Consider the following 44045-nt stretch of genomic DNA (forward strand, 5'->3'; position numbering starts at 1 on the left):
ACCCCAACAACCACCCACGTTGCCAGTTGCCCAGCCGCTGCTGTACGTCGCCGGCGGGTACCCAGTACCAGGGCAGGGCAACGAAGTTCGGGTCGGCGTGTTGGGCAGCGTCAGGGGTAGGCAGGTGCGTGCTGCTACGGTCGCTCACCCCCTCGTAGGTGCCGAAGCGGTGGTCGTAGTGCCAGATCATCTTCGCTTCGTAGAGCGGCAGGTAGCAGGAGCGGGGAGTGGGAATGTCCCCGTCCCCCACGCCCTTCACAAAAACATTCCCCACCAGCCGATAGCCCTCCCCCTCCAGCTCGGTACGGGTGCAGAAGAGGTGGGAGTCGTTGGACATATGGAACATTGCCAAAAAACGCACACCCCAGGGGTTGCGGGATGCGTGTCGGGGGTCGACGTTCCCCCCTCCCCATTCCCCTCGCTCACCAGCACCGGCACCCGCTCGTAGATCGCTCTGGTCAGTTCGGCGTCCTGGCGGGTGCGGAAGACGGGCAGGGTGTGCGTGTTGGGGTTGATACGGGTGATGTCGGTGCTCGTCAGGCTGAAGACCCGGCGCGGGTCGCGGAGGTGGTCGGTGCGAGTGGCAAAGAAGGCAAAGCGCATGTCCTCGTCTCTGCTCGCGCCGCCGTCGGTCTGGCCGTGGATGGTGAGCAGGCAGAATTTGTAACTACGATGGACGTGAGGGAAGATGGCTTCCCGGTTCTCGAAGTCGAACAGGCTGACCAGGGTCTCGCTCGTGACCAGCTCGGCGAAGAAGTGCTGGTTGGTTGCATCGGTGGCGATACCGGTGGGCAGAATGACGCCGGCCCGTCCGCCGGGGGCCAGCAGGGTGCGGATACGTTCGGCAAAGACCGAGTAGGTGTTGATGTCGCCGCGTCCGGTGAGCGGGTAGAAGCCACTCCCGCGCAGGAAGCGGCTGGCACTCTCGGCAGCGTGCAGGGAGTGCTGATACGCCTGCCAGAGGTCGGGATTGGTCTGCGGCAGGGCGGCGATCAGGCGTTTGCGGGCCGCAGCGTTGGGCGCAGCGGCGATGCTGGCGTCGCGGCTGGCGAAGAATTCCTGTTCTTGCAGTTTGATGCGCTCCCACGGCGGGTTGCCGAGGACGACGTCGAAACCGCCGGCCCTCACCCCTGGCCCTCCTCCCGCTGGGAGGGCGAACACGTCGGGGAACTCCAGCGGCCAGTGGAAGAAGTGCTGTTCGGCAGCGATGGTTTCAGCGACGGCGCTGAGCCTGTGATCAACGACTTCCTCACCGGTCAGCGCGGCGCGCACGACTCTGGTGGTGATGTGGTCGGTGGTCTGGGTTTTGCTAAACTGCTGAAAGAAGGCTGCCGTCCACAGATCGCATGCCTGCTTCCAGCGCTGGAAGTTGGGATCGTGCGCACGCTCATCGTAGCGCTGACGCTTGCGGCGCACATTCGCCGGTGAGTCGTCGGGGATGGCATCAACCTCGGTCATCAAGCGAGCCAGGGAGCCGAGATCGGGGTCGAGCTGCTGATCGAACAACCCCAGATCGATCTGCCCGGCCTGTTCGTGGCGGTTGCGTTTGCGGATACCGCCAGCGATCTGTTTGTCATCGGTCGAGAGCGGTTGAAAGGCGGCGTCGGGAACGCCGGCGCCGATCACGCTCAGATCGCTCACCCCCACCAGCGAGTCGCCGCACTTGATGCGATGGTCGAGGAAGGTGAGCGGGCGGGCGACATCGTGCGACTCAATCCACAACGCGACGCGGGCCAGCTCGACCGCCAGCGGGTTTTTGTCGACGCCGTAGATGCAGTGGCCGATCACCTCGCGCACGCTCTGGCGCACGGCGTCGGGCGATGGTTCACTCTCGCTGTGGCGCAGGCGGGCCAGTTCACGGCCCAGGTAGCGGGCAGCAGCCAGCAGGAAGTGACCGGAACCGCACGCCGGATCGAGTACCTTGAGCCTGAGCAGTGCGGCAATTTTGGCGTCGGTGGTACGGGCAGCCTTGAGCCGGGTTGCCAGCACCGGCTGCAACGCACTTTCGACCAGTTCGTGAACGAGTTGCGGTGGGGTGTAGTAGGAACCGGTGGTTTTGCGTTCCGAACCACTCGACAGGCTAAATGACCACGGCTCGCTATCCTTGCTGATCAGCGGGTGGTAATCGAGCAAACTCTCGTACACCGACCCCAGCTCTTCGGTATCGAGCGCGGCGTAATTCACCCGCCGGGGCTGGTCGCGCTCTTCTGGCCGGTACCAGCCCAATTGCCAGATCGCTTGCAAGAGCACGCTGTTGCGCAACCGACACTCATCGAGGGGCAAGGGTTCAAACAACTCACCATTGAGCGGCGCGACCCCCAACGCCGCGGCGAAGCGCTCGTCACGCAGTGCCCGCCAGAGCGCTCGCAGGCTGTGCCAGAGGTCGAAGTCGTCAGTATGGGCAGCGCGTTCGGCACTCAACCGCACCAGGCGGCTGAGGCTGTAGTGATCGCGGTAGAGGTCAGAGGCACTCATCAGGCCGCGATTCTCGGCCACCAGCAGAAAGAGCATCCGATACACCAGGCGCAGCAGGTCACCGTAGAACTGAAGCGGATTGGTGGGGCGATAGCCGTCGGCCAGAAAGCCGTTGGCGAGAGTCGTCAGCGCCTGCTCAACCCCTTCGCGCAACCGCTCACGCACCCGCCCACCCTGTTCGAGCGCGGTACGGTAATAGCCCTCCAGCCAGCAGCGCTCGGCATCGTCGTACCCCTGCGGCAACCGAGAGCGATGCAACAACCGATAGGCACGCACAAAGTCGTCGAAGCGGTGATCGGCAAAGATCATGCCGAAATCAACTTCGAGGTACGACTGCCGGCTCGTCAGGGTTGCCTTGCGCAGCAGACGAACCACGCTGCCGTTGGCAACGATCCCCCAGAGCGCATCGCTCTGATTGAGGTATTGCTGCATCAGCGTGTGGGGTGACCAGCGTGGACGGCTGTTTGGATCGATGGTGCCTAACGGTTGGTCAACCGCGACGAGATGCATGGGCGGGGATTCGGCGGCTGGGGCAGCCCGATGCGAGATCGGAAACGAGAGTGTACCTGCCTGATACGAAGTATCATTTCGTTGCACATCATAGCCGAGCAAGCTGAAGAACGGAACGTGCCACTGATTGCGGGTGATGCGGGTGATCTGCCCGGATGAAGCGTGATCACCGAGGCGCTGCACCTGCTGTTGAAACAACTCCCACTGTGCCCGGGCAGCGGCAAACACGGCAGCCACCTCATCAGAGAGGGTTCCGCTCAGGCCGAAATCGGCGGCCCGCTGACCGGGCAGGTCATTGCGGTCGAGTTGTTCAAGCAGGTCGGGCGAAAACAGCCCACCTTCAATCCGAATCGCGGATGTCATCGCCATCTCTTTAGCTTCAGATCAGCGGCTTCGCACCATTGGCTGCAACACCAGCAGACCGATCAGATCAGGGGGAAAGATCGGCTCAACCGCCACCCCCCGCACTTGTTCCTGCATCACCCGTCGGACATCGCGGTAGGCTTGCTTGAGATCGGCAGCCCGCCGCTCGATTTGCCGGTGCAGCTCCTGCCAGATTGGGCGGTCACGGGTCACTTGACCGAGGTCGTTCAGCACCAGCTCGGCCAGTTCCCGCTTTTCGTCCGATGGTAGATTCGCAGCGGGTTGGGCCGTCGTCAACAGGTGCAGCGCCTCGTCGGCAGGCAGCCAGTGCCGCTCTGTACCGCTGGCAAAGACAAACCCGCTGACCAGTGCCTCTTCGGCCAGCAGCGGGCGCTGCTGTGCGGGCAGCGTTACCAGGTAGCGCGAGCGGGTGAGGAGTAAGACGGTCAGCCGATTCACTGCTGTCGTGCGAATCACGCCTACCCGCGCCACCACGGCTGGGGTGCCGTCGCCACGCCGGCTCTGGGCAAGAGCAGCTTCAAACAGGTAACTGCTCAGGGTGCTGACCAGTCGGTGATTACGCCCGACGTACTCAGCGCCGGGTGGGGTGGGCGAGACGAAACTGATGGCCCATGGGTCGGTCTGACGGGGCAAGGCGTCACGCACTGCTGCCGGCGTATAGGGTCCGGCTTCCACGAGCAGCACATCGGGCTGGCGCGGATGCGGGCGTAACCGCAGATCGAGCCGGCTGGCCGCCGTGACCACAAAATCACGCACCTCAGCCGGCTTGCCGAGCACGCGGTCGGTAGCGTCCAGAATGGGCTGCACATCGGCCAGCTTCAAGGCATGCTGGGCAAAGCGGGTGCGCGTCCGCCGCTCCCGTTCGGCGGCCTCATCCCAGCGTCGGTGAAAGTCCTGGGTTGCCGGTGCCACCAGATCAAGTGTCAACTGTTGCGCGTTCGGGCTACGGCGCAAGAACAGGGCCTGGGTCAGCGCTTCAACCACACTCTCGGAAGGAACCGGCACGTGGGCACCGAGGGCACGGCGAATTTCGCGCGCCTTGCGCAACAAGACATCAATCACGACACCATCAACCTCGTTGTTAAGGCCGTAGTAGCGAACCGTCACCACTTTGGGCGCCTGCTGGCCGTAGCGATCAACCCGCCCTTCGCGCTGCTCCAGACGGTTCGGATTCCATGGCAGATCGTAGTGGATCGCGGCATTGTATCGCTCGTGCAGGTTGATCCCCTCTGAAATACAATCGGTGGCGACCAGCACCCGTGGTCGGTCGAGCGGAGCCGCTGCAATCACCGCCCGTCGCTCCTCTTCCCCCATCCGACCGGTGACCAGGGTGACGTGGCCGTCGGTAAGCTGTTGCCGCAACGCCTGCGCCACATAGTCAGCCGTGGCCACATAACGACACCAGATAATCGGCGAAAAGCCATCGTCGATCAGGCGGCGCGTCAGATCGATCACTCCGTGCAGTTTGGCGTCCTGCCCCTGACGGGCAATCTGTTCGGCGCGGGCGGCAAACGCGGCCAGGCGGCGTTGTTCACTCTCGTTGAAGGTGGTCTCGGCCTGCTCAATCACCGCCGTTGGCGGCTCATCATCCGGTTCCGCCACCTCCGTCTCAAAGACAATCCCCTGCCACAGCGCATCATCGAGCGGTTCATCGTCGTCAGCGTACAGGCGGGTGGCCCGCTTCCGCAATGCCATCACTGCCGCTGCCGGACTGGACATCACACAGCGCAACAGTGAGAGTGCCGCCCAATAGCGGACACGGCGTTGTGGTTCGCGCAGGCCATCGCCGCTCCTGACCAGACCGGTGCAGAAGGTATAGACATCGCGAAACAGATCGTAGTAGGCGGGTGTAAGCGTATAGTGCTCATCGCGCAACTCGCGTTGGGGAAAACCAGGCAGGCCATCGGCCCATCCCTGCTCGATGTCGGCGCGGGTACGCTGGACAAAATGGTGCGCAAGGCGTGCCCGTTGCGCTTCGTTGAGGTTGCTGACATCCCACTCTGCGAAGGCTGGATCGAGCAACCCAATCAGGGTGCGAAATGTGGTTGGGGCGCCACTGTGGGGGGTGGCCGTCAGCAAGATGAGATGGCGGTCAGCCCTGGCCGCAAGCTCGCGCACCAGATCGTGCCGCAACTGCCCAGCGGTTTCCGCTGCTGGCGCCACCCCGTGCGCCTCATCGACAATCACCAGCTCCGGGCAGAACAGCAGAAAGCGGGTGCGATTGCGGGCCGTCTTCACCCAATCAATACTGATCACCTGAACCGGAAAATGCTCATACATATCCCGACCGGCGGGGGTCTGGCGTTCGAGCTGAGCAATAGTACCGGGACGGATGACTACCGCGTCGAGGTGAAACTTCTGCTGCAACTCCTGCTGCCACTGGTCGCAGAGGTAGGGCGGGCAAAGCACGGCCAGGCGGCGAATCTCACCCCGATCCCACAATTCACGAGCGATCAACAGTGCCTCAATCGTCTTTCCCACCCCAACATCATCAGCGATCAGCATGCGCACCGGCTGAAGGCGCAGGGCCATCAGCAAGGGCACAAACTGGTACAGACGGGGACGGATCGAAATCCGTCCCGGCGAGCGCAGCGGCGTGGCGCCGTCGCGCAAGGCCATACGTGCCGCCAGCCAGAGCAGCCTGGTCGCCTGCGCATCCTGCACCTCGGCGGCGGTCGGCAGCGGAAACTGCGCCTCACGCACCCGTTCGGTCGGTAGATCATAGGCCAGCACCTCGCTCAACACCCGCGAGATCGCCACCACCTCATCGCTCCGTCCGGTCAGTGGCCGCAGCAGGATGCGGTCATCATCGCTACCGGGCAAGAGCACCCAATCGCGTTCGCGACAACGGACAATCGAACCGGGCGTCGGCATGGATGAGCCTCCTCGGACAGCTTACCAGGCGCGCAGGTATTGCGGAGGTGGAGCGAGGTCGTGGCCCAGCGCACGGGCAGCGCGGAGCGGCCAGTGCGGATCGCGCAACAGCTCACGCCCCAACAGCACCAGATCGGCCTCGCCATTCCGCACAATCGCATCGGCGTGTTCAGGGCGGGTAATCATCCCCACTGCAGCAGTCGCGATCTGCGCTTCACGGCGTATCTGTGCGGCAAACGGCACCTGATACCCCTCACCGACCGGGATACTGATACCGGGAGCAATCCCACCGGAACTACAGTCAATCAGATCAACCCCGTGTTCGCGCAGCATCCGGGCCACCTCAACCGTATCGGCAATCGTCAACCCTTCCGGCGTCCAATCGCTACACGACAGCCGGACAGCAAGCGGCAACTGTGCCGGCCAGGCGGTGCGCACAGCATCGGTCACTTCGAGCAGCAGACGGGCCCGACCGCGCAAATCACCTCCATACGCATCGGTGCGGTCATTGCCGAGCGGCGAAAGAAAATTGTGCAGCAGATAGCCATGCGCGGCGTGAATCTCGACCCAGCGAAAACCGGCGGTGAGTGCTCGCCGGGTGGCAGCGGCAAAATCGGCCACCACCTTCGCAATCCCCTGCGCATCGAGCGGCGTCGGTTGCGGATAACCGGGCGCAAACGGTTCGGCCGTCGGCCCCACCACCGGCCAGCCACCGGCTTCTGGCGGCACCAGCTTACTGCCCTCCCAGGGCCGACCCATACTCGCCTTCCGCCCGGCGTGCGCCAGTTGAATACCGGGCACCGCGCCCAGACTCTCGATCAGACGAACCAGTCTGGCCAGCGCATCGACATGATCGTCGCTCCAGATACCCAGATCGAAGGGTGAAATGCGGCCCTCTGGTGAGACGGCGGTCGCCTCTAAGATCACCAGTCCGACACCACCGGCAGCGCGGACGCCCAAATGCATCAGATGCCAATCGCCGGGGAAGCCATCATGGGCACTATACTGGCACATCGGCGACATCCCGATCCGGTTACGCAGCGTCACTGCGCCAATTGTCAATGGTGTAAAGAGATGTGGTTGCATAGTCTCATCTTCCTATACTGGCAGCTATCCTCTTGCCAGTATACCCGTATTCAGGGAGAGCAGGCAAATGGGAGGGAAGCCCCTCACCACACCCCCCAGCCCCCGCTCCTCTCCCTTGTCGGGCGAGGAGCGGGGGAGTGGTGATGGGCGTGCTCGGTAAGGGTTGCCGGTCACCGCAATCCCGGCCCCCCTCCTGGCCTCCCCCCGCTGGGGGGAGGAATGGTAAGGTGATTCCCCGCTGGGGGGAGGCAAACTCCCGCCCCCAGCGGGGGCGGGCTGGGGTGGGGGTGCTACCAGGACAGCAAACAGGACAGCGGAAAGCAGCCTATCGCCCCCCTGGGAGCGTGCACCTCCGGTGCGCTCACCACCTGCCTGCGCCGATGGCTCCCGCCCCCAGCGGGGGCGGGCTGGGGTGGGGGTGTTCTCTCCACGCCCTGCAAAGACAGACGGATTGGATGCGACACAGGCAGGCTACCGTCGCATACCGAATCGTGCTTAACAAGGTGTATGGTGCGGGTGTCATCCTCGTGTAGAAGCGTTACCGGATGTGCCACTGACAAGTTGCTTGTGACCAGTCGTCGGCGTTGTAGGGGCGACACATGCGTCGCTCCTACCCGGCGTCTAGCGGTGCATCGTTCACGTGCAGCAGGGAAAGAGGTGGCGGTCATGGCCTATGCTGCCAGATGTCCTATCAGGACGCCCCAATACATCTAAACGCTCCCCTCGCCCGCGCAAGCGGGAGAGGGGCCGGGGGTGAGGGCGTTCTCCCCCGGCTATCCCCAACCCGTTCGCTTGATAACGCCGTTCACCACATGCAGTAGATACCGTATAATACAGCCATCGTTTCCCGATGAACCATAGCCGATGCAATGCAGTCGAGACAGCCATGCATACCTTCCATCCCCAAAACCCCGATTGGGAACCGCGTGTCCGGGCCAGTTTTGCCCGTCAGGGGCTGATGCAGGCGCTGCATGCCGTGATTGAACACCTCAAACCCGGTGAAGTGGCAATCACTATGCCTGCCGATCCGACCTACAGCCAGCAGCATGGCTACATCCACGGCGGTGCGATCGCCAGCATTCTGGATAGCGCCTGTGGCTATGCAGCACTGACATTGATGCCCGTCGGATGGGAAGTGCTGACCGTGGAATTCAAAGTCAACTTTCTCAGCCCGGCCCGTGGTCAGCGCTTTCTGGCGGTGGGGCGCGTGATGCGTGCCGGCAAAACAGTGACCGTCTGCACCGGCGAGGCGTTTACCGTCGATGGTGAACGGCGCATTCCGATTGCCCTGATGCAGGCGACGATGATGGCTGTGACAGAGATGCCTGAGCGCTAGCAGCTATAATGATTGACAGACCTCGTAATCGTGATGAGCGCATACAGTATCCCGTGACCGGCAGGGAACCCGCTCCGCCCCGCGCCGGTTCGCGAGCACGGTTGGTGCGGCAGCGTGGCTGGAGCACGCCACACGACACGCACAGGTCGCGGCAAATGTGTGTTTGCTGTTCAGCCGGTGCGTAGTAAGACCGGTTGCCTGATGCTACCTACCGTACTACCCCATACTCCAGCCCGTGCCTCCACAACCTCCACTCACCAGTCATCACCTACCCACCAGCCGACGCCTGCGCAATCAACCGATCCATCATCTCAACCAGGTGTGTCATCTCAAGCACCGCAAACACCGCCCGCGCCCGTTGCAGGTAGGGCAAGGCTTGCGCATTGCGCCCGCGTTGCAGAAGGGCAATGCCGTAGTTGCCGAGATCAGCGCCTTCGCTGTACCGGTCATTAATCATTCGTCGCAGCGTCAGTGCCTGTTCGAGCAACTGTTGGGACGTTGTCGGGTCGGTATCGAGGTGCAGACGGCTCAACGCAGCCAGCGTGTTGGCTTCGTCGAGGCGGGCGCCGAGGGCGCGGTAGGGACGGAAGGGATGTATAACTTTTGGAGATGGTGGTATTGAATGAGACGCTACAGTGCATACTGCTACAAGGTAAGAATAGCTCTTGATAAATTTCGCATTTTGTGGTATTCTCTTGCTACAAAATAACGGTTTTGCCAAGACATGTTTTGTTTAGATATCATGTGAGTCAAGTCACAGCGTTTAAATATAGACTCTTCTCACGTGTGTAGGTGTCTACAGACAATATCACGAGACGTGTGAAGAGATAAATTAGTAGTGTTGGGAGAACTGTGGAAAGTTCTTGCAGCCTCATCTGGTTATTCGTGATGCATGTTGTAGCGTAATTTAGTGTTGGTCGTCTTTGAAATAAGAGAAAATAATACTAAGTTGATGTAACATGTTTATTAGAAGAAAGACAACAGGTGTGCAATTGAAAACGTTTATTTACAAACTGCGTCCAACACCTATTCAATTGGCACGTCTAAGTGAGACGTTAGAAATTTGTCGCTGTCTGTACAATCATGCACTTGCCGAACGAAAGAGAGCATGGTTAGAGGATGGTAAGTCGATAAGTTTCGCTCACCAGTCGGCCAAGCTGCCCACTTTGAAGCAGCAATGGCTTGCGTTGCAACATGTCCATTCACAAGTACTGAGCAATACGCTGCGTCGTGTGGACTGTGCATTTCGAGCATTTTTCCGGCGAGTTAAAGCCGGGAAGAAGCCGGGCTATCCTAGATTTAAAGGTAGAGGCTGGTACGACAGTTTCACGTATCCGCAATGGGGCAATGGTGTCAAGTTGGAGGGAAGACGACTGATACTCTCCAAGATTGGTGCTATCCGATTGCACAATGATCGCCCACTTGCCGGAACGCCGAAACAGTGCACCATTGTACGTAAAGCCGATGGTTGGTATGCCCACGTGGTTTGTCAAACTGATCCGTTACCTCTTCCGCCTACTGGGAAGGCTGTCGGAATTGATGTTGGCCTGGAGTCGTTCGCCACTCTGTCGAATGGGAAGCAAATTCCCAATCCAAGATTTTATCGTGTTGCCGAACGAAAGTTAAAAAAGGCACACCGTCGTCTCTCCCGACGGATGAGAGGCAGTAACCGTTATCGGAAAGCGCGTGATCTATTGTCCAGAGCTTACCTCAAGGTTAAACGAGCGCGTCTTGATTTTACCCATAAAACAGCTCGTGCATTAGTGAATGAGTATGATCGTATTGTCACCGAGAGGCTGAATATTCAGGGGATGCTGCGCAATCATCCTCTTGCCAAATCAATTGTTGATGCCGGATGGGGATTATTTCTGAAGATTCTTCGCGCCAAGGCTGAGAGTGCCGGGCGTATCGTCGTAGAAGTAAACCCCGGTGGGACATCGCAAAACTGTTCTCAGTGTGGCGAATATGTTCCTAAACGGCTTGCCACTCGCTGGCATTCCTGTCCCTACTGCGGCTGTGAGATGCACCGCGATCAGAATGCCGCACTTAATATTTTGCAGAAGGGCGGGGGCACCGCCTTCGGGGAGGCTCTACCGCTGGGTGAGCCGAAGAACCGAGAATCTCGTACTCAGTAGAGGCGGGAATGTCAGGGAACTGCTGCACGTCGCCGATGGCCTGGAGCGTGTTGGCTTCGCCGAGGCGGGCGCCGAGGGCGCGGTAGAGGGTCAGCGCCGCCTCATAGCTGCGCAGGGCCGCGTCGCGGTCGTCCTGAAACTGCTGCACGTCGCCGATGGCCTGGAGCGTGTTGGCTTCGCCGAGGCGGTCGTTGCTGCGGCGGGCGGCGGCCAGGGCGCGTTCCAGACGCGCCAGAACCTCTGGCCGGCCTCGTTCATCTCTGAGCATCCAGTAGTGCCCCAGCCGGGCCGTGGCCCGCACTGCACGGTTGACCCCGTTGCTGTCCGTGTCGTGGTCGTAGCCCCAGTCCAGGTAGCGGGTCAGATTGGGTTGTTCGAGGGTCAGGATGGTGATCGCGGTGCGTTCGTTCCCGATTATTGCTTCGTCAGTAACCTCGATCAGGTCGGCGAAGTATGCCAGGGCAGCAGGGGCGTATGTCGCAAATGCGTCCGGGATGTGCTGCGCGAGTCGGGCTTCGGCGTAGCGCCGGGCCGGTTCCGGTAAGGCACACTGGGTGTAGTCGGGGTGACCGCGCCATTCGGCCATGCCGTAGCGCACAACGGTCTCCAGCGTCTCGTCGGCCAGGTGGAGGATGGCCTGGGCGGCATTGCGCGTCAATCCGGCCGGGAAGAGCGCCAGAAACATAAAGGTGCGTTGGGCATCGGCAGGGAGGATGGTGTACGAGAGATCGAGGGTGGCAGCCAGACTGGTCTCGCGATCCTCGTCATCCCCCGGATAACGCAAGGTGCCCTGGGGATTGGCCTGCAACCGGCGGCGCAGGTCGCGCAGGCTGAGGCGGGCCTGGCGCATCGCCGTCGCTGCCAGCCGGATCGGGAAGGGATAGCCGTCCAGAAACTGCATCAGGTCGCGCCAGTCATCCAGAGTCCAGGTGCCCCACGCTGTCAGGGGTGGCGCGTAGGTGTAGAATGCGGTTTTGGCTTCTTCCGCCGTAAACCGGGTCAGTTCGACCGCCTGATGATGCACCTGTCCCGGCAGAGCGATCCGCGCTGTGGTGATCAGGCGCAGGGAACGGGTGCCGAGCAGCGCCCGCAGCAGGTCGATCAGGCCCTGGCGGTCGTGGAGCAGCAGCGCGTCGAGGTCGTCGAGGACGAGCAGACTCTGGCGGTCGGCCAGTGCTCTGTCCAGGGTGGTATTACTTTCGGCATTCCTGGAGTCTAACCTCAATTCGAGCGCAATCCGGCTGCGCGCCTCATAAGCGCTGTTCACGTTTCGCAGCGCAACCAGCCAGACGCCGTCCCGCCAGCGGGCGCGTTCGTGTTGCCAGCGGGCCGCTGCCTCGGCCAGAGCGGTCTTGCCCATACCACCCATGCCGTGGATCGCCACGCAGCGATTGTCGCGCAGCGCCTGAGCAATGATGTGCAGTTCACGGCTGCGGCCAACGAAGGGATCGGCGCTCTCCGGGCTGAGGTTGGTCTGCTGCCATGGCGGTCGCCGGAATACCAGGTTGCCGGGTGGTGGTGCCGGTACAAGTGGTTGCGCGTGGCGCGGGTCACCCTCTGGCAAGAGGCGAAACTTCACCTCTTCCTGCACATTCAAGGGCTGGAGCGTCTCCGGATCGTACACCTGACGTAGCTCGTCGTCGGTAAACACCGCTGCCCGTCCGGCAGCGAACGCTTCACTCACCGGACGGCCCGCGAACAGCGCGGCGTAGAAACGGACGGCGAAGACACGAGCAGCGCGATCAAGCACCGGATCGGCGGCATTGATTGCAATCACGTGCTGGACACCGGCGGCGATCAGTGCCTCGGCCAGACCGGCAGAATGGCAGGCGCTAAGGAAGGCCAGCCGGCACGGCTGAGTACCGATCAGACGGCGGAACTCGTCTGCGTGGAGATCGCGCAGAACACCAGTCTCATCTTCTAGCGCCAGCACACTCGAACCGTCGAGGTAGCGGCTACCGTGCCCGCTGAAATGCAGGACAGCGAACGGCTGGTGGGCGGTGGCGAAGAGATGCCCCAGCCGTTCGGTAGTGGCGATGGCGGTCTCGATCTCAATCGCCACACCCAGGTCGCGGCAGACCTCTGCCAGACTCTCAATCTCCTGCTGCACCGGCAGCATGGGAATCGGTGTCAGCTCGCCTTTGTGCCGCACGACCAGCGGCGCGGCGAAGAGCAGTAACATCCGCACCGGCATCACGCCTGCGGCGGTGTCTTGAGCAGCCATTCCAGCACCTCCTGGTCGGTAGCGTGGGCCAGATTGAGCGGCGGTTGTCCGGCGCGACGCAGCGTGCCCTGCGGCGTCTTCCCCTGGTCGCGCCTGGATTGACGGTAGGCGTTGATCTTCTCGGCGAGGGTCATGATCGCGGCGACACTGCCGGCGATCTCATCCAGGTCGCGGATCACCACCACGATGGTCTGCCAGTCGAGGTCGCGGTGCTGCACCGGGCGGGTGGTGAAGCCCGCCTGCTGCAACACGAGGGCAAGGGTCTCGGCCTCGCTGGGTGGGAGATCGATTGCAATGCGGAGTTCGTGGCTTATAGGCGGTAGTTAAGGGTATCGAATGCTCTCGTCAATTATAGCAAGGAAATCGCTCACGTGCGATGGCAATTGACCCACCATCGAGGGCGGGAAGGTTCTTTGATGGCATGGGGGTCATTGCAGGCAGTGAATCTTCGTTGATAGTGTACATCGCTGTTGATGCCTGGTGTTTGGGTTGCCGTGCCCGGCGGGGCATTCGCTCTGCCCCGCACCGGATCGCAAGCACGGTTGGTGCGGCAGCCACGCTGCCGCACGCCACACGACGCGCCACGGGAACTCCGGTCGGGCAACGCTATCCTTTCTGCAACGTGATCCTGCTGTTTGCGGAGCGACAACGCTGGTTCTGCTCATGCGTGCTCAGAGGGGAGGGTGGTCGGCGGAACGCGGGTGATGAACGCTGTAGCACTGGATGTGAGAGGGGCTGTCCGGTGGTGCGCTACACCCCCCCGCTGGGGCTATGTGGTTTGTTTTGGTGCTGTCTGGCTTGATGTTGTGTGCGACATGCCCCCACCCTAACCCGCCCCCGCTGGCGGCGGGAATGTCTTGTGCGGGATAGCATTCGTTGTCGTGAGTTGGTGCAGGGGTGTGGCTGGGTGCGCCGGAGGCGGGCGCTTCCGGCTGCGGATGGAAGGATTTTGTACGGCTATCACCACTCTCAACATAACAAAGCGCACCGTCGGATGACGACGCGCCTATAGCGGGTTTATTGCTGCGCTGGGGGATTATTCTTCGTTAACATAACCCTGCAATTGTGGGTTCAGGGATGGATCGCGCAGCTTGCGGAGCGCCTCGTGTTCCAACTGGCGCACGCGCTCGCGGGTTAGGCGGAGGCGTTGTCCGATCTGTTCAAGAGTGTGCATCGGCTCACCGTCCAGGCCATAGCGCAGGCGCAGAATGCTGCGTTCGCGTGGCGAGAGCTGTTGCAGAGCGTGTTGGACATCGGCTTGCAGCATGCTTTCGCTCACTTCGTCGAAGGGGGTGGGCTGAAGCGGATCGGTCAGAATCTCGGCCAGTGCGCCACCGCCATCTTCGGTATGCGGTTCATCGAGTGAGGTTGGTGCCAGACCAGCCTGTTCGGCCCGTTCGACTTGCTCTACGCTCAGGCCGGCAGCCTGGGCCAGCTCTTCCAGGGTTGGTTCGCGGTCGAGTTGTTGCGCGAGTTCCTGGCGTAGACGCGAAAGTCGGCTGAGCCGTTCGCCAAGATGAACGGGTAGGCGCACGGTGCGGCTATGGTCGGCAATAGCTCGTCCAATGCTCTGCCGAATCCAGTACGTGGCGTAGGTGGAAAACTTCAGCCCACGACTGGCGTCAAACTTATCAACGGCGCGCATCAGGCCAACACTCCCCTCCTGAATCAGATCAAGCAGGCTCAGGCCGTGACCCTGATAACGGCGGGCAATGCTTACAACCAGACGCAGGTTTGAGTTGATCAGTTGGGCACGGGCCTGTTCCCCGGCATTGACCTGGGCCATGAGCCGTTGTTTTTCTGCCAGCGGAAGCAGCGGTTCGTTTTGCAAACGTTCGGCCGCTCGCCGACCCTGGCTCAGGGTGTGGGCCAGGTGCTGTTCCTGCTCAAAGGTCAACAACGGCTCGGCACCAATCTCGTTCAGGTAGAGCACTATTGGGTCAGATGCACTGCGGCCAATCGTGGTAGGGTTTCTCATTCTACCTCCTTAAACATCGGTGAATACTGCCGATGTTTGTCATGTGAACCGTGAGTGGTACGTATGAGACGTCATCAGGTGCCTCGGTGGTTCCCCACGGCCCGAAGGTGTCTACGGGGTGACGGCGTAGCGCGGTCACGCATGCTCAGGCGCCGTCGGTTGTATGTCAGGTGCAAGTGACGAGGCGTGCAGTGCGAGGGATGGTTGCCGGGAACGGGTACAATCAATCAATTGCAATGCAAGTGCACGCTGCCCGTCGCTCAATAGTATCAACGGGCAGCATAAAGAGAAGGTTAAAGAAAAATGAGAAAAGGATGAGTGTTTTAGCGTTCGCTGAGTGCCAGTTCACGCCGCTTCTTCTCGCGCCGCCGATCATCGGAGCTGAGCAGGCGTTTGCGAATCCGCCAGCCTTTGGGCGTCACCTCGACCAGCTCATCGTCGCTGATGTACTCGATGGCATCGTCGAGCGAGAGCTGGCGCGGCGCATCAAGCCGGATCGTTTCGGCACCACGGTTGTTGCGCATGTTGGTGAGATGCTTCTCCTTGCAGACGTTGACTTCCAGGTCGTTGTCGCGGATGTGTTGCCCGACGACCATGCCCTCGTACACCTCTTGACCGGGTGTGATGAAGAAGACGCCGCGATCTTGTAGGGCATGGATGGCGTAGGTGGTGGCGACACCGCTCTCTGCGGCGATCAGGCTGCCGTTGGTGCGCATTTCGATCTCGCCGGCATACGGTTCGTAACCGAAGAAGATGCTGTGCATAATGCCGGCGCCGCGCGTCGCCGTCAGGAAGAGCTGACGAAAACCGAGCAGGCCACGGGTCGGTACGAGATAGACATAATGCACAGAACCATCTTCTAAAATCCGCATATCGCGCATCTGTCCCTGGCGTTTGCCGAGCAGTTCGACCACCACCCCCTGATAGTCACTTGCCACTTCAATCTCGACCAGCTCCATCGGTTCGAGGCGGGTTCCATCCGGTGCTTCGCGGAAGATCACTTCGGGTTTCGAGACCTGAAATTCGTAACCCTCGCGGCGCATGGTCTCGATCAAGATGCCAAGATGCAACTCACCCCGTCCGGCGACAATAAAGACATCGGGACTGTCAGTCTCCTCAACGCGCAGCGCTACATCGCGCTCCATCTCCTGGAAGAGGCGCTCGCGCAGCTTGCGCGAGGTTACGTAAGTACCTTCGCGTCCGGCGAAGGGGCTGGTGTTGACGCCGAAGGTCATGCGCACGGTCGGCTCTTCGACTTTGATCGGCGGGAGGGCTTCGGGGGCCAGGGCATCGGCAATGGTGTCGCCGATAGCCGCATCGCTGATCCCAGCAATGGCGATGATGTCGCCGGCCTCGGCCTGTTCCACTTCCTGGCGCTCAAGGCCGTTATAGACGAAAATCTGGCTGACCTTGACCGGCGAGATGGAGCCATCGCGAGCAATCCGCACGAGTGGCTGGCCTTTGCGGATCGTCCCTCGCACCAGCCGTCCGGTCAGAATCTTGCCCTTGTATTCGTCGTAGCTGCTGGTGGTGACGAGAAACTGTACCGGCCCTTCAACGTCAACCGTCGGTGGTGGGATGCGGTCGAGAATGCACTCGAAGAGCGGTTCCAGCGAGTCGTGTAGCTTGAGCGGCGAACGACCGGCGTGACCGAGGAGGGCGTTGGTGTAGATGGTGGCAAATTCGGCCTGTTCGTCGGTGGCGCCGAGATCGACGAAGAGATCGAACGTCTCGTTGACGACGTGGTTGGGGCGGGCCTGGGGCCGATCAATCTTGTTAACAACAACAATGGCCTGGTGGCCGGCCTGCAACGCTTTGCGCAGCACAAACTTGGTTTGCGGCATTGGGCCATCGACCGCGTCGACCAGCAGGAGCACGCCGTCAACCATATTCATTACCCGTTCCACCTCGCCGCCGAAGTCGGCGTGGCCGGGTGTGTCGACGATGTTGATCTTCACGCCGCGGTAGTTCACCGCAGTGTTCTTCGCCAGAATGGTGATACCTCGTTCGCGTTCAAGCGCATTGCTGTCAAGCACCCGCTCTTCCACCTGCTGGTTCTGGCGGAAGATTCGGCTCTGCTTTAACATCGCATCGACCAGGGTGGTCTTGCCGTGGTCAACGTGCGCAATAATCGCGATATTCCGTAAATCAGTTCGCTGGATCATACCTGTTCCGTTACTGTTGGCCGTTAGGTGGCGCAAAAAACGCTCAGGTTCAACCTGAGCGCGACGATGCTACATACATTATACCATAACGTTAGGGTGGGGTAAGGGTAGAACGTTTATCCGAGTTGCAACCTTTATCACCACAGAGACACGGAGAACACAGAGGATGTGGATACGTCGGGCTGCTTCGGTGAGGCTTGACGTAGCACGTCCATAAGGCACTGGGATGCTCCCCATATCGTTCGTGCGTTTACGCGATACAGTGTTGCGTGCAACGCCGTGCTGTTCATTCTGGCAGTCAGCCTCCGTGGCTTGTTCACTGTATAGGTGGCAAATTGGGTTATAATACCGGTATCAATGCTCTTTCAGCTTCAGAGGAGACGAGACCGTGACTGTCGGCCGCCGTCGAGTGACGTTTTTTGCCACATGTATCGTTGATCAACTGTACCCAACTGTTGGACTGGCTGCGGCCAGTTTACTGGAACAGCAGGGGGTAACGGTTGAGGTACCGGATGACCTGCTTTGCTGTGGGCAGATGGCGTTTAATGCCGGTTTCCGTGATGATGCGTATGCGGTTGCCGGGCGCACGCTCGAAGTATTGCGCGGTAAAGGCGATGTGGTCTTGCCGTCGGGATCGTGTGCGGCGATGATCCGCCATCTCTACCACGAATTGTTTGCCCATACACCGTTTGCTGCTGCTGCCGATGAACTGGCTCACCGCACGTATGAGTTGAGTGAATATCTGGTCGATGTGCTGGGTGTGACCGATGTTGGCGCCCGCTTTCCAGGCCGGCTAACGTACCACGACGCCTGCCACGGCTTGCGTTTTTTGGGTCTGGGCACGCAAGCGCGGACGTTGCTGAGCCAGGTGGAAGGGGCTGAGGTGGTTCCGCTGCCCGGTTGTGATCAGTGTTGCGGGTTTGGTGGGCTGTTCGCTCTGAAGCAGGCCAGTATTTCGACCGCGATGCTCGAACGCAAGCTGGAAGCAATTCAGTCTACTCAGGCCAATGTGCTCGTTACCGGTGATGTGTCGTGTATGACCCAGATTGCGGGTGGGCTTTCCCGGCGACAGAGTCCTATTCGTGCCCGCCATCTGGCAGAGGTTCTGGCGAATATGGTTGATGCACGCCAGGGATGACGACGGGTCGAGGTGATCTCTGATCGTTGTTGATCGCTGGTGTGCCTGAGAGAAGATCGTATGGTACAAACCATTGCTTTCTATGATCGCGTTGATCATGCGCTGCACGATGAGTCGTTACGGACAGCATTGACTCGCGCTACAACACGCTTTATCGGTAATCGTGCCGGCGCAATTGGCTCGTTGAGTGATGCTGACCGGCTGCGCGATCAGGCGCGGGCGATCCGTGCGCATGCGCTCGCCCATCTTGATGAATTGCTGCTGCAACTGGCGGCCAATGTTGAAGCGCGGGGTGGGTATGTGTGCTGGGCCGCTGATGGTGAAGAAGCTCGTCGCTATATCATCGATCTGGCGCGTGCGCGTGGGGTAAAGAGTATTGTTAAGTCGAAATCAATGGCCTCGGAAGAGATTCATCTTAACGAGGCGCTGGAGCACGCTGGTTTTGAGGTCGTCGAGACCGATCTGGGTGAGTATATCATCCAACTGGCTGGTGAGACACCGTCGCATATTATTGCTCCTGCCATTCACAAGACGCGCGAGCAGGTCAGTGAGCTGTTTGTGCAGCATCTCGGCATGCAGCCGACAACCGAAGTACCGCCGATGATCCGCACTGCCCGCCAGACGTTGCGCCAGCGCTTTTTGCGGGCCGATATGGGGATCAGCGGGGTCAATTTTGGTGTGGCCGATAGTGGTGCGATTGTGATTGTCGAGAACGAGGGGAATGCACGCCTCTCGACGACGGTGCCCCGGATTCACGTGGCGATTATGGGTATCGAGCGCATTGTTGCCCGTCTCGCCGATCTAGGGGTGATGTTGCAGGTACTGGCGCGCTCGGCAACCGGCCAGAAGTTGAGTGTCTATACCAGTTTGATCAGCGGCCCGGCTCGTCCCGGTGAAGAGGATGGCCCTGAAGAGTTTCACCTGGTCTTGCTCGACAATGGTCGCTCGCGGATTTTGGGTGGTCAATACGCCGAGTCGCTGCTCTGTATTCGCTGTGGCGCCTGCCTCAACGCCTGCCCGGTTTACCAGGCGATTGGCGGTCACGCCTACGGTGGGGTCTACTCCGGCCCGATTGGGGCCATTCTGACGCCGCTGCTGCAACCCGATCTTCCCGACGCCTATCTGTTGCCACAGGCTAGCTCGCTCTGTGGGGCGTGCCAGGAGGTTTGTCCGGTGCGGATCGCTATTCCTGATATGCTGCTTCGCCATCGGGCCGATGCTGTGAAGGCGGGGAAGGCGCATCCGATTGAAAAAGCAGCGATGAGTGGCTACACCCTGACGATGACCCATCCGGCGCTGTATCGTGCTAGCGGCAAGGCGGCGCGTTTCTTTAGCCGGATTCTGGCGCGGAAAGGTCGTTTTCGTCGTTTGCCACCCCCCTTGCACTTGTGGACGCAGCAACGCGATTTTCCCGCACCTCCACCGAAAACGTTTCGTGAATTGTGGGCCGAACGCCAGAAGCAGCGCCGGAATGAGGAACAAGCCTGATATGCGTATGGAGATCTCCATTCAGGCCGAGCGACCTGATTGCAGCGATGCCCTGGCTCTGATCGGTGAACTGGAAGCGGAGCTGGAACCCCTCTACCCGCCAGAAAGCCAGCACGGGTATAGCGTTGAGCAGTTGATCGCCGCAGGCGTTGCCTTTTTCGTCGTGCGGGTTAACGGTGAAGCCGCCGGGTGTGGGGGGATTCAGTTCTACCCGGATTACGGCGAACTGAAACGGATGTATGTGCGACCGGCTTTTCGGGGGATGGGACTGGCCGGTCGGCTGATCGATCATCTAATCAGCTTTGCAGCGGAACGCCAGTGCCGCCTGCTCCGGCTTGAGACCGGTATTTTGCAAGATGCAGCTATCCGGTGTTACGAAAAGGCCGGTTTTTACCGGATTGGCCCCTTTGGCCCGTACACCGATGATCCGCTGTCGTTGTTTTACGAACGTCCGATTGGAGCACAGGCATGAGCCGAGATCAGATTCTTGCCAATATTCGCACCAGTTTGCATGCGAACCGGCCACAGCTTCTGGCCGAAGCCACTCGTGTGCCACATGAACCGCCACCGTTCGTCTTGCCGCCACAAGATGATCTGGCCGAACAGTTTGTCACTGAGCTAACCAGGCTTGAGGGAAGAGCCTACCGGGTCGCTACCGCTGAAGATGCGCTGGAAATCATCGAGCGGTTACTGGGAGAGACTCAGGCTGACCAGGTGATTGGCTGGGACCTCGACCAGATCGGTCTGCCCGGTTTATCGGCATTACTGAGCGCACGTGGTGTGGTACCCGCCGTCACGAACATCCGGGGCGATGCCCGGCAGTCGCGCCTGCAAGAGCTGGAGCCGGTACCGGTCTGTCTTTCCGGAGTCGAGCTGGCGATTGCCGAGAGCGGGACAATGTTGCTCCGTCACGGCCCTGGTCGGCCCCGGCTGGCATCGTTGCTCGCCCCCTGCCATATCGCGATAGTGTTTGAATACCAACTGGTACGCGGTCTCGGTGAAGCGCTGGCCTTGCTGGCACAGCGCTATGGTGATGAGATTTTTGGCCCTACCAGCAACCTGACCTTCATTACCGGCCCGTCGCGTACCGCCGACATTGAGATGACTCTCTCGCTGGGCATTCACGGGCCACCCCAGGTTCACGCCATTCTGGTCGGTAAAGGGTGATCAATCAATGGAGCGTACAGCCAAACCTCGTGTCTTTGTTACCCGGCGGCTGCCTGAGCCGGCGATGGCTATTCTTCACGAACACTGTACCGTATCGCTGTGGGATCAGGTGGAAACTCCGATCCCTCGCGGTGAATTGTTGCAGGGTATTGCCACGGTTGAAGGGCTGCTTTGCCTGATTACTGATCGGATTGATAGCGAGGTTGTGGCTGCCGCTCCGCACTTGCGGGCGGTGTCGATTATGGCGGTCGGCTACGACAATATCGACCGGGCTGCGCTGGCCGCACGAGGGATTACGCTCACCAACACGCCCGATGTGTTGACCGAGACAACCGCCGATCTGGCCTGGGCGTTGCTACTGGCCGCGGCGCGGCGGGTTGTTGAAGGCCAGAAGATGATCGAACGGGGAGAATGGGGTCCCTGGTATCCGCTTCAGATGGTCGGCCAGGATATCTATGGCCGGGTGTTGGGTGTGGTTGGCGCCGGACGGATCGGGCAGGCGGTGCTGCGGCGCGGGCGCGGGTTTGCGATGCAGTTGCGCTATCATAATCGTCGGCGTAATCCGGTACTTGAAGCCGAGATCGGGGCGGAGTACCGCACGCTGGACGATCTGCTGACCGAGAGTGATGTAGTCGTGGTAACGGCACCGCTCACTGTCGAGACACGGGGGATGTTCGGGGCCGCGCAGTTTGCCCGCATGAAGCCAACCGCTATCTTCGTCAATGTGGCGCGTGGGCCGCTGGTGCGTGAAGATGAACTGGTGGCTGCGTTACGCGCCGGCAGGCCATGGGCCGCCGGGCTTGATGTCTTTGAACGTGAGCCAATTGGCCCAGACCATCTACTGCTTACCGTCCCCAACGTGGTGTTGACCCCCCATGTCGGCAGTGCTACGGTGACTACGCGATTGCGCATGGCAACACTGGCCGCCGAAAACCTGGTTGCGGTATTGTACGGGCACCCAACACCGAATATTGTGCGTCCTGAGTGATCGTGCATTTGGTGTAACAAAAATCAGGGCACGCCAGTTCGAGTTCACCTTGATGTTGCGCCGCTCTCACTATGAGCGAGGCGAGGGAGACACCCCCTCCCAACCTCCCCCAAGCGGGGGGAGGAGTCTCCCGCCCCCAGTGCATACGTAGACGAACAGAATATCAGCACCAACCCAACGTTTCTGAGATTGCCTCAGAAAGGCCCAACGTCGTTCGCTGCGCTCCCCGCTCCCGCAGTGCGGGAGCGGGGCCGGGGGTGAGGGCCTTCCCCCCCAAGCCCTGCAAAGACAGACGGAATATAGAATGTCTACCGTCGCATACCGAATCGTGCGCAACAATGTGCATGGTTCGGGTGGCATCCTTGTGCAGAAGCGTTACCGGAATGGGCCAATGGCGAGCCGCTCGTGGCTGGGTGTCAGCGTCGTAGGGGCGACGCATGCGTCGCCCCTACTGGGCAGCGGGGCATCGTTCAGGGGCAATGTCAGGGAAATAGGTGGCTGGTCTGGCCGATTCTGCCAGATGTCTTATCAGAAAGATAATACAGCTAAACTCCCCTCTCCCGCAGCGTGGGAGAGGGGCCGGGGGTGAGGGCCGGCGAGCCAGCGGGTCAAAACCCTACCTCACGTCGTGGAAGCCCTTGCGGGGCTGGGAGGACGACACGATCAGAACGCCCCAGGCAGGCTTCTGCGCTCCCCTCTCCCGCACGGCGGGAGAGGGGGCGGGGGTGAGGGCGTGTCTGACATCATCTCAGGCAGCTTCGCTATAATGGTGGAATGCCAGACATCATTGACACCGGACGTGCGGGCAGAGAGTCGTTTGCCGACCTGAACCGCACTTCAAACAAGCGATACATCTATGCAGCAGCTTGACGGCACCCTCGAACGGATCACCTTTCAGAGTGACAACGATGGCTACACTGTGGCCCAACTTCGTCCGGTTGGTAAACGCCACACGGTGACAATTGTCGGCAACCTGCCGGGCGTACAGCCCGGTGAACAGCTCAGTCTCGAAGGTGAATGGCGTGATCACCCAAACCATGGCCGGCAGTTTCACGTCCAGCGCTACCGCAGCCGTCTGCCGGCCACGGTTGACGGTATTCGCCGCTATCTGGGTAGCGGCTTGATCAAGGGTGTTGGGCCGGTGCTCGCCAAACGGATCACTGAAACCTTCGGCACATACACCCTAGAGGTGCTGGATCGCGAACCGGAACGCCTAAGCGAAGTACCCGGTCTGGGGCGGAAGAAGGCCGTGCTAATCGCCGAGGCATGGCGGGCGCAGCAGCGTATCAAAGACCTGATGTTACTCCTCCAGGACCTGGGTCTGCCTAACGGGGTTGCCGTTCGTATCTACCGGCATTACGGCGATGACGCTTTGCGAGTGGTGCAACAGGAACCGTACCGTCTGGCCGATGAAGTTGATGGTGTTGGCTTTCGTACCGCTGACGCCATTGCCGCCGGTCTCGGCATTGCCCGCGATGATCCGCAGCGGATCGCTGCCGGGCTGCGTTATACGCTGGCACAGGCTTCCGACGAAGGGCATTGTTACCTGCCCGCCGGTGAACTGATCAGACGCGCCGCCAGTCTCCTTACGGTGACGACTTCTGCGGTGGCGGATGTGTTTACGCAGATGGTGGCGACCAACCAGCTTTGGCGTGATCCAATTGTGGCCGACCCCGACCCTGATCGTTACCCGATCTACCTGCCGCCGCTGGCGTTTGCCGAGATTGGAGTGGCCAACGCCATTCGCCGCCTGCTTCAGCAACGTTCGCCCCTGGCTGTGCGCTATGCCCCTAGCCGCTGGAATCTCGTGTTTGCCCATCTTGCCGAACGGCGTGGGATCAATCTCAGCGATCAACAGCGCCGTGCGGTACAGACGGCGCTGACCACACCGATTATGTTGCTTACCGGTGGGCCGGGGACCGGCAAAACCACCAGTTTGCGTGCCCTGGTCATGCTCTTGCGGGCTAGAGGCTACCGCCCGCTGCTGGCAGCACCGACCGGACGGGCAGCCCGGCGCTTGAGCGAGGCGACCGGCCTGGAAGCGCGTACCATTCACCGTCTGCTTGAATATGGCCCTGATGGAACATTTCGCCGCAACGCCGACTATCCCCTCGAATGTGATCTCCTGGTGATCGATGAAGCCAGTATGCTCGATATTGTGCTGGCCAATCAGCTCCTGAAGGCGATCCCAGCCGGTGCGCATCTGGTCATCGTGGGTGATGCCGATCAATTGCCGAGTGTTGGTCCTGGCCGCGTGCTTGGTGATGTGATCGAGAGTGGTGTTGTGCCGCGGGTGCATCTCGATGCAATCTTTCGCCAGGCCGCCGGCAGTGGGATTGCCGCCAATGCACGACGGATCAACGAAGGACACCTTCCCGCATGGGGTGAGCACGATGATTTCTACTTCTTCGCAGCCGCAACGCCCGAACGGTGTGCAGCGCTGACCGTAGAGCTGGTGGTAGAACGCATCCCACGCCGGTTTGGGTTTGATCCTCGTCGTGATATTCAGGTGCTCAGTCCGACCCACAAAGGGGTGGCCGGAGTTGCGGCCCTCAATGCAGCGTTGCAAGCAGCGCTGAACCCACCGCGCCCCGGTGTCGCCGAATACCACAGCGGGGCAACCATCTTTCGGGTAGGAGATCGCGTCATCCAGCAACGGAACGATTATGATCGGGATGTCTACAACGGTGATGTTGGTGAGATTGTCGCGGTTGATCCCTCCGGGCCAACGGTTATAGTGCGCTTCGAGGATGGTCGAACCATCCGTTACAACGGTCTCGATCTCGATGATCTCGCACTCGCTTACGCACTCAGCGTCCACAAAAGCCAGGGAAGTGAATATCCGGTTGTTGTCCTTCCACTTCTGCTGTCCCATCAGCCACTGCTGCAACGTAATCTACTCTATACCGCAGTGACCCGTGCGCGCCAGCTTGTCGTGATCGTTGGTGATCGGCGAGCGGTTGAGGTGGCCATTGCCGCGGCCAATGTTGAACGCCGCTACACCGGCCTGAACCTTCGGCTAGGTAGAACCTGACTCCTCTGGCCGTGACGCAAAACACCGGTACATCGTTATCTTTTTTGATTGACCGATCAATCAATATGTGATATACTCCTTACAATTCGATCAAGTGAGAAGGGCCTATGATCAGTCCTCGTTGGCACAAAATCTGGCGCGACCTGCGGGCAACCCCCACCCGCACCATGCTGGTCGTCCTTTCCATTGCGGTAGGCGTCTTCGCCTTCGGCGTCATTCTCACCACGCGCACAGTCATCGAGCGCGAGTTGCGGCGGAGTTTTCTGGCTATCGACCCGGCGAGTGCGATTATTACCACAACTACCTTCGATGACGATCTGGTCGCAGCCGTTGCTCGTTTGCCCGGTGTGGCGATAGCCGAAGGTCGGCGAGTAGTACCGGCTCGAATCCAGATCGGTGCCGGGCGTTGGGAAGACGCCCTGATCACCGTCTTGCCCGATGATGGTCAGCGCCGGATTGGCATTGTCCGTCCCCAGGCCGGATCATGGCCACCGCCTGATCAGGCGCTGCTCTTTGAGCGTGCTTCGCTATCCCGCATCGGTGCCACCATTGACGCAGAGGTGGTTGTTGAACTGCCGGGAATTGGTGAACGGACAATGCCGATTGCCGGTACGATCCACGATCTGAGTACGCCGCTGGCCGTTTTGACGGCGCAGTCGTTTATCTACATGAACGAAGAGACGCTGCGCTGGCTGGGTGGCCCGGCTGGATACAACCAGTTGTACCTGGTGGTCAACGGTGATCGGCGTGATCTGGCGACAATTCGCGACATGACCCAGGCTGTTGAACGTCTGCTTGAGCGCAGCGGGCATCCGGTGTTGCAAACCTATGTGCCACCACCGTTACAGCATCCGGCAGAGGCGCTCTTGCCGGTGATTACCGTCCTGATGACCATTGTCGGCCTGCTAGCGCTGGTTGCCAGTAGTTTTCTTAGCATCAACACGATCAGTGCCATTCTCAATCAGCAGACGCGCCAGCTTGGGGTGATGGCTGCCATTGGCGCCGGGCCGCGCACACTGGCGCTCATGTACACGGCAACCGCAGCCCTGTTCGGCCTGCTGGCACTTGTATTGGCAGTTCCGACCGGTTTGCTGGCGACGCAGGGCTTTGCCACGTTTCTAGGCGGTCAGTTGAATATCGATCTGCCCTGGCCTTTGGTGAGTGCTGACATCTTGCTGCTTCAGATTGTGGCGGGGCTGGCAGTGCCGGTACTGACCTCACTCTGGCCGATTCGTAGTGCTTTGCGTCGCCCGGTCCGCGTGTTGTTGAGCGGTGAAACAGCACCGCCACCACCACCGCGGGTGGTTACTGTGATCACTCGCGCCTTTGGCACCTCCCTTCGCCGGCCAACGCTCCTGGCACTGCGCAATGCATTTCGGCAACGGGCCAGGCTGTTCCGCACCCTGATTGCGCTGGCGCTGGGTGGCAGTGTCTTGATTACAGTGATGACCCAGCGTACCTCGCTCTTCACCACGCTCGAAGCAAGCCTGACGAGTCTGAATTACGATCTTGAAGTACAACTGGCGCATCCGTACCGGATCGAGCGTGTCAGGCCGCTGATCGCCGCTATCCCGGCGGCGACCAGAGTGGAGAGTACCCAACGCGCACAAGCCTTTCCTGTTCGTCCCGATGGCACCGATGGCGAGGAACTGGCGTTGCGGGCGCTGCCAGCGGATACCGATTTCTTCCGTCCCCGCTTGAGCGAAGGGCGCTGGCTGGCCGGGCCAGGGGGGCGCGAAGTGGTCTTCTCAACCAACATCCTGATGAAAGAACCGTATCTACAAGTCGGTGATTTGGTCACGCTCTCGATCAACGGTCACGAATCGCAATGGCGTCTGGTTGGCTTGATCGAAGTTTTTACACCACCAACCATGCCTGCCCAGGCCTACGTCGATCTCGATGCCTTTACGACCGAATATGGTGGGGTAGGACGCACCGATACCTTGCGAGTTGCCACCATCGGGCATGATCCCCTCAGCCACGCTGCCGCTGCCAGGGCGATTGAGCAACTATTGACAGCGTATGATATTCGTTTGCGTCTGATTCGCACCATGAGCGATGAGCGGCGTATTCTGGAAGAGCGCTTTAATCTGGCAACCGGTGCCATCTCGATCATGGCCTTGATTATCGGCACGGTTGGGGTGTTGGGGTTGACTGGTACGCTGAGCATCAATGTGCTTGAACGTACCCGCGAGATTGGTATTTTGCGCACCATCGGTGCTGATGACGATGCCATCCGCGAACTGGTAATCACGGAGAGTTTGACGATGGCGCTGCTGGCGTGGCTGGCCGGGGTTTTACTCTCCATCCCAATGAGCTATGCGCTGGCCTACAATTTCGGTAAAGCGCTGCTGAATGTTCCCCTGATCTGGAGTTATTCACTCCCGGCAATCTGGATGTGGCTGGGGGTGGTGATGATCTTTGCCCTGATAGCCAGTGTGTTGCCGGCCCGCGCAGCGACCCGAATGTCGGTGCGTGAGGCGCTGGCTTACGAATAACGTTGTTGTCACGAGAAGGCGTGCCGGTATGGAGACGAAGACGCCATTAATTACGCTTACCGCTGTAACCAAAGCCTACGCCACGGCTGCCGGTGACTATCTGGCCCTGCGTGGTATCGATCTGGACATCGACCCCGGCGAATTCGTTGCGATTGTCGGTAAGTCGGGCAGTGGCAAATCAACGCTGCTCAATATCATCACCGGCATTGATCGGGCGAGCAGTGGCGAGGTGCGGGTCGCCGGTGCCGATCTGATGCAGATGCCGGAATCGCGGATGGCGAGCTGGCGTGGGCGCACGGTCGGGATTGTGTTTCAGTTCTTTCAATTGTTACCAACCCTGACGACGCTGGAAAATGTGATGTTGCCGATGGACTTTTGCCATATCGGTACACTGCGCGAACGGCGCGAGCGGGCTATGGCCTTGTTAGAGCGGGTTGGTCTGGCCGATCAGGCCGATAAATTGCCCATGGCACTCTCTGGTGGTCAGCAGCAGCGGGTCGCGATTGCCCGTGCCCTGGCCAATAATCCACCGCTCCTAGTCGCCGATGAGCCAACCGGTAATCTCGACTCGCAGACTGCTGAGGCGGTGTTTCAGCTCTTCATCGAGCTGGCCGGTCAGGGCACAACGATTGTGATGGTTACGCACGACAGCGATCTTGCCCGGCGGGCTGGTCGGGTGGTACTGGTATCAGATGGCCGGATTGTGCATTGAAAGTGAGGCGGTTATGCGCAAGTTGATCATTCCGCTCCTTGCCGTACTCTTGATAGCTGGTGGCGCATACGCTATCTTCGGGCCGAATGGTCCGGGTGCGCAATCGGCTCCGCCGCCGGTTCCGACGGGCGAACCTGTTCTCCCTCCGCTGAGTGTCGAAGGGCGCGTCGTGCCAGCGCAAGAGGCATGGCTGCGCTTTGAACGCAGCGGTATCGTCACCGCAATCCTGGTTGACGAAGGCGAGGCAGTGACCGCGGGTCAGGCATTGATCCAGCTTGATGATCGGCTTCAGCGCGCTGCCGTGCAACAAGCGGAAGCGAATCTGGCCCGCGCCCAGGCGCGCTATGATCTGTTGCTGGCCGGGGCATCTGCCGAAGCACGAGCGGCTGCGGAAGCCGCTCTGCGGGTGGCCGCCGCACAGGCGACGCAGGTGGCGCTGGCGGTTGTTCCTGCCGATGAGCAGGCGATTGCAGCCCAACTCGCCGAAGCCCAGGCCGCACGAACCAGTCTGCTGGCCGGGGCCGATCCAGAACTGATTGCGCAGGCGCAGGCGGTACGTGATCAGGCGGCAGCGAATCTGGCTGCCCAGCAGAGTGCGCTGGCGGCAGCGAAGGTGAATGCGCAACTAGCGGTTGAGCAGGCGGCGAATGTGCTCCGTGACCGGCAGGCCGATTACAGCCGAATCTACTGGGAAAACGAAGAACTGCGCCAAAAGCTGGGTGAGGATGAACTTCCCCAGACCAGAATCGATGCAGAAGCGGCAGCATTACGCGCCGTACAGAGCGCCGAGGTGGCACTGGCCCAGGCCAGAGTGGCCGCCGAACAGGCAGTGCAGGCCGAGAAAGAGGGGCTTGCCGCCGCCCAAGCCCGTCTACGTGAAGCAGAGGCGCGGCTGGCTGCGCTCCTCAGCCCACCCGATGCCGATCAACTGGCGGCGATTGATGCCCGGATTGCGTCTGCCGAAGCCAGTCTAGCCCGATTACGGGGTGATCCGCGGCAGGCGCAACTGGCTGTCGCTCAGGCCCAGGTCGCCCAGGCCCAGGCTCAGCTTGCCCAAATCAATGCTGCACCGCGGGAAGAAGAGCTGGCTATCGCCCAGGCCGACATTACCGCTGCCGAAGCTGCGTTAGCCCAGACCAGACTCGAACTCGCCAACATGGTATTGCGGGCACCGTTTGCGGGTGTTGTCTCGCGCATTGAACTGCATCCCGGCGAGCTGGCATCACCTGCCATGCCGGCTCTGCTGCTGGGCGATCTGCGTACATGGCATATCGAAACTACCGATCTCAGCGAAATTGATGCAGCCCGGATCACGCCGGGGGCGGAAGTAACCATCACCTTTGATGCCTTACCCGGTGTAACGTTACCGGGTCGGGTACGTGCCATCCAGCCCTACGGTGTCGAGCGTCTGGGTGAAATTGTGTATACTGCTCTTGTTGATTTACAGGCGTATGATCAGCGTTTGCGCTGGAATATGACAGCAATCGTAACCTTGACCGACACGAATCGCTAAGGTTGCGTGGCTATGCCCGGAGAGACACCATGGCCCCGCGTGATGAAGCCGAACTTCGGCGGCAGCAGATTATTGATGGTGCGCTCAGCGCTTTTTCCCAGTTGGGCTTTGAGCGTGCCACCAATCGTGATATTGCCCGTGCAGCCGGGATTGGATCACCCGGTCTGATCTACCACTACTTCAAAGACAAGACCGACCTGCTCTACCAGGTGGTGCGCGAGCGCATGCCTTTGATCCAGCTCATTGACTCAATGAAGGAGTTAGATGACACTCCGCCGGAGGTAGCGTTGCCGCAGCTTGCCGGTCGTCTGGCCTACCTCATTAATCAACCGCTGACTATTGCGATTGGGAAGATCATTATCGGCGAGGTGCTGCGCCATCCTCAGCTTGCGCAGGTGATCAACGAGATCGGGCCAGGGCGAGCAATGAACTTGCTGGCAGCCTACCTTGAGCGGCAAATGGCGCTGGGCAGATTACGTCGCACCGATCCCCAAATCGCCGTCCGTCTCCTGATAGGACCCCTCTACGCCTATTTCTTATCGCGATATGTACTCAACCAGCCTGAAGCGCATGCTATCTCTCCACACGCAATGGCAACCGAAGCGGTTGATCTCTTCTTGCGGGCAATGCAACCGGAAGCGAATCAGAACCCCTCTTCCTGAACAGCGCGTTTTCGCGGATGTTCCTTGTTCACTGTGCTCACGATCCGGTGCGTGGTATAGCGGTACTCCTGATGATACGGTAGTTCAGCAGCACATCAGCACATCACCACAACGACACAGCGATTCCATCCCGCACACCGGCAGGAATACCGCTTCCCGACCGGATTGCCCTCGTATGGCGTGCGGCAGCCATGCTGCCGTGCCAAGCGTGCTCACGATTCGGGGCGTGGGGGAGCGGTGCCTCTGATGGTAATAGTAATAACGAAGAGCTGTATCTTATGGGGAATCTTCGTGACAGTATGTCCGGCGAACGCAGCCAGCTTGCCAAACCGCAACGCCACGACCCGCCGGAACGTCCGCTTCTGGCGAAACGCCGGTCGGTGCGCTGCGATAAGCGTCATCATGTTTACGAACAACGTGGGGACGGCGGCTGGGGGTATCCTTAATCATAGCGAGTATCCTGGATGGTGGTGGCCTCTTAATGTAGTCCGGCACACCACGTGCGAGTAGGGGCGGGTTCAGAACCCGTCTCTACGGAGTCCGTCCATGAGTATCAAGCATCATGCAAGTGATTACCACGGATCGTCGTTAATGAAACGGGATAGTCACGGCTCACCGTATATTCGGTGCCGGTCAGTGTGCACAGTATCACTCAAGATTAGATGTCATCCGCGGCTTCCCTGTTCATGAACCTGTTTCAAAAAACATCTCCCAGAAGCTATCTCATTCATTTTGACTGTCTCTATGATCGTGACGAGTACAAACCGCATCCTCGCGACCAGTAGAGTCAACGGTGTGACCTGCGCTGGATCGTGAGTACGGCTGCTGCGGCAGCATGGCTGCCGCACTCCAAACGTCGCGACACGTGCATGACGAGCAGGCAAGGCAACCCATCCAGCGCGTGATGGCTCAACTGGAGCTGCACTCTGCCAACGGGCCAGGAGCAGGGTAAGCTGTCGTTGGCGGTCGGCAAGCGTTCATTCGCCTGTGCAACAGCCTGGTAGCAGGATAGCATAGCTTAATAAATTCGTATTTGGGATACGTTCTCCTACCTACCGCAACCCCCTCACTCAGCGCCTATCCGCAAAAAACACAACGGGTAGGCAAAGGTGTCCCCTTCACCTACCCGTCGCCGGTCTTGGGGCGTGATCAGTACGATCCGCCCGGTACAAACTCATTCGTGAACACCTGTCGCACATCAACCGGCGCAGACAGCAATCCTGCCGCGCGCATAAACTCCTCGGTGCGCGTCCAGAGCTGGCCGTCGGTGTAGCCCAGGCCGTATTGCGCAGTCAATTCATTTTGCCAGAAGGGGAGACTCTCTTGCAATACCTGGCGTTGTAATGCGAGATCGCCCAGTTGGGCTTCGGGAATGAATTGCAGGCTCAGATCAAACGCCTCATCAGGATTGGCCAGCGTATCGGCCAGCCCGCGCAAGCTGGCCCGCACAAATTTCCGTACCAGCTCAGGATTCTGTGCGATCAGCGCCTCGCTCACGGCGATACCATTGGCGGCCAGGTTAAAGACATCGGCTGCCAGTAAAACATTCACTTCCACCCCCTGACCGCGCAACTGAACCGGCTCGTTCATCGCGTAGCCAATCGCGACCGGCACTTTATCTTCCATCACCGCAGCGGTCTGGGTGAAGCCGATCTCTTGCACGGTCACATCGGCTTCACTCATACCACCGGCGTAGAGCGCAGCCAGCAGCGCATAAAAACTCTCGCCAAAACGGCCAGGAATACCAATCGTCTGCCCGCGCAGGTCATTCACACTTGCCAGCGGCACAGTGCTCTTGGCGAAGAAGGCAATCGGGAAGCGCTGATAGAGCGTCATGACCGTCTTGACCGGTAACCCTTGCTGGCGAGCCAGCAGCACCGAGGTGCCACTGGTGGTGGCAAACGCAACGCCGCTGGTCGGCCAGGTTGCAGCCCGCTGCAGGACATCATTCTCGAAGTTGTAATCGAAGACGACCTCAATCCCTTCGGCAGCGTAATAGCCTTTGGCAGCCGCGACATAGTAGGGCGCGAACTGAATGTTCGGAATGTAGGACATCGCCAGCGTGACTTGTTGCAAGGCCGGTTGAGCGTCAGGTGCCGGCGCAGTCGTCGGTGCCGCAGCAGGCGTTGTCGGTGTTGGCGCACCGCACGCGGTGATGAGGAAGATGATCAGGATACCCAGGGTAAGTACACGGAATTTCATCATTGTCGTGCTCCTGAATTGAAGTTTGTAAGCGCTATGATGCGTCCCAGCGAACCAGTAGTCTTTCAAGCAAACCGGCCAGCACGTAGAGCGTCAACGTGATCAAGGCCAGTGTTACCAGGGCAACAAAGATCAACGGCGTATCGAACAGCCCGCGAGCAATGTTGATCAACGCTCCTAGGCCAACCCGCCCAGCGACAAACTCACCGACTACGGCACCGGTTGTGGCGAGCGCCAGTCCGGTGCGCACACCGCCAAACAGTACCGGTAGCGCCAGCGGGACTTCGACGTAAGACAGGAGCTGCCAGCGGTTGGCGCCACTGATGTATGCCATCTCGATCAGTTCGCGAGGAATACTGCGAATCGCGACCACCGTATTGATAAGAATCGGCAGGAAGGTGATCAGGGCAGCCACCAGAACTTTCGAGGTCAGGCCGGCGCCAAACCACAGGATAATGAGTGGCGCAACAGCCACCACCGGGATCGCCTGACTTGCAGCCAGCACCGGGGCCAGGGCCTGTTCGAGCCAGCGGATGTGCGCCAGGGTGTAGCCCAGAATAAGCGCGATGATCAGGGCCAGCGTGAACCCGCCTAAAGCCGCGCTCAGGGTGGCGAGGGTGTGCTGCCAGAGCAAACCACTATTCAGCGCCTGCCAGAAACGTCCGGCAACCAGGGCCGGTGAAGGCAGAATAAAGGCCGGGTAGCCGCTCAATGTTACTCCTGCCTGCCAGAATACGAGCAGGAGCATCAGGGTAACTGGTAAACCGAGAGCTGGCCACTCGAAGCGTCGTAGTGATCTGACCCGCGGCGAGACCCTTGTTACAGGCAACGTTTGCTGCATCGTTCCAACTCCTTTCGCGGCGGGCATAGAAAAACCCCGCCGAGCGAACGCTCTTCGGGGTACAGATACGGAAGCACGACGGGAGATGATCCCGCCAGCAATGGTAACGCCATAAAGGTGCGCACTATGTGCGCTACCTGCGTCTTTGCCCATATCTGGATCTTCTTTACATCCGGACTGTAACCGTCGGCCCCGGAGTTGCACCGGATCATGCGTGCCTCTCAACACGCTCGTGGGCTATACCACCGATCGGGAATTTCACCCTGCCCCGAAGATCGTTTGTCGTTGTTGATGATAGCATCAATCGGGGATTGATGTCAAGGATAGACGTGAGGGGTGCGGTGTAGAATCCGTTATGGATCGGCAACCTGATTGTAATTCGCAGGTAGCTCGTTCATCCAGCCTGCGTGCAGCTCTGCCAAACACCGTCTTCGGTGTAGCGCGTTTTGGTGTGTGGGAGCCATGTTGCTGCACTAACCGCTCTCTGTACCGGATATGATTGGCTTCTGCCACCCCGACGCGATGGTTTGCTTGAGACGGACTTTTCCGTATGCTACACTTCACTTCGGGAAAGGCAACACGGTGAAGGAGGAAGTGAATGCCCTATCAGAAGATGATACGTCACTGGTGTATGTTGCTGTTGCTCCCGGTATGTGTTACTTTCACTGCCCTCGCCTTCGATTCCACCGTGCAAACCCCTTCGTTGCTATTGGACGAAGCGTTGACGGTATACTACGGCAACCTGGCCCGCCGTGAGGTCGGGCAGCCGCCACTCCGCTGGAACCGACAACTGACCTATGCGTCGCGCTGGTTTGCCTGGGACTCAGTGGAGAATCGGTCTGCGCCATATTGTGGACATCAGGATACCAACGGCCAGTGGCCGAGTGACGGGCACCACTGTTTGGTTATCTGGGCAGTAGTGGTGCTGAAAATGCGTATTGTGGCTACATGATGCCGCAGGATGCGATCAATGGCTGGTTGAATAGTCCTGGCCATCGGGCTAACTTGCTGAGCGCTGGTCATCGTGAGATTGGGTTAGGCTATTATCGTCGTACCAGTGATGGGAGAGGCTACATTGCGCAAATGTTCGGGAATGACTCAACGTATGCTCCGGTTATTATCGAGCACGAAGCCCCGCAAACGCTGAACCCTTCGGTATCGCTGTATCTCTATCAGCGACAGACTCAATCTGGTTTCGCTGGCCTCAGACCAGCAAATGCATTGATGGTGGCCAACGAACCATGCTTTGTCGATGCGCAATGGCAACCCTTCGCCAATGAGTTTCGCCATGTGCTACCCGCTGGCGAAGGCTGGCGAACGGTTTATGTGCGAACCCGTGATGATGTCGGCTATACGCAGACGGTGAGCGATACGATCTATCTTGGGGCGAACCTGCCGGTTGCTGAGCTTGCTAATACGATGAGTGATCGACAAGAGACAGTGACGCTCGCCGGTTTGAGTCATCCCTCTTTCACCCAGGTACAGTTCAGTTTGGGCTGGCTGGTCGATGAAACCTACGCAGGATTTCAACTGCTCTGGGGGGCAGGGGAGCGAGTCGCCGATCCGGCGGCCTGGGGTGGTGGTGCGTTTCGCCTCGCGCCGACATCCGGCGAAAGTTCGGCGTGGGTTTGGGATTACCGGCCACTCCTGTTCAAGGATAGATCTCTGGTAGCTTACGTGCGCCTGAAAGTCAGTGACAACACCTCTCCCTCCGAAGTAGTGCGCTTCGCAGTGGAAGATGGCGATCAGCAGTATGGCCCACTTGTGCTGCGCGGAATTGATTTTGCCGCTGCCGGTCAGTATCAGGAATTCGCGCTCCCCTTTCGCTATACCGGTACCGACTTTCTCACCTTCCAGTTCTGGCGCAGTGGCAATACCGAGGTCTTCATTGATGCAGTGACTATCTTCACTGCGCCGCAGCCATTGGTGTCGCCGCTCACATTGACTGTTCCCGGCAACAACTACCGTGGTCAGAGTGTGTGGGTGCGTTACACCGATGGACAGGCATTTACCGAGTGGAGTGAAGTTCCTGTACTGCCGGCCCAGCCGATCACCGTTTCGCCACGGGTGTTGATGGTGCAGCGCGATAGCCCGCCGCCCGCCCCGGTCGTGCTCTCAACGCCGTGCGCCCAGCCATCCTGGCAGGTTATGCCGGCTGATCCCTGGATAGATGGTAGTGCTGAGCAGGGAGTGCTGCGTTTGTGGGTCGATCCAAGTGGACTGACCACCGGTATCCACCAGGGCAGCATCACATTTGCGGCGCCCGGTACAACCTTTCGGCTGACGGTACCGGTAAGCCTGATGGTTGCCGATCAACTGTTTTCAGTGTATACACCGCTTGTTGTGAGGTGATATATGCGGCGGTTCCTACTCATCTGCTGGATAGTGATGATCAGCCTGCTCGCCTGTCAGTACATCGAGCACGACAACCGCAACCATCATCGATCCCCCAACCGTGCTGAGTGATTTTCAGTTGCCGGCCAGTACCGGTCATGATCTGCGGCTAAGTGATTTGCGTGGTCAGCCGGTGTTACTCTATTTCGGGTATACCCGTTGTCCCGACTATTGTCCGATCACGCTCAGTGAATTTCGGCGCGCCCGCGAACAACTCGGTGCTGATGGTGAAAAGGTGCATTTCGTGTTGATCAGCGTTGATCCGGGACACGATACACCAGAGGTGCTTGCTGCATACCTGCGTGGCTTTGGTGAGGGTTTTATCGGCTTGCAGGGTGATGATGCAACCCTGCGCCGTATCAGTAAAGAGTACGGTCTGACCTATCGTCATGGTGGAGACCATCAGCATCATGATCATGGCGACGCCGGTGTCGAACACAGTACGGCGAGTTATTTAATCGATCAGAATGGCCGGCTACGGATCGTTTATCAATATGGAACCGCTGCGAATGTGTATGTGCAAGACATTCGTGATCTGCTCAAAGAAGCTCAATGAACTATCGTTTAAGCCGCCGTTCACTGCTGACATTAGGTGTGATTGCTCTCAGCCAGACGGTCGTCCGTGCGCAAACGCCGGCAACGCAACAGATTTATCTGCCAATGATTATGCGTGCGCCACTGCCGGGTACATTACTCGGCCCTCCTGGCGGTACCGCAGAAGCGGCGATTGCCTGGCTGGCTCCACGCAGCACGGCCTATGTTCCCTACGATGTTGCTGTCATCGTCAATGGCTACGCCGAGATTGGTCAGGCGGCTGAAATTGATTGGTTTCTGGCCATTGCGCAATGTGCGCATGAAACCGGTCATCTGACCTCGTGGTGGTGTCAACGACCACGCCGTAATCCCGCCGGTATTGGCGTGACCGGCGAAATCCGCGAAGCACCGCCCGATCAGCCACCAGGCCCCGATTGGGCGTGGGACGAGAGTATTCAACGCTGGCGAGCCGGGTTAAGTTTTGCGTCGTGGGTTGGCGAGTCGATCCCGGCCCATTTGGGTAGGTTGTTAGCCTATGCACTCCCGCCGGGTGCTGGCACATCCTATCAGCAGCAACTGATCGACTATGCCCTTTGGCGTCGCCCATTACCTGACCATCTACGCGGTGTAGCAGTAACGATCACCGACCTGAATGGACGATGGGCAGTGCCGGGTACGGAATATGGTCAGCGCATCCTGGCTCTGGCCGAGCGGATGCGGAGTGAAAGTTATTGAATCACAACTCGCCGTGTGCGGGTAGATTACCTTTTTATCGCGTTAGAGCGCCGTGGCATCTGGTTCGAGCAAATGTTGACCTATCCCTTGACGCGAGGGTCATGCGGGTCGTATAATAAGGTTGTGTTAAGAACGGCAAAACTCCCATGAAGGAGGCCGGCTATGAAAACATGTGTGACAACGTGGTTGAGGGGTGTATAGGGCGGTACAGGCCGATGCCTGTAGCCGCCCTTGATGTTTTCCGGGCACGAGACGAAGGAGGTCTCCCTATGCACTCGGACTTAATCGGTAAGATCGAAAAGGCTCGGCGTTATGCCGCCGAACCAGAGCGAATCAAGTTTAGCGATCTGCGGGCAACATTTCACGGTGGCAATAGTGATCACGAAATTTCGCTTCACGATGGGCAATGGTCGTGCAATTGCTCGTTCTTCCGCATGTGGGGCACCTGTGCTCACGTCATGGCAATGCAGCGTATTCTCCATCCGATGCTAACCGAAGAAGCCCGGCAAGCCGATCTGGCGATTGCGCAGCCAGATCTGAATGACTGATCATGGGCAACGCATCTTAACAGTGAGATTGACGCCTGAAGGTGGCGCGGTGATACTGATAGCGGGGCGAGTGGCGCCCCGCTATCGGCATTGTTATGACGAGGTTCTATGACGCCATTGATCATTGCGCATCGTGGAGCATCGGCTGATGCTCCGGAGAACACGCTGGCCGCCTTTGAACTGGCCCGCCACCAACAGGCTGATATGATCGAGCTGGACTTGCAATTAACGGTAGATGGCGAGATCGTGGTCTTTCACGACGATACAACGGCGCGTTGGAACGGTCGGGATGAGCCGGTGGCCCGGCTGACGCTGGCCGAACTGCGGCACCTCGACATTGGCGGCGAGCGGGTGCCGACGCTGGCCGAGACGTTGGATTGGGCACGAAGTGCGGCGATGCCGCTTAATCTTGAGCTAAAGCGGCCCGGTATGGCCGCACGTTGTGTGCAACTTGTGCGTGAATTCGGAATGGTTGATCAGGTGATCGTTTCGTCATTTTATGAACAGGCACTGCATGAATTGCGTGCGACCGATCCGGTGATTGCCCGTGGCTATCTTATGGGGATTCGCACGTATCGCCCCGATATCCGGCTGCGCGAGTTCTGGCCATTTCTGGCGCTGCGGCGGGTTGAGGCTACGGCCTGGCATCCGTACCACGGCTTGCCCGGCCTCGATTGGATCTTGCCGAAAGTCCAACGTGTCGGGTATAAGGTGAATGTGTGGACGGTAGACGACCCGGTGCGTCTCCGTGATCTGGCCGCTCTTGGTGTGAGTGGTCTGATTACCAACAGGCCGGCTATGGCACGGGCTGTGCTCAGTAAAGGATAATCGATTGAAACGGCGCATCTGGCTCGTTGTGCGGGGAATAGGGCCACTGCTGGCGGTGCTGGCTGCACTGATCGGTGTGCCGGCACTGCTAGCCTGGCTTATCACCGGGGGGCCGTTGAGTTGGTACCATTTCCTGATCGGGGTAGGAGTTGCTGTTTTACTGATTCTGGGTGCCGGTCTGATGTTGGGGTGGGCGTTGGGCAAACGCCTGAAAGGTGACTAAGCACCATCAATCGTGCGCTCGAAGGCAATCAGTCGCGGCACGATAGCGCGGCGGATTTCGACGTACTGCTGCGACAACCAATGCCCGATACCGCGAATATGCGGCAATGGCGCCTTGCGGAGCCAGCGTAGCCCAAAACGGGCAACAAGATGGATTCGGCGCAGGAGACGATCACGCCGCCCCAACAAGATAATTGCCAACACATAGCCGGGCCAGCCGGGAATGATCGGGAAGAGTGAACCGATCAGGCCCAGCACCAGAAACGTAATACCGAGCACACGGCGCACGGTCGGATTGAAGCGTAAGAAGCGAATAACTGTTATCATCATCATATCCTGCAACGAGGTGCCCTCGACGATTTGCCTACCCGTAAATTATTGTACCTGATTGGTGCTACCATGGAATAGCAAACGAAATTAACAATCTGCTGAATCTTTGCTGATATTCTGTCATTTTGGTAAGAGGAAAAATCCCTCTTCTTGCAGTGAGGTGCAGCTATGGCCGAACAATCGTGGTGGCAACGTCTGGTGGCGGCGGTTGAACGAGAGTATGAGCGGCGGATTCGGCGGGCCAGCCTGCTGGGTGAGTTTAAGCCGGCTGACGACCATCACCATGCTCAGGTATCGGCGGCGTCTACACCCGATCATGCCGCTGATGAAGAGGAAGCGGTTGTCGTCAATGTGCCACGCGGGACGAAGATCAGTCGGCGTGATGCGAATGTTGAGGAATAGGTTGGTAGGAGAGAGGAAGTAGAAGATAGGAGAGGAAGTAGGAGGGAGGGGCAAGGAAACAGGAACGAGGGGAGAGGGCGCCCGGATGGAGAAAAGGGGTTAAGGAGGGAGGCATCCCGCTCTTGTCGAGCGTGATGTGGGGTGTGTTTCGCTCACCCTATCCCCTGCCCCGCCATATGGAGTGCGGCAGCCATGCTGCCGCGTTAGGAGTGCATTGTTTCCAGCCACCGGGCGGTGCCGGTCTATCGGTCGATGGGGCGCGGGGCATCCCCGGCCCTCGCTTTTCTCCCGCTGGGGAGCAGTGCAGGTTGCTCTCAGCAATACATCCGCCCCCAGCGAGTTTAGAGACGTACAGCATGTAGGAGCTAACACAACGTCTACTGTGTTGGGAAGTCGCAGCGCAGCTCGCTGCTCTCCCCTCTCCCGCGGCACGCGGGAGAGGGGCCAGGGGTGAGGGTGTTCTCCCCCTTCATCATTCACTACAAATTGCCACGCCGGGCCTGTTCGCGTTCAATGGCCTCGAAGAGCGCCTTGAAATTACCCTTGCCGAAACCCCGGCTGCCTTTGCGCTGGATGATCTCGATGAAGAGCGTTGGCCGATCCTGAAGTGGCTGACTGAAGATCTGGAGCAGATACCCCTCTTCGTCGCGGTCAACTAGAATTCCTCGCTCCTGGAGTGCCTGCCGGCTCTCGTCGATTTTGCTAACCCGCTCTTCGAGATCATCGTAGTAGGCGTCGGGTACGTGGATAAACGGAATACCGGCAGCCCGCAGAGCATCAACGGTTGCACAGATGTCACCGGTTGCCAGAGCGATGTGCTGAACACCGGTGCCGCCGTAGTACTCAAGAAACTCTTCGATCTGGCTCTTGCGGCGCCCCTCAGCCGGCTCGTTGATAGGGAACTTGATCCGACCGGTACCGTTTTGCATCACCTTCGACATGAGGGCACTGTACTCGGTGCTGATGTCGTGATCGTCGAAGTGTACCAACTGGCTGAAGCCGAGCACATCACGGTAGTAGTTGACCCAACGATTCATTGCCCCTAGTTCCACGTTGCCGACGATGTGGTCAATGGCGGCAATCCCGGTTTCCGGTACCGGTAGTGGTGTGGTGATCGGCTGGAAGCCGGGCATAAATGTTCCCTGGTAGTTTTCGCGCTCGATGAATGAGTGGACGGTGTCGCCATAGGTGGCAATGGTCGCCTTGATAATCCGGCCATGTTCGTCCACATATTCGGTCGGCGCCTGCACTGGAATCCCGCCACGGGCAACCGCTGTTTCATACGCAGTCACTGCATCACGGACGCGCAGCGCAATGTCTTTGACCCCATCGCCGTGGTGGGCAATATGTTGCGCAATCGGGTGATCGGGTAGGAGGGGGGCAGTCAGGACAAAGCGTACATTGCGCCGTTCAAGCACATAACTGGCCCGGTCGCGCACTCCGGTTTCGAGACCGGCGTAGGCAACCGGACGCAGGCCGAGTGTGGTGCGGTAGAAATGGGCAGCCTGGCGGGCATTGCTGACGTAAAACTCGACATAATCAATACCAAGTAGCTCAAGCGGATCGGCGGAGCACATACAGCACCTCCACGTTCAGGGTGATGCGTCCACCCTGGGATTGGTTTGGTTACCCGACACGCCCTGAGCGTGGACGCATCACACTCAGTGGCGTGTAACCCTAGGTGAGCTGGAACGGTTCGGCATCACTCCAGAGTTGCTCGAACGCACCCTGCAGGAATACGCTGAAGTTGGGATGGGTAACGCAGAGTGCGGTGAGACTCAGTGCACCGGTAACGGGGTCCTGGAGCGAGAGCAAGGCGATTCGACGGTCGTAGAGATTCACCTTGAGCGGCAGGGTCTCGACCATCCGTGCCTGTTGCCCCCATTCAACAAACTGCGTCACCCAGGCCCGCAGGTCAGGGTTTGCCAGGGTTGACCGTTCGTAGAGTGCGCGATAGCGCACACCGCGACGGAGTGGTTCGGCTACCTCGGCGAAATTGCTTTCCCGATCACCCAGTAACGGGAGCTTGAAACAGACGCTGATCTCGCGTTCAGCACTCTGCGCCAGGGCCAGGGCGCGCTCGACGACGAGCCGGCGGTCGAGCAGAACATCAACATAATCGAGGGGATCGATCTGTTCATGACCAGCCGTATAAGCAGGTGTCAGGGTGGTGAGGAGCGTTTGGACGTGTTCGGTCAGTGCGGCCTGTTCGTGCTCGAATTGCCGACGGCGCTGCTCGATCAGGGCCGGCAGGGCGATGGCCGGATCGATGGCGACGTAGTGGCGTTGACCGTCGCTGTGACGTTCGATGGCGAGGCCACGCGCACACAATGCGGCCAGTACGTCGTAGATGCGCTGGCGGGGAATGCCGGCACGTACCGCTACCTGCGCCGGGGTGTAGCTCCGCCGTTCGAGGAGCGCCAGGTAGGTGGCCGCTTCGTAGCGGTTGAGACCTGACGCCATCAGTTGTTCCTGGATGCGATCAACCATTGATCTGTATGTTATTGTCACCACTTATCAGTGGTGTCTATTATACTATACATGGTTTCGGATTGGTTGGCAAGTCATGGTATGGTATGCCGTATATTGCGTTTATAATCGTGAATAATCGCATCAACAACACCTGTGCTTATGTGGTATTTCACACCCTACATCTTCTTGCCACTTGCTGCGGTGCTCCTGGCGCTAGGGGCAATGCGTCTGGCCTGGCCATACCGGCGATTACCGGTGGCAAAGGTCTTCCTTGGCATGATGTTCAGCACGATCTGGTGGTCGCTGTGTCATGTCCTGGAATTGTCGAATGCGACCACTGCCGGTAAGGTGCTGTTGAGCAATATTCAATACATCAGTGTGGTGAGTGTGCCATTACTGTGGCTGTTGTTTGCACTGTGTTACACAGATCGCGCTCATCTGTTGCCGCGTAGCGTGGTATACAGTTTGATCCTGCTCCAAAGCGGATTTCTGATCGGTGCCTGGACAAATGGCTGGCATCGGTTGATGTGGCCGACGGTGGAATTGACCTATACTGCCGGTGGTCTTTGGGTGCTGACCGGGCCGCGTGGGCCGCTGTGGTACGCCAGTGTTCTGAGCGCCTATACAATGGTGTTTGCCGGTACGGTGTTGATGATCAATCAGGCGATCCGCAGTCAATCCCTTTACCGTGCCCAGGCGATCAGCCTGTTGGTTGGAGCGCTCCTTCCCTGGGCAGCGAGTATGCTCTTTGTGACCGGACTCAGTCCGATCCCCTTTGTTGACCCAACGCCGGTCGCGTTCGCCCTGAGTGGTCTAGCGTTTACCGTTGCGATGCAGCGCTACCGCGCACTTGACCTTTTGCCGGCGGCGCGTGAGCGAATCGTTGATCAGATGTCTGATGCGATTATTGTGCTTGATACGCATGATCGGATCATTGATCTGAATCCGGCAGCACAGGCGGTTTTGTTGGTGACGACAGATGTTCTTGGTAAGTCGTTGGCACGTGTTGCACCGCCCTGGCTGATTGAGCAGGTACGTGATCGTGACGAGGATCAGTTTGAGGTGCAACATACCGGTGAAACAGGGACAACAACCTACGATTTACGCTGTACCACGTTGCGAGATCGTCATGGCAGGCCGGCGGGGCGGATTTTTGTGTTGCGCGACATCACTCTCTTCAAGCGGGCAGCGCAGGCTTTGCAAGAAGCAAAGGATGCGGCTGAAGCAGCCAGCCAGGCGAAGAGTGCCTTTCTGTCCATGATGAGTCACGAATTGCGGACACCACTGACGGCTATTTTGGGTTACGGTGAGTTTTTACGTGAGGATTTGTTGAACCGGGACCTGCATACGCTGACATCCGACCTTGACCGGATCATGACGGCGGGACGGCATTTGTTGACGCTGATTAACGATATTCTTGATTACGCTCGCCTGGAAGCGAATGCCGTGACAATTCACCCAGAGCCGGTTCACATGGCTTCGCTGATCAATGAGGTGGTGATGACGTTGCAGGGATTGGCGAAGCAGGGGCAAAATACTATCACCGTTACCGTGGAACCAGACCTGCCACCGGTGTTGACCGATCCGGTACGTTTACGTCAGGTGTTGTTGAATCTGGTCGGTAATGCCTGTAAGTTTACCGCGCAGGGTGAGATTCGGGTTCACTGCTACCGTTCAACCACAGATGAGATTCAGATTGATGTCAGCGATACGGGGATCGGGATTGCTACCGAGCAGCTTCAGCACCTGTTCAAGCCATTTGTGCAGGTAGATAGTGGTCCGACCAGACGCTACGGTGGCACCGGGCTGGGACTGGCTATCAGCCAGCGCTTGTGTCAGGTGATGGGAGGCGCGATCTCGGTCACGAGTGAACCGGGCCGTGGTTCGACCTTTAGCGTGCGTTTGCCGATCACAAGTGTGACGTCTGCACCATGTGAAGTTTCACAAGAGGAGGGCTAAGGATGCGTCGCTGACACAGATGCGCTCCGGTGCGATGGGTAGTATAACCCAAGTTGCTACCTTATATCACCACAGAGACACAGAGGACACAGAGGATGGGTAGAATCTGGGTTGCTACCGTGAGACGTGACGTAGTATGTCCATAGGAACTGGCTGCTCCTCACATCGTTCATGCGAACATACCACACGGTGTTGCGTGTAACGTCGTGCT

At 59.2% G+C, this 44045-nt stretch carries 36 protein-coding genes and 1 riboswitch; of the genes, 21 read left to right on the forward strand and 15 right to left on the reverse strand.

The annotated features are described in order from the left end of the window. The 4 genes from VAE57_RS07975 to VAE57_RS07990 all read right to left on the reverse strand — a co-directional run. Positions 1–259: hypothetical protein (locus VAE57_RS07975; RefSeq protein ID WP_322821352.1), on the reverse strand; the 259-nt coding region annotated here is incomplete at its 3' end. Beyond that, positions 256–3348, reverse strand: coding sequence for an Eco57I restriction-modification methylase domain-containing protein (locus tag VAE57_RS07980; RefSeq protein ID WP_322821353.1), 3093 nt, complete (start codon positions 3346–3348; stop codon positions 256–258). The genes VAE57_RS07975 and VAE57_RS07980, both read right to left, overlap by 4 nt. Positions 3349–3369: 21 nt before the next feature. Next, on the reverse strand, positions 3370–6243 hold the full coding sequence (locus tag VAE57_RS07985) for a helicase-related protein (protein WP_322821354.1): 2874 nt from the start codon (positions 6241–6243) through the stop codon (positions 3370–3372). 21 nt (positions 6244–6264) lie between these two features. Then, positions 6265–7329, reverse strand: a complete 1065-nt coding sequence (locus VAE57_RS07990) for an NADH:flavin oxidoreductase/NADH oxidase (RefSeq protein ID WP_322821355.1) — start codon at positions 7327–7329, stop codon at positions 6265–6267. 886 nt (positions 7330–8215) lie between these two features. On the opposite strand from VAE57_RS07990, the gene VAE57_RS07995 reads away from it, so the two are divergent. Then, complete coding sequence (locus VAE57_RS07995) at positions 8216–8665, forward strand: PaaI family thioesterase (protein WP_322821356.1); 450 nt, start codon at positions 8216–8218, stop codon at positions 8663–8665. Positions 8666–8933: 268 nt separating this feature from the next. Here the strand turns inward: VAE57_RS07995 and VAE57_RS08000 are convergent, their stop codons facing one another. Beyond that, on the reverse strand, positions 8934–9197 hold the full coding sequence (locus tag VAE57_RS08000) for a tetratricopeptide repeat protein (RefSeq protein WP_322821357.1): 264 nt from the start codon (positions 9195–9197) through the stop codon (positions 8934–8936). Positions 9198–9657: 460 nt separating this feature from the next. On the opposite strand from VAE57_RS08000, the gene VAE57_RS08005 reads away from it, so the two are divergent. Continuing rightward, positions 9658–10800, forward strand: coding sequence for a transposase (locus tag VAE57_RS08005; protein WP_322821358.1), 1143 nt, complete (start codon positions 9658–9660; stop codon positions 10798–10800). On the opposite strand, the gene VAE57_RS08010 is transcribed toward VAE57_RS08005, so the two are convergent. From VAE57_RS08010 to typA, 4 genes are all read right to left on the reverse strand, one after another. Continuing rightward, positions 10712–13024, reverse strand: a complete 2313-nt coding sequence (locus tag VAE57_RS08010) for a CHAT domain-containing protein (protein ID WP_322821359.1) — start codon at positions 13022–13024, stop codon at positions 10712–10714. The two genes, VAE57_RS08005 and VAE57_RS08010, sit on opposite strands and share 89 nt — an antisense overlap. Continuing rightward, a complete protein-coding gene (locus VAE57_RS08015; protein WP_322821360.1) occupies positions 12994–13275 on the reverse strand; it encodes a hypothetical protein in 282 nt (93 codons plus the stop codon). The genes VAE57_RS08010 and VAE57_RS08015 overlap by 31 nt, the downstream gene beginning before the upstream one ends. A gap of 785 nt (positions 13276–14060) precedes the next feature. Beyond that, a complete protein-coding gene (locus VAE57_RS08020; RefSeq protein WP_322821361.1) occupies positions 14061–15002 on the reverse strand; it encodes a sigma-70 family RNA polymerase sigma factor in 942 nt (313 codons plus the stop codon). Positions 15003–15325: 323 nt separating this feature from the next. Continuing rightward, positions 15326–17167, reverse strand: coding sequence for a translational GTPase TypA (gene typA / locus VAE57_RS08025; protein WP_322821362.1), 1842 nt, complete (start codon positions 17165–17167; stop codon positions 15326–15328). Positions 17168–17555: 388 nt separating this feature from the next. Between typA and VAE57_RS08030 the strand changes: the two genes are divergently transcribed. The 10 genes from VAE57_RS08030 to VAE57_RS08075 all read left to right on the forward strand — a co-directional run bounded on the left by VAE57_RS08030 (position 17556) and on the right by VAE57_RS08075 (position 30367). Continuing rightward, positions 17556–18305 carry a (Fe-S)-binding protein gene (locus tag VAE57_RS08030; protein ID WP_322821363.1) on the forward strand — a complete coding sequence of 250 codons (750 nt, stop codon included), beginning with the start codon at positions 17556–17558 and terminating at the stop codon, positions 18303–18305. 60 nt (positions 18306–18365) lie between these two features. Continuing rightward, positions 18366–19793, forward strand: a complete 1428-nt coding sequence (locus tag VAE57_RS08035; RefSeq protein WP_322821364.1) for a LutB/LldF family L-lactate oxidation iron-sulfur protein — start codon at positions 18366–18368, stop codon at positions 19791–19793. Positions 19794–19800: 7 nt separating this feature from the next. Beyond that, positions 19801–20265 carry a GNAT family N-acetyltransferase gene (locus tag VAE57_RS08040; protein WP_322821365.1) on the forward strand — a complete coding sequence of 155 codons (465 nt, stop codon included), beginning with the start codon at positions 19801–19803 and terminating at the stop codon, positions 20263–20265. Next, positions 20262–20960 (forward strand): lactate utilization protein, encoded by a 699-nt coding sequence (locus VAE57_RS08045; RefSeq protein ID WP_322821366.1) that lies wholly within the window; start codon positions 20262–20264, stop codon positions 20958–20960. Before VAE57_RS08040 ends, VAE57_RS08045 begins: the two co-directional genes overlap by 4 nt. Before the next feature lie 7 nt (positions 20961–20967). Beyond that, positions 20968–21948 (forward strand): D-glycerate dehydrogenase, encoded by a 981-nt coding sequence (locus VAE57_RS08050; protein ID WP_322821367.1) that lies wholly within the window; start codon positions 20968–20970, stop codon positions 21946–21948. A gap of 856 nt (positions 21949–22804) precedes the next feature. Further along, entirely contained in the window at positions 22805–24982 is a 2178-nt protein-coding gene (locus tag VAE57_RS08055) for an ATP-dependent RecD-like DNA helicase (RefSeq protein ID WP_322821368.1), read from the forward strand. Positions 24983–25089: 107 nt separating this feature from the next. After that, complete coding sequence (locus VAE57_RS08060; RefSeq protein WP_322821369.1) at positions 25090–27480, forward strand: FtsX-like permease family protein; 2391 nt, start codon at positions 25090–25092, stop codon at positions 27478–27480. 28 nt (positions 27481–27508) lie between these two features. Further along, a complete protein-coding gene (locus tag VAE57_RS08065) occupies positions 27509–28192 on the forward strand; it encodes an ABC transporter ATP-binding protein (protein WP_322821370.1) in 684 nt (227 codons plus the stop codon). A gap of 13 nt (positions 28193–28205) precedes the next feature. Continuing rightward, positions 28206–29705, forward strand: coding sequence for an HlyD family secretion protein (locus VAE57_RS08070; protein WP_322821371.1), 1500 nt, complete (start codon positions 28206–28208; stop codon positions 29703–29705). Positions 29706–29734: 29 nt separating this feature from the next. Then, positions 29735–30367 carry a TetR/AcrR family transcriptional regulator gene (locus VAE57_RS08075; protein ID WP_322821372.1) on the forward strand — a complete coding sequence of 211 codons (633 nt, stop codon included), beginning with the start codon at positions 29735–29737 and terminating at the stop codon, positions 30365–30367. Positions 30368–30579: 212 nt separating this feature from the next. Here VAE57_RS08075 and VAE57_RS08080 read toward each other — a convergent pair whose 3' ends face one another. The 3 genes from VAE57_RS08080 to VAE57_RS08090 form a co-directional block, all read right to left on the reverse strand. Next, positions 30580–30771, reverse strand: a complete 192-nt coding sequence (locus VAE57_RS08080) for a hypothetical protein (RefSeq protein ID WP_322821373.1) — start codon at positions 30769–30771, stop codon at positions 30580–30582. 745 nt (positions 30772–31516) lie between these two features. Next, a complete protein-coding gene (locus VAE57_RS08085; protein ID WP_322821374.1) occupies positions 31517–32572 on the reverse strand; it encodes an ABC transporter substrate-binding protein in 1056 nt (351 codons plus the stop codon). A 31-nt stretch (positions 32573–32603) separates the two neighbouring features. Continuing rightward, positions 32604–33410: an ABC transporter permease gene (locus VAE57_RS08090; RefSeq protein ID WP_322821375.1), complete on the reverse strand. Its 807-nt coding sequence runs from the start codon at positions 33408–33410 to the stop codon at positions 32604–32606. A gap of 155 nt (positions 33411–33565) precedes the next feature. Next, positions 33566–33690: riboswitch (FMN riboswitch) on the reverse strand. A gap of 318 nt (positions 33691–34008) precedes the next feature. On the opposite strand from VAE57_RS08090, the gene VAE57_RS08095 reads away from it, so the two are divergent. The 7 genes from VAE57_RS08095 (at position 34009) to VAE57_RS08125 (ending at position 38672) form a co-directional block, all read left to right on the forward strand. After that, positions 34009–34362, forward strand: coding sequence for a hypothetical protein (locus VAE57_RS08095; protein ID WP_322821376.1), 354 nt, complete (start codon positions 34009–34011; stop codon positions 34360–34362). Further along, positions 34359–35762 (forward strand): CAP domain-containing protein, encoded by a 1404-nt coding sequence (locus VAE57_RS08100; RefSeq protein WP_322821377.1) that lies wholly within the window; start codon positions 34359–34361, stop codon positions 35760–35762. The genes VAE57_RS08095 and VAE57_RS08100 overlap by 4 nt, the downstream gene beginning before the upstream one ends. Before the next feature lie 103 nt (positions 35763–35865). Next, a complete protein-coding gene (locus VAE57_RS08105) occupies positions 35866–36360 on the forward strand; it encodes an SCO family protein (protein ID WP_322821378.1) in 495 nt (164 codons plus the stop codon). After that, positions 36357–37073 (forward strand): hypothetical protein, encoded by a 717-nt coding sequence (locus tag VAE57_RS08110; RefSeq protein ID WP_322821379.1) that lies wholly within the window; start codon positions 36357–36359, stop codon positions 37071–37073. The genes VAE57_RS08105 and VAE57_RS08110 overlap by 4 nt, the downstream gene beginning before the upstream one ends. Positions 37074–37342: 269 nt before the next feature. Beyond that, entirely contained in the window at positions 37343–37621 is a 279-nt protein-coding gene (locus tag VAE57_RS08115) for a hypothetical protein (protein ID WP_322821380.1), read from the forward strand. A gap of 108 nt (positions 37622–37729) precedes the next feature. After that, the gene (locus VAE57_RS08120; protein ID WP_322821381.1) at positions 37730–38449 is read left to right on the forward strand and encodes a glycerophosphodiester phosphodiesterase; all 720 of its coding nucleotides are present in this window, start codon (positions 37730–37732) and stop codon (positions 38447–38449) included. A gap of 4 nt (positions 38450–38453) precedes the next feature. Further along, the gene (locus VAE57_RS08125) at positions 38454–38672 is read left to right on the forward strand and encodes a hypothetical protein (RefSeq protein ID WP_322821382.1); all 219 of its coding nucleotides are present in this window, start codon (positions 38454–38456) and stop codon (positions 38670–38672) included. Here the strand turns inward: VAE57_RS08125 and VAE57_RS08130 are convergent. Beyond that, positions 38669–38998 (reverse strand): hypothetical protein, encoded by a 330-nt coding sequence (locus VAE57_RS08130; protein ID WP_322821383.1) that lies wholly within the window; start codon positions 38996–38998, stop codon positions 38669–38671. The two genes, VAE57_RS08125 and VAE57_RS08130, sit on opposite strands and share 4 nt — an antisense overlap. Positions 38999–39169: 171 nt before the next feature. Between VAE57_RS08130 and VAE57_RS08135 the strand changes: the two genes are divergently transcribed. Further along, on the forward strand, positions 39170–39403 hold the full coding sequence (locus VAE57_RS08135) for a hypothetical protein (protein ID WP_322821384.1): 234 nt from the start codon (positions 39170–39172) through the stop codon (positions 39401–39403). A 479-nt stretch (positions 39404–39882) separates the two neighbouring features. On the opposite strand, the gene hppD is transcribed toward VAE57_RS08135, so the two are convergent. Both hppD and VAE57_RS08145 read right to left on the reverse strand, forming a co-directional pair. Further along, a complete protein-coding gene (gene hppD, locus VAE57_RS08140) occupies positions 39883–40980 on the reverse strand; it encodes a 4-hydroxyphenylpyruvate dioxygenase (protein WP_322821385.1) in 1098 nt (365 codons plus the stop codon). Positions 40981–41080: 100 nt separating this feature from the next. Next, positions 41081–41866 carry a TrmB family transcriptional regulator gene (locus tag VAE57_RS08145; protein ID WP_322821386.1) on the reverse strand — a complete coding sequence of 262 codons (786 nt, stop codon included), beginning with the start codon at positions 41864–41866 and terminating at the stop codon, positions 41081–41083. 168 nt (positions 41867–42034) lie between these two features. Between VAE57_RS08145 and VAE57_RS08150 the strand changes: the two genes are divergently transcribed. After that, positions 42035–43834, forward strand: coding sequence for a histidine kinase N-terminal 7TM domain-containing protein (locus VAE57_RS08150; protein ID WP_322821387.1), 1800 nt, complete (start codon positions 42035–42037; stop codon positions 43832–43834). The last annotated feature ends 211 nt before the right edge of the window (positions 43835–44045 follow it).

Source organism: Chloroflexus sp., from assembly GCF_034434295.1.
Taxonomy (GTDB): Bacteria; Chloroflexota; Chloroflexia; order Chloroflexales; family Chloroflexaceae; genus Chloroflexus.

Excerpts from the sequence above, each read along its gene's own strand:
- VAE57_RS07980 (WP_322821353.1), bottom strand. The coding sequence starts at position 3,348 with ATGACATCCGCGATTCGGATTGAAGGTGGGCTGTTTTCGCCCGACCTG.
- VAE57_RS07985 (WP_322821354.1), bottom strand. The coding sequence starts at position 6,243 with ATGCCGACGCCCGGTTCGATTGTCCGTTGTCGCGAACGCGATTGGGTG.
- VAE57_RS07990 (WP_322821355.1), bottom strand. The coding sequence starts at position 7,329 with ATGCAACCACATCTCTTTACACCATTGACAATTGGCGCAGTGACGCTG.
- VAE57_RS07995 (WP_322821356.1), top strand. The coding sequence starts at position 8,216 with ATGCATACCTTCCATCCCCAAAACCCCGATTGGGAACCGCGTGTCCGG.
- VAE57_RS08010 (WP_322821359.1), bottom strand. The coding sequence starts at position 13,024 with ATGGCTGCTCAAGACACCGCCGCAGGCGTGATGCCGGTGCGGATGTTA.
- VAE57_RS08020 (WP_322821361.1), bottom strand. The coding sequence starts at position 15,002 with ATGAGAAACCCTACCACGATTGGCCGCAGTGCATCTGACCCAATAGTG.
- typA (WP_322821362.1), bottom strand. The coding sequence starts at position 17,167 with ATGATCCAGCGAACTGATTTACGGAATATCGCGATTATTGCGCACGTT.
- VAE57_RS08035 (WP_322821364.1), top strand. The coding sequence starts at position 18,366 with ATGGTACAAACCATTGCTTTCTATGATCGCGTTGATCATGCGCTGCAC.
- VAE57_RS08040 (WP_322821365.1), top strand. The coding sequence starts at position 19,801 with ATGGAGATCTCCATTCAGGCCGAGCGACCTGATTGCAGCGATGCCCTG.
- VAE57_RS08045 (WP_322821366.1), top strand. The coding sequence starts at position 20,262 with ATGAGCCGAGATCAGATTCTTGCCAATATTCGCACCAGTTTGCATGCG.
- VAE57_RS08050 (WP_322821367.1), top strand. The coding sequence starts at position 20,968 with ATGGAGCGTACAGCCAAACCTCGTGTCTTTGTTACCCGGCGGCTGCCT.
- VAE57_RS08055 (WP_322821368.1), top strand. The coding sequence starts at position 22,805 with ATGCAGCAGCTTGACGGCACCCTCGAACGGATCACCTTTCAGAGTGAC.
- VAE57_RS08060 (WP_322821369.1), top strand. The coding sequence starts at position 25,090 with ATGATCAGTCCTCGTTGGCACAAAATCTGGCGCGACCTGCGGGCAACC.
- VAE57_RS08065 (WP_322821370.1), top strand. The coding sequence starts at position 27,509 with ATGGAGACGAAGACGCCATTAATTACGCTTACCGCTGTAACCAAAGCC.
- VAE57_RS08070 (WP_322821371.1), top strand. The coding sequence starts at position 28,206 with ATGCGCAAGTTGATCATTCCGCTCCTTGCCGTACTCTTGATAGCTGGT.
- VAE57_RS08075 (WP_322821372.1), top strand. The coding sequence starts at position 29,735 with ATGGCCCCGCGTGATGAAGCCGAACTTCGGCGGCAGCAGATTATTGAT.
- VAE57_RS08080 (WP_322821373.1), bottom strand. The coding sequence starts at position 30,771 with ATGATGACGCTTATCGCAGCGCACCGACCGGCGTTTCGCCAGAAGCGG.
- VAE57_RS08085 (WP_322821374.1), bottom strand. The coding sequence starts at position 32,572 with ATGATGAAATTCCGTGTACTTACCCTGGGTATCCTGATCATCTTCCTC.
- VAE57_RS08090 (WP_322821375.1), bottom strand. The coding sequence starts at position 33,410 with ATGCAGCAAACGTTGCCTGTAACAAGGGTCTCGCCGCGGGTCAGATCA.
- VAE57_RS08095 (WP_322821376.1), top strand. The coding sequence starts at position 34,009 with ATGCCCTATCAGAAGATGATACGTCACTGGTGTATGTTGCTGTTGCTC.
- VAE57_RS08100 (WP_322821377.1), top strand. The coding sequence starts at position 34,359 with ATGATGCCGCAGGATGCGATCAATGGCTGGTTGAATAGTCCTGGCCAT.
- VAE57_RS08110 (WP_322821379.1), top strand. The coding sequence starts at position 36,357 with ATGAACTATCGTTTAAGCCGCCGTTCACTGCTGACATTAGGTGTGATT.
- VAE57_RS08115 (WP_322821380.1), top strand. The coding sequence starts at position 37,343 with ATGCACTCGGACTTAATCGGTAAGATCGAAAAGGCTCGGCGTTATGCC.
- VAE57_RS08120 (WP_322821381.1), top strand. The coding sequence starts at position 37,730 with ATGACGCCATTGATCATTGCGCATCGTGGAGCATCGGCTGATGCTCCG.
- VAE57_RS08130 (WP_322821383.1), bottom strand. The coding sequence starts at position 38,998 with ATGATAACAGTTATTCGCTTCTTACGCTTCAATCCGACCGTGCGCCGT.
- VAE57_RS08135 (WP_322821384.1), top strand. The coding sequence starts at position 39,170 with ATGGCCGAACAATCGTGGTGGCAACGTCTGGTGGCGGCGGTTGAACGA.
- hppD (WP_322821385.1), bottom strand. The coding sequence starts at position 40,980 with ATGTGCTCCGCCGATCCGCTTGAGCTACTTGGTATTGATTATGTCGAG.
- VAE57_RS08145 (WP_322821386.1), bottom strand. The coding sequence starts at position 41,866 with ATGGCGTCAGGTCTCAACCGCTACGAAGCGGCCACCTACCTGGCGCTC.
- VAE57_RS08150 (WP_322821387.1), top strand. The coding sequence starts at position 42,035 with ATGTGGTATTTCACACCCTACATCTTCTTGCCACTTGCTGCGGTGCTC.